Origin of the sequence: Enterobacter sp. PL1, assembly GCF_945957325.1 — a bacterium.
GTDB classification, from domain to species: Bacteria; Pseudomonadota; Gammaproteobacteria; order Enterobacterales; family Enterobacteriaceae; genus Enterobacter; species Enterobacter roggenkampii.
In genome coordinates this window covers 1-57671 of the sequence record NZ_CAMFKT010000019.1, presented here as the reverse complement: position 1 = coordinate 57671, position 57671 = coordinate 1, and the positions used below count along the sequence as shown (strand labels likewise).

The window sequence follows — 57671 nt, the reverse complement described above, 5'->3', positions numbered from 1 at the left end:
TGAAGCCAGACTTGCCGAAGCGGGCAGCCAGGTTACGCTCGTGATCAACGTCGAAGCCCAGAACGCCCAGTTTGCCCAGGGACAGTTCACGAACCATTGCCGCGTTCTCACCGATACCACCGGTGAAGATAACCGCGTCCAGACGGCCTTCCATCAGCGCAGTGTAAGAGCCGATGTATTTCGCCAGACGGTGGCAGTAAACGTCCATTGCACGTTTAGCGTCTTCTTTCTCTGCGTAGTTGTCTTCAACGTAACGGCAGTCGCTGGTGACTTCGGTCAGACCCAGCAGGCCAGACTCTTTGGTCAGCATTTTGTTGATCTGGTCAACGCTCATGCCCAGGGTGTCGTGCAGGTGGAAGATGATCGCCGGGTCGATGTCACCGGAACGGGTACCCATCACCAGACCTTCCAGCGGGGTCAGACCCATGGACGTATCAACACATTTACCGTTGCGGATAGCAGAAACAGAACCACCGTTGCCCAGGTGGCAGGTGATGATGTTCAGCTCTTCAACCGGCTTGTTCAGCACTTTTGCCGCTTCCTGAGTCACATAGAAGTGGCTGGTGCCGTGCGCGCCGTAACGACGTACGCCGTGCTCTTTGTACAGGCTGTATGGCAGGGCATAGAGGTAAGACTCTTCCGGCATGGTCTGATGGAACGCGGTGTCGAATACGGCCACGTTTTTGTCTTTCAGATTCGGGAAGGATTTCAGCGCTTCAGCGATACCGATCAGGTGAGCCGGGTTGTGCAGCGGTGCGAAAGAGGCAGAGTCTTTGATGCCCTGGATCACAGAGTCGTCGATCACCACGGAGCTGGTGTATTTTTCGCCGCCGTGGACGATACGGTGACCAATCGCAGTCAGCTGAGCAGACAGTTCTGGTTTTTGTGCCAGAATAGTGTTAACGATAAAGTTCAGCGCTTCACTGTGAGCGGCGCCTGCACCTAAAGCCGCTTCTTGTTTGCTGCCGTCCATCTTCCACTTGATACGTGCTTCAGGCAGATGGAAACATTCGGCCAAACCAGAGAGGTATTCGTCACCGTTGAGCGCATCGATGATGGCGAATTTCAGTGAGGAGCTACCGCAGTTCAGAACCAGTACTAACTTACTCGACATGGAAGTACCTATTATTGATACGTGGCTAAAAAAACGTCAGTGAGTCTAACAGCGTAACGCATGATGACCCGGACATTTATGATTAACATCATGCCAAACGAACATTGTGGCATGATGGAAGAAATAACTATGATTTTATGCCATTTTGCACAATTTTCAGCCAATGGCATAATATGCAATAATTTGACGAGCTAATGATTCTCGTCTAAGGCCCTATCAGGCTGGCACAGGATACCCGATACGGGGTAGTGATGACAAAATATTTTGAACGTTGTCATAGCTTGTTGTGGTTTTGCACGAAAATTTTAATTTTTATATGTGAAGTTGAGGTACAGCCATGTCGACACCAGAGAACCCGTCCGTTAATTTCTTTAGCCTGTTTCGTCGGGGACAGCATTACGCAAAGACGTGGCCGATGGAAAAGCGCCTTGCGCCGATGTTTATTGAGAATCGCACCATCCGCGCCACGCGCTATGCGATTCGCTTTATGCCGCCTGTCGCTATCTTTACGCTGTGCTGGCAAATTGCGCTCGGTGGACAGCTTGGACCTGCCGTTGCCACGGCGCTCTTCGCATTAAGCCTGCCAATGCAGGGCCTGTGGTGGTTAGGTAAACGCTCCATCACGCCACTTCCCCCTTCTATTTTACACTGGTTTTATGAAGTGCGCGGTAAACTGGAAGAGGCCGGGCAGGCGCTCGCCCCGGTGGAAGGCAAGCCGGATTACCAGGCGCTGGCGGACACGTTAAAGCGTGCATTTAAGCAACTGGATAAAACATTCCTCGATGACTTGTGATTGATCATCGAAACGACCAAGAAAAGAGGGCACAGTAACAATCAGTTACCGTGTCTTTTTTTTTAAGTGCAATGCGCTACAGGAGTCGAAAGATGGAAATGACCCATGCTCAACGTCTGATTTTGTCTAACCAGTACAAGATGATGACTATGCTTGATCCCGATAACGCTGCGCGCTACAGCCGCCTGCAAACCATCGTCGAACGCGGCTTTGGTCTACAAATGCGCGAACTGGACCGCGAGTTTGGCGAGCTGAAAGAAGAAACCTGTCGCATCGTGATCGACATTATGGAGATGTATCACGCCCTGCATGTGTCCTGGACGAATCTCAAAGATCAGCAGTCCATTGACGAGCGCCGCGTGACCTTCTTAGGCTTTGATGCCGCAACGGAAGCGCGTTATCTGAGCTATGTTCGCTTTATGGTGAATACAGAAGGGCGTTATACCCACTTTGACGCGGGCACCCACGGCTTCAACGCGCAGACCCCGATGTGGGATAAATATCAGCGTATGCTGAGCGCGTGGCACGCCTGCCCGCGTCAGTACCATTTAAGCAGCAACGAAATTCAACAAATCATTAATGCCTGACGGAGGTGCGTGTGCAGTGTAGAGGTTTTCTGTTTGATCTGGACGGTACGCTGGTGGACTCGCTGCCGGTTGTGGAACGTTCCTGGTGCCATTGGGCTGACAGACATGGCATCGACCATCAGGACGTGCTGAATTTTATCCATGGCAAACAGGCCATCACCTCGCTACGGCACTTCCTGGCCGGACGCTCTGAGGAGGACATTCAGGCGGAGTTCAAGTACCTGGAACACATTGAAGCCACCGATACGGACGGCATCACCGCGTTACCGGGCGCGCGCGAACTGCTTGAGCATCTGAACGAGGCGCAGATCCCGTGGGCTATTGTCACCTCCGGTTCCGTGCCGGTGGCCCACGCCCGGCACAAGGCTGCAGGGTTGCCGACGCCGGACGTGTTTATCACGGCGGAGCGCGTGAAGCGGGGTAAACCGGAGCCTGACGCATTTTTACTGGGCGCTGAACTGCTGGGCCTGGACCCTGCAGAGTGCGTGGTGGTCGAAGATGCGGCGGCTGGCGTACTGGCCGGGCTGAACGCAGGAAGCCACGTCATCGCAGTTAACGTTCCGGCGGAATCTCCCCGCCTGGACGAGGCAGACCTGGTGCTGGATTCACTGACGGCACTGTCTGTTTCAAAAGCCTCTGACGGAGTTGTAACCGTCTCGCTAAAAATGTAATCCCATGATATGGCCCCACATTGCTGGGGCTTTTTTATGGCAAAATTCCTCATCTTCCACTGACAAGGATAGGTTGTGAACGGTGAACTGATTTGGGTCCTGAGCCTGCTTTTAATCGCCATCATTCTTTTTGCCACGGGCAAGGTACGCATGGACGCCGTCGCCCTGTTTGTTATCGTCGCATTTGTGCTCAGCGGAACGCTGACGCTGCCGGAAGCCTTCTCCGGATTTAGCGATCCCAACGTTATCCTGATTGCCGCCCTGTTTATCATCGGGGATGGTCTGGTGCGCACCGGCGTAGCGACCATTATGGGGGCGTGGCTGGTAAAAGTGGCGGGCAGCAGCGAAACCAAGATGCTGATCTACCTGATGGTGACCGTCGCCGGGCTGGGGGCGTTTATGAGCTCCACGGGCGTGGTCGCTATCTTTATCCCGGTGGTGCTGAGCGTCTCCATGCGGATGCAGAGCTCGCCGTCGCGCCTGATGATGCCCCTGAGCTTTGCCGGGCTTATCAGCGGCATGATGACCCTGGTGGCCACGCCGCCGAATCTGGTCGTCAACAGCGAACTGATCCGGGAAGGATTTGAGGGCTTTAGCTTTTTCAGCGTCACCCCGCTTGGGCTGGTCATTCTGGTCATGGGCGTGGTCTACATGCTGCTGACCCGTTTTGCCCTGAAAGGTGAAAAACAGGACAAAAATAAAGAAGGATGGAAGCGACGCACCTTCCGCGATCTGATTAAGGAGTACCGCCTTACCGGGCGCGCGCGCCGTCTGGCGATCCGGCCCGGCTCGCCGATGGTGGGGCAGCGGCTGGATGACCTGAAGCTGCGTGAGCGCTATGGCGCGAATGTGATCGGCGTAGAGCGCTGGCGACGTTTTCGCCGGGTGATCGTCAACGTCAACGGGGTGTCGGAATTCCGCGCGCGTGACGTCCTGCTGATTGATATGTCCACCGCGGATGTGGACCTGCGCGAGTTTTGCAGCGAACAGCTGCTGGAGCCGATGGTGCTGCGCGGGGAGTATTTCTCCGATCAGGCGCTGGATGTCGGCATGGCCGAGGTGTCGCTGATCCCGGAGTCGGAACTGCTGGGTAAAACCGTGCGGGAGATGGGGTTCCGCACCCGCTACGGTCTGAACGTCGTGGGGCTGAAGCGCGATGGCGTAGCGATGGAAGGGGCGGTGGTGGATGAGCCGATCCTGCTGGGCGATATTTTTCTCGTCGTCGGTAACTGGAAGCTGATTAGCCAGCTCGGGCAAAAAGGGCGTGATTTTGTGGTGCTCAACATGCCCGTTGAGGAGAGCGACGCGTCGCCCGCGCACAGCCAGGCGCCCCATGCGATTTTTTGCCTGGTATTGATGGTGGCGCTGATGCTGACCGATGAGATCCCCAATCCGGTAGCGGCAATCATCGCCTGCCTGTTGATGGGTAAATTCCGCTGCATTGACGCCGAAAGCGCCTATAAGGCCATTCACTGGCCGAGCATCATTCTCATTGTCGGGATGATGCCTTTTGCCCTGGCGCTGCAAAAAACCGGCGGGGTAGACCTGATCGTTAAAGGCTTAATGGACGTGGGCGGCGGGTATGGGCCGTACATGATGATGGTCTGCCTGTTTATCATGTGCGCCACCATCGGCCTGTTTATCTCGAACACCGCGACGGCGGTACTGATGGCACCTATCGCCCTGGCGATGGCGAAGTCCATGGGCGTATCGCCGTATCCGTTTGCGATGATGGTGGCGATGGCCGCTTCCGCGGCGTTTATGACGCCGGTCTCTTCACCCGTGAACACGCTGGTGCTGGGACCGGGGAACTACCGGTTCAGTGATTTCGTTAAGCTGGGCGTGCCGTTCACCGTGCTGGTGATGGTGGTGTGCGTGGTATTGATACCGGTCCTGTTTCCGTTCTGAGCATTTTGCCGGGTGGCGGCTGCGCCTTACCCGGCCAACAAGCCAGCAGGCCCTGCAAGCGCAGCGCCGCTGGGCGTAAATCAGAGGGGAGAATCCTGGCTGATCTCATCCAGCGATAAATGGAAGCTCGGTACAAACACCTGCATAAAGTAATCCATCTCTTCGCTGCGGCGGGATTCCAGCGTTTTTTCCAGGCGCGTTTTCGCCAGCAAGAATTCATTATTCCCTGCGGACAACTCTTCGAGACACTTCAGATAGGCACACAGCGCGTCGGCCTGTTTGACCAGCGACTTTTCATCTTCCGTGTACTGATGCTCGTTGATAAGCGGCTCGAAGATATCACGAAGCTCTTCGGGCACCATCTCAATCAGCTTCTGCTGGGCAATTTTCTCAATGGCCTTATATTCTTGCGCAATTTGCGAGTTGAAATATTTCACCGGCGTAGGCAGGTCGCCGGTGAGCACTTCTGACGCATCGTGGTACATCGCCAGCAGGGCGATGCGCTCTGGATTAACCTGACCGTTGAATTTGCGATTTTTAATCGCGGCCAGCGCGTGAGCGACCATCGCAACCTGCAGACTGTGCTCTGACACATTTTCCGTGCGGACATTGCGCATCAGCGGCCAGCGGTTGATGAGTTTCAGGCGGGAGAGGTGGGCAAAGAAATGACTCTGACTCATAGGTTACCTTTTGTCTTCACTGCGACAGGCGTTCATTGTGCGGGGAGGGGAGGCAAGATGCAAATTTGCGGATTTTGCAGGCCGGGTGAGCGCAGCGCCACCCGGCAGAAAGGCAACGTTACTGATGGTATCCGGAGAGGAAGCGGCCGAAACGGCTGATGGCCATTTCCAGGTCATCTTCGCGCGGCAGCGTCACGATACGCACGTGATCCGGCCACGGCCAGTTAAACGCCGTGCCCTGAACCAGCAGCACTTTTTCCTGCAGCAGGAAATCGAGCACCATTTTCTGGTCGTCGTGGATATTGAAACGCTTTGCGTCAATTTTCGGGAACATATAGAGCGCCCCGTTCGGCTTCACGCAGGAGACACCCGGAATATCGTTAATCAGCTCCCACGCGCGGTTACGCTGTTCGTACAGGCGTCCACCGGGCACGATAAACTCGCTAATGCTCTGATAGCCGCCGAGCGCGGTCTGGATCGCGTGCTGCGCCGGCACGTTGGCGCATAAACGCATGGAGGCCAGCATCTCCAGCCCTTCAATATAGCCTTTGGCGTGCTTTTTCGGACCGTTTAACACCATCCAGCCCTGGCGGAAACCGGCCACGCGGTAGGTTTTGGATAGCCCGTTAAAGGTGACGGTCAGCAGGTCCGGGGCCAGCGCGGCGATGGAGTGGTGCTGCGCCGCGTCGTAGAGGATCTTGTCGTAAATTTCGTCTGCAAAGATGATCAGGTTGTGCTGGCGGGCCAACTCGACGATCTCCATCAGCAGCTCTTTTGAGTAGACCGCGCCTGTCGGGTTGTTGGGGTTAATAATGACGATACCGCGCGTGCGGGGCGTAATTTTTGCGCGTATATCATCCAGGTCCGGGAACCAGTCGGAGGATTCGTCGCACAGATAATGCACTGCTTTACCGCTGGACAGTGATACGGCAGCCGTCCACAGCGGATAGTCCGGCGCGGGTACCAGCATTTCGTCCCCGCTGTTCAGCAGGGCCTGCATTGCCTGCACAATCAGTTCGGAGACGCCGTTGCCGATATAGATATCTTCAACGGTAACATCACGCATACCGCGTGCCTGGTAGTGCTGCATAATGGCTTTACGTGCGGAGTAAAGTCCTTTTGAATCGCAATAGCCTTGTGCAGTCGGAAGGTTGCGGATCACATCAACCAGAATTTCATCCGGCGCTTCAAAACCAAATGGCGCAGGGTTACCAATGTTGAGTTTCAGAACCTTGTTGCCTTCTTCTTCAAGGCGTTTTGCCTCTTTCAGAACCGGGCCGCGGATGTCATAACAGACGTTATCTAGCTTGCTGGATTTTTCGATAGGGGACATGAACCTTTAACCTTTTCGCTATTATTGCCGCTCCCTGCCGTGGAAGTCAGCACGGAATAATGTACTCCCCCCTCGCTTCGTTTTGAAGGGTGTGCAGGAGAAGATTTTGTGCCCGGAGCAAATTATTGATGAATCTTTTTCGCTGCGCGTGCGCTTTTTCACTGTCTTAAAGTTGCGCGCATAGCGAGAGGTTAGGTTAAATGTGCTATCCATTTGCCAAAATACTGTATAATGTGCTGTTAAAAATAAGTGGTAAGCTGGACAGAGGTGGCAATCACCCTGAGTGACTTTTCGTAAAACCTGAATGCTTGATACCTGTTTCTGTAATAGCATACTGTGGATAAAAGTTACTCATGTGAAATTAATGTTAAGTGCCATTAATGAATAGTCTTAATCTAAATTAAAATTTATTTATTATTAACCTATAAAATGCAACTTTAGTTAATTTTAATAAAATTAGTTTAGAAGCTTAACATTCTTCTTTAATCCTTAATATTGCAATAAGACTTATAAATAAAGTGGATTTGGGTTAAGATGTCTTCAAGGAAAGCAGAGGACAGATGCACGTTTTTTGTATATCTGACACTGGTTTTCTGAATTAATTGATTGTTATTGTTAGAGTTATCTCTGGCTGGAATGTGTCGCACATCTCCTGCTACGTTGACAGCGCTGCGATACAGATGGCAGAAAAGGTGTTATACCTTTAATGTAATTTACATAAACCTGCGAACATCTAAATATCCTGAACGTTTAAGAGAATAAAAATAACGTCATGAAACGTGCTTTCTGACTGTTGATATAAAGCAGCACAATAACTATCTGTCAGGCAGTCTGCCGGGCCGGGATGCGAGGGAAAATCTTCAGAGGGAATTGCTTAACTGTACACACACAGCTTCAACCCGGGCAGCTCCGCACGAGCAACCTGAAAGTGAATAGATATGATAAATGCAAATCGTCCGATAATGAATCTCGACCTCGATCTGCTGAGAACGTTTGTTGCGGTCGCCGATCTCAACACTTTTGCAGCAGCTGCTGCCGCCGTTTGCCGAACTCAGTCCGCCGTCAGCCAGCAAATGCAGCGGCTGGAGCAACTGGTTGGTAAAGAGCTATTTGCCCGTCACGGGCGTAATAAGCTCTTAACGGAACACGGTATTCAGCTTCTGGGTTATGCCAGGAAAATTCTTCGCTTTAATGATGAAGCATGTATGTCATTAATGTTTAGCAACCTTCAGGGCGTGCTAACGTTAGGTGCATCTGATGAGTCGGCGGATACTATATTGCCGTTTCTTCTCAATCGCATCAGTTCGGTTTATCCGAAGCTTGCGCTGGACGTTAGCGTAAAGCGTAATGCTTTTATGGTTGAGATGTTAAATGAGAATAAAGTCGACCTGGTGGTCACCACGCATCGTCCCGGGCAGTTTGATTGCCTGACGCTGCGTACATCACCTACGCACTGGTATTGCGCGGCCGAATACGTGCTGCAAAAAGGCGAGCCGGTGCCGCTGGTGTTACTGGATGACCCGAGCCCGTTCCGCGATATGGTGCTGACGGCGCTGAATGAGGCCAATATTCCGTGGCGTCTGGCGTATGTGGCGTCCACGCTGCCAGCGGTGCGTGCCGCCGTTAAAGCCGGTCTGGGTGTCACCGCCCGCCCGGTAGAAATGATGAGCCCCGATCTGCGCGTTCTGGGAAAATCTGATGGCCTGCCTGCGCTGCCGGATACGGAATATCTGCTCTGCCACAATTCGTCCAGCCATAACGAGCTGGCAAAGGTGGTGTTCGAGGCGATGGAAAACTACCATAACCCGTGGCAGTTCGAGCGCGTTACCTCAGAAGGGGGGGATGATTCCCTGATCGTTGAAGGGGATTTTGAGTGATCGCCAGCTCAAAATTCTGGTAACAAAATGTAAGTGTAAAAAAAAGCCACTCGTGTGATTTTCACATGCAGTGGCTTTTTTTTAGCAATAATACCCGCGTATGCCGCGTGGATTTACGGGATACCCTCTATTTATCAATAAGCTAAATGCTTTTGATTAAAACTCATCCGTTTTCCGTTCTAACTTCATCCATATCCCCCCTATGTTAAAAAAACAGGAAATATGTTGCCGTTTTCCAGGTTGAATTAACAAAAGCGTGTCGCAGATCAAGAAAATACTCCTATTTGGGGGGAGGAATCGTTGGCAAATCCTGTCAAAATAGGAGGGTTATTTTTTTTACTTCCGAAACGGACACGATTCAACAACATACATTTGACGGAAAGTCATGTACCCACCAGGGTTAAAGGGCACCAAATGTTAATGAGAATCGCTCGATGTAATTTAATGTGAAGAAACCTTTGTTAAAGTTGACAATAGGTTATAGAAAGGAGTAAAAAACCCCATCATTTTGCTGTCTACGTCTCATTTCTGACAGTTAGTGTAAGGTTATTTGTTCCTCCCCATGAATCGATGTGATGCCCATCTGCCAGCAAGAGCAGTGTCGTTGGTATCACTTTTGATGAGTAAGCAATGAGTATGTCAACATCCACAGAAGTCATCGCTCATCACTGGGCATTCGCAATCTTTCTTATTGTAGCCATTGGCCTGTGCTGCCTGATGTTAGTCGGCGGCTGGTTCCTGGGCGGTCGCGCCCGTGCAAGGCACAAAAACACACCTTTCGAATCAGGTATTGATTCAGTAGGTACCGCTCGCTTACGCCTGTCTGCCAAGTTCTACCTGGTAGCCATGTTCTTCGTCATCTTCGACGTGGAAGCGCTTTACCTCTTCGCATGGTCTACCTCCATTCGCGAAAGTGGTTGGGTGGGCTTTGTCGAGGCCGCAATTTTCATTTTAGTGCTACTGGCCGGTCTGGTTTATCTGGTGCGTATTGGCGCGCTTGACTGGACGCCTGCGCGTTCACGTCGTGAACACATCAACCCGGAAAACAGTATCTCTAATCGTCAGCAGTAACAGCGAGGCAATAAGATGGATTATACGCTCACCCGCATAGATCCTAACGGTGAGAATGACCGTTACCCCCTGCAAAAACAGGAGATCGTAACCGACCCCCTGGAGCAAGAAGTCAATAAAAGCGTGTACATGGGCAAACTCGAACATGCCATGCACGATATGGTCAACTGGGGTCGTAAGAACTCCATCTGGCCTTACAACTTTGGCCTTTCTTGCTGCTACGTTGAAATGGTGACGTCATTCACTGCGGTGCATGACGTTGCGCGTTTTGGGGCAGAGGTACTGCGTGCTTCCCCACGTCAGGCTGACCTGATGGTGGTGGCCGGTACCTGCTTTACCAAGATGGCACCTGTTATTCAGCGTCTTTATGACCAGATGCTGGAGCCAAAATGGGTTATCTCCATGGGCGCATGTGCTAACTCTGGCGGTATGTACGACATCTATTCCGTCGTACAGGGCGTAGATAAATTTATCCCAGTGGATGTGTACATCCCGGGTTGTCCGCCTCGTCCGGAAGCCTACATGCAGGCGCTGATGCTGCTGCAGGAGTCCATCGGTAAAGAACGTCGCCCACTGTCGTGGGTCGTTGGCGATCAGGGTGTGTATCGCGCGAACATGCAGTCTGAGCGCGAGCGTAAACGTGGTGAACGTATTGCCGTCACCAATCTGCGTACGCCTGACGAAATTTAATTTGCGCCTGTAGGCCTGGAGAACACCTTCGCATATCACTACTCAAATAGCGCGAAGCCAGGCTCAACAGTCACCACGGACCATTTGCAATGGTGAACAATATGACCGACTTAACCGCGCAAGAAGCCGCCTGGCAGACCCGGGATCATCTGGATGACCCAGTCATTGGCGAACTGCGCAACCGTTTTGGGCCGGATGCCTTTACTGTTCAGGCTACCCGCACCGGGGTACCCGTTGTTTGGGTGAAGCGTGAACAATTGCTGGAAGTTGTCGATTTCCTCAAGAAATTGCCAAAACCATACGTCATGCTGTTTGACTTACACGGCATGGACGAACGTCTCAGAACGCACCGCCAGGGTCTCCCTGCTGCGGATTTTTCCGTTTTCTACCACCTGATCTCAATAGACCGTAATACGGATATCATGCTCAAGGTGGCATTGTCTGAAAACGACATGCATCTGCCGACGATCACCAAACTTTTCCCGAACGCCAACTGGTACGAGCGTGAAACCTGGGAAATGTTCGGGATGACCTTCGACGGCCACCCACACCTGACGCGCATCATGATGCCGCAGACCTGGACCGGCCACCCGCTGCGTAAAGACTACCCGGCACGTGCTACCGAATTCGATCCGTTTGAGCTGACCAAAGCCAAGCAGGATCTGGAGATGGAGGCGCTGACCTTCAAACCGGAAGACTGGGGCATGAAGCGCGGTACCGACAACGAGGACTTCATGTTCCTCAACCTCGGTCCGAACCACCCGTCTGCGCACGGTGCTTTCCGTATTATTCTTCAGCTCGACGGCGAAGAGATTGTCGACTGCGTGCCAGACATCGGCTACCACCACCGTGGTGCTGAGAAGATGGGCGAGCGTCAGTCCTGGCACAGCTACATTCCGTATACTGACCGTATCGAGTACCTCGGCGGCTGCGTCAACGAAATGCCATACGTGCTGGCCGTTGAGAAACTGGCAGGCATTACCGTGCCGGATCGCGTTAACGTGATTCGCGTCATGCTGTCAGAACTGTTCCGTATCAACAGCCACCTGCTGTACATCTCCACGTTCATTCAGGACGTCGGCGCGATGACCCCGGTCTTCTTCGCCTTTACCGATCGTCAGAAAATCTACGATCTGGTAGAAGCCATTACCGGTTTCCGTATGCACCCGGCCTGGTTCCGTATCGGCGGTGTGGCACACGATCTGCCGCGCGGCTGGGACCGCCTGCTGCGTGAATTCCTCGACTGGATGCCGAAACGTCTGGCCTCTTACGAGAAAGCCGCGCTGCGTAACACCATTCTGAAAGGCCGTTCCCAGGGCGTTGCTGCCTACGGCGCGAAAGAAGCGCTGGAGTGGGGGACAACAGGTGCTGGCCTGCGCGCGACCGGTATTGATTTCGACGTGCGTAAAGCCCGTCCTTATTCTGGCTACGAGAACTTCGACTTTGAAGTCCCGGTGGGCGGCGGCGTTTCCGACTGCTACACCCGCGTGATGCTGAAAGTGGAAGAGCTGCGCCAGAGTCTGCGCATCCTTGAGCAGTGCCTCAACAACATGCCGGAAGGCCCGTTCAAGGCGGATCACCCGCTGACCACGCCGCCACCGAAAGAGCGCACGCTGCAACATATCGAAACCCTGATCACCCACTTCCTGCAGGTTTCCTGGGGTCCGGTCATGCCGGCGCAAGAATCCTTCCAGATGATTGAAGCGACCAAGGGTATTAACAGTTACTACCTGACCAGTGACGGCAGCACCATGAGCTACCGTACTCGCGTGCGTACGCCGAGCTTTGCGCACCTGCAGCAGATCCCGTCCGCCATCCGCGGCAGTCTGGTCTCCGACCTGATTGTGTATCTGGGTAGTATCGATTTTGTTATGTCAGATGTGGACCGCTAATTATGCACGAGAATCAACAACCACAAACCGAGGCTTTTGAGCTGAGTGAAGCAGAACGTGCCGCCATTGAGCACGAGATGCACCACTACGAAGACCCGCGTGCGGCGTCCATTGAAGCGCTGAAAATCGTACAGAAACAGCGTGGTTGGGTGCCGGACGGGGCGATCTATGCGATCGCGAAAGTGCTGGGTATTCCGGCAAGTGACGTAGAAGGCGTAGCCACGTTCTACAGCCAGATCTTCCGTCAGCCGGTAGGCCGCCATGTGATCCGCTACTGTGACAGCGTGGTCTGCCACATTACCGGTTATCAGGGCATTCAGGCTGCGATTGAGAAGAAGCTCAATATCAAGCCGGGCCAGACCACGTTCGATGGGCGCTTTACTCTGCTGCCAACCTGCTGCCTGGGTAACTGCGACAAGGGGCCGACCATGATGATTGATGAGGACACTCACAGCCATCTGACGCCGGAAGCGATTCCTGACCTGCTGGAGCAGTACAAATGAAAACTGTAATTCGTACTGCTGAGACGCATCCACTGACCTGGCGTCTGCGTGATGACAAACAGCCGGTATGGCTCGACGAATATCAGAGCAAAAACGGCTATGCCGGTGCGCGTAAAGCCCTTGGCGGCATGGCGCCGGACGACATCGTTAACGCGGTAAAAGAGTCTGGCCTGAAAGGCCGCGGCGGCGCGGGCTTCTCCACCGGTCTGAAGTGGAGCCTGATGCCAAAAGACGAATCCATGAACATCCGTTACCTGCTGTGTAACGCCGATGAAATGGAGCCGGGTACCTATAAAGACCGTCTGCTGATGGAGCAGCTGCCGCACCTGCTGGTGGAAGGCATGCTGATCTCCGCGTTCGCGCTGAAAGCGTACCGTGGCTACATCTTCCTGCGCGGTGAGTACATCGAAGCGGCAGAAAACCTGCGTCGCGCGATTGCCGAAGCCACCGAAGCGGGCCTGCTGGGTAAAAACATTCTCGGCACCGGTTTTGACTTCGAACTGTTCGTGCACACCGGTGCCGGGCGTTATATCTGCGGTGAAGAGACCGCGCTGATTAACTCCCTGGAAGGCCGCCGTGCGAACCCGCGTTCCAAGCCACCGTTCCCGGCAAGCTCCGGCGTGTGGGGTAAACCGACCTGCGTCAACAACGTCGAGACCCTGTGCAACGTTCCGGCTATCCTCGCGAACGGCGTGGAGTGGTATCAGGGCATCTCCTCAAGCAAAGATGCCGGTACCAAGCTGATGGGCTTCTCCGGTCGCGTGAAAAATCCTGGCGTCTGGGAACTGCCGTTCGGTACCACCGCGCGCGAAATTCTTGAAGACTACGCCGGCGGCATGCGCGATGGCCTGAAATTCAAAGCCTGGCAGCCGGGTGGGGCAGGGACTGACTTCCTGACCGAAGCCCACCTTGACCTGCCGATGGAATTCGAAAGCATTGGTAAAGCAGGCAGCCGTCTGGGTACGGCGCTGGCGATGGCCGTCGACCATGAGATCGGCATGGTCTCGCTGGTGCGTAACCTGGAAGAGTTCTTCGCCCGTGAGTCCTGCGGCTGGTGTACACCGTGCCGTGATGGTCTGCCGTGGAGCGTGAAGATCCTGCGTGCAATCGAACGTGGCGAAGGCCAGCCTGGCGATATCGAAACGCTTGAGCAACTGTGTCGATTCTTAGGCCCGGGTAAAACCTTCTGTGCCCACGCACCGGGTGCCGTCGAACCTCTGCAGAGCGCGATCAAATATTTCCGCGACGAGTTCGAAGCAGGCATCAAGCAGCCGTTCAGCAATACCCATGCGATCAATGGGATTCAGCCGAACCTGCTTAAAGCGCGCTGGTAACGACAAGAATTTTGATTAACGCTCGGTTTCGACCGAGCCAACTGGAAGCATGCTAATGGCTACGATTCATGTAGACGGCAAAGAATACGAAGTCAACGGGGCGGACAACCTGCTGGAAGCTTGTCTGTCTCTTGGCCTCGATATTCCGTACTTTTGCTGGCATCCGGCGCTGGGCAGCGTCGGTGCTTGCCGCCAGTGTGCGGTGAAGCAATATCAAAACGCGGAAGACACGCGTGGTCGCCTGGTGATGTCCTGTATGACGCCAGCCACCGAAGGCACCTTTATTTCGATTGATGACGAAGAAGCCAAACAGTTCCGTGAAAGCGTTGTGGAATGGTTGATGACCAACCACCCGCACGACTGCCCGGTCTGTGAAGAGGGCGGTAACTGCCACCTTCAGGATATGACCGTGATGACCGGTCACAGCTTCCGTCGCTATCGCTTTACCAAGCGTACTCACCGTAACCAGGACCTGGGGCCGTTCATCTCTCACGAAATGAACCGCTGCATCGCCTGCTACCGCTGCGTGCGTTACTACAAAGACTATGCAGACGGTCAGGATCTGGGCGTGTATGGCGCACATGACAACGTCTACTTCGGCCGTCCGGAAGACGGCGTGCTGGAAAGCGAATTCTCCGGTAACCTGGTAGAAATCTGCCCAACCGGCGTCTTCACGGATAAGACCCACTCCGAGCGTTACAACCGTAAATGGGACATGCAGTTTGCGCCAAGCATCTGCCAGCAATGTTCTCTCGGCTGTAACACCAGCCCGGGTGAGCGCTACGGCGAACTGCGTCGTATCGAAAACCGTTACAACGGTACCGTTAACCACTACTTCCTGTGTGACCGCGGTCGTTTTGGCTATGGCTATGTGAACCTGAAGGACCGTCCGCGTCAGCCGGTTCAGCGCCGTGGCGACGACTTCATTACCCTGAACGCTGAACAGGCGATGCAGGGCGCGGCAGATATTCTGCGCCAGTCGAAGAAAGTGATCGGTATCGGTTCCCCGCGTGCCAGCATCGAAAGCAACTTCGCGCTGCGTGAGCTGGTGGGGGCGGAAAACTTCTACACCGGTATCGCCCAGGGCGAGCAGGAACGTCTGCAGCTGGTACTGAAAGTGCTGCGCGAAGGCGGTATTCATACCCCTGCGCTGCGCGAAATCGAATCGTATGATGCGGTTCTGGTGCTGGGCGAAGATCTGACGCAGACCGGCGCTCGCGCGGCTCTGGCGGTTCGCCAGGCAGTGAAGGGTAAAGCACGTGAAATGGCAGCGGCACAGAAAGTGGCTGACTGGCAGATTGCGGCAATCCTCAACATCGGCCAGCGCGCGAAGCATCCTCTGTTTGTGACGAACGTCGACAACACCCGTCTGGACGATATCGCCGCGTGGACCTACTGCGCACCGGTTGAAGATCAGGCGCGTCTTGGCTTTGCCATTGCCCACGCGCTGGACAACAACTCACCGGCCGTTGAGCTGGATCGCGACCTGCAAAACAAGGTTGACGTGATTGTTCAGGCCCTGGCCGGTGCGAAGAAACCGCTGATTATTTCCGGTACCAACGCCGGTAGCGCAGAGATCATTCAGGCCGCAGCCAACGTGGCCAAAGCCCTGAAAGGCCGCGGTGCTGACGTTGGTGTGACCATGATTGCCCGTGCGGTGAACAGCATTGGTCTGGGCATGATTGGCGGCGGCTCGCTGGAAGCTGCGTTAAGCGAACTGGAGTCCGGTGCCGCTGACGCCGTGGTGGTGCTGGAAAACGACCTGCATCGTCATGCTTCTGCCGCTCGCGTTGACGCCGCGCTCTCCAAAGCGCCGCTGGTGATGGTGATTGACCATCAGCGCACCGCGATTATGGATAAAGCGCACCTGGTGCTCTCTGCGGCAAGCTTCGCAGAAAGCGACGGTACGGTTATCAACAACGAAGGCCGCGCACAGCGTTTCTTCCAGGTTTATGACCCGTCTTACTACGACAGCAACACCGTGATGCTGGAAAGCTGGCGCTGGCTGCACTCCCTGCACAGCACCGTGCAGAGCCGTGAAGTGGACTGGACGCAGCTCGACCATGTTATCGACGCGGTGGTGGAAAAACTGCCTCAGCTGGCGGGCATTAAAGATGCCGCGCCTGAAGCGAGCTTCCGTATTCGCGGCCAGAAACTGGCGCGTGAACCGCACCGTTACAGTGGCCGTACCGCAATGCGCGCCAATATCAGCGTGCACGAACCGCGCCAGCCGCAGGATAAAGACACCATGTTCGCCTTCTCCATGGAAGGGAACAACCAGCCGTCTGCGCCGCGTTCGCAAATCCCGTTCGCATGGGCACCGGGCTGGAACTCCCCGCAGGCATGGAACAAGTTCCAGGCTGAAGTGGGCGGCTCCCTGCGCCACGGCGATCCGGGCGTGCGTCTGATTGAAGCCTCCGAAACCGGTCTGGACTTCTTCACCACCGTACCGGCGAGTTTCCAGGCGCAGGACGGTAGCTGGCGTATTGCCCCGTACTACCACCTGTTCGGTAGCGACGAGCTGTCCCAGCGTTCACCGGTCTTCCAGACCCGCATGCCGCAGCCGTACATCAAGCTTAACCCGGCGGATGCCGCGAAGCTTGGCGTTAACGCGGGTGCGAGCATCGCCTTTAGCTATGACGGCCAGACCATCAGCCTGCCGCTGATTATTTCTGAAAGTCTGACAGCAGGGCAGGTCGGTCTGCCGATGGGTATGCCTGGCATCGCGCCGGTTCTGGCGGGTGCGCGTCTTGATAATCTGCAGGAGGCAAAAGCATGAGTTGGTTAACGCCGGATCTTATCGACATCCTGCTGAGCATTCTGAAAGCGATTGTTATCCTGCTGGTGGTGGTCACCTGCGGCGCGTTCATGAGCTTTGGTGAACGTCGTCTGCTCGGTCTGTTCCAGAACCGTTACGGACCGAACCGCGTGGGCTGGGGTGGTTCACTCCAGCTGGTCGCGGACATGATCAAGATGTTCTTTAAAGAGGACTGGATCCCGCGCTTCTCGGATCGCGTGATCTTTACTCTGGCACCGATGATCGCCTTCACCTCGCTGCTGCTGGCGTTTGCTATCGTTCCGGTCAGCCCGACCTGGGTGGTCGCTGACCTGAACATCGGCATTCTGTTCTTCCTGATGATGGCAGGTCTCGCGGTTTACGCGGTGCTGTTCGCAGGCTGGTCCAGTAACAACAAATACTCGCTGCTGGGTGCGATGCGTGCGTCTGCGCAGACGCTGAGCTACGAAGTGTTCCTGGGTCTCTCCCTGATGGGCGTAGTGGCGCAGGCCGGTTCATTCAACATGACCGACATCGTCAACAACCAGGCCGACATCTGGAACGTGATTCCGCAGTTCTTTGGGTTTATTACCTTTGCCATCGCGGGCGTGGCGGTGTGTCACCGTCACCCGTTTGACCAGCCAGAAGCCGAACAGGAACTGGCCGACGGTTACCACATCGAATATTCCGGTATGAAATTCGGTCTGTTCTTCGTGGGCGAGTACATCGGTATCGTCACCATTTCCGCGTTGATGGTAACGCTGTTCTTCGGTGGCTGGCATGGCCCGTTCTTACCGCCGTTCATCTGGTTCGCGCTGAAAACCGCGTTCTTCATGATGATGTTCATTTTGATTCGCGCAGCGTTACCGCGTCCGCGTTATGACCAGGTAATGTCCTTCGGCTGGAAAGTGTGCCTGCCGCTGACGCTCGTCAACTTGTTGGTAACGGCCGCTGTCATTCTCTGGCAGCAGCCATAAGGGGCAATAGACCATGACCTTAAAAGAATTACTGGTAGGCTTCGGTACCCAGGTACGCAGTATCTGGATGATCGGCCTGCACGCGTTTGCCAAACGCGAAACCCGGATGTACCCGGAAGAGCCGGTATATCTGCCGCCGCGCTACCGTGGCCGTATCGTGCTGACGCGCGACCCGGACGGTTCCGAGCGCTGCGTTGCCTGTAACCTGTGTGCGGTAGCGTGCCCGGTTGGCTGTATCTCTCTGCAGAAAGCCGAGACGGTAGACGGCCGCTGGTACCCTGAGTTCTTCCGCATCAACTTCTCACGCTGCATTTTCTGCGGTCTGTGTGAAGAAGCGTGCCCAACCACGGCGATTCAGCTCACCCCAGACTTCGAATTGGGTGAGTACAAGCGTCAGGATCTGGTGTACGAGAAAGAGGATCTGCTGATTTCCGGTCCGGGCAAATACCCGGAATATAACTTCTACCGGATGGCGGGTATGGCAATCGACGGCAAAGATAAGGGCGAAGCGGAGAACGAAGCCAAGCCTATCGACGTCAAGAGCCTGTTACCGTAAGGAGAGGGCAATGGAATTCGCTTTTTATATCTGTGGCCTTATCGCCATCCTGGCTACGCTGCGAGTGATTACGCACACCAATCCGGTGCATGCGCTGCTGTACTTAATCATTTCGCTGCTGGCTATTTCCGGGGTGTTCTTCGCACTGGGCGCGCACTTCGCCGGTGCGCTGGAAATCATCGTCTACGCCGGGGCCATCATGGTGCTGTTCGTGTTCGTCGTGATGATGCTGAACCTGGGCGGCTCTGAAATCGAGCAGGAACGTCAGTGGTTAAAACCGCAGGTGTGGATCGGCCCGGCAATTTTGTCGGCCATCATGCTGGTGGTGATCGTGTACGCCATTCTGGGCGTTAACGATCAGGGCATCGACGGCACGCCGATCGGCGCTAAAGAGGTTGGTATTACGCTCTTTGGCCCATACGTTCTGGCGGTTGAACTGGCCTCCATGCTGCTGCTGGCAGGTCTGGTTGTGGCCTTCCACGTTGGCCGCGAAGAGCGTGCTGGCGAGGTGCTGAGCAACCGCACTGACGACCGCGCGAAAAGAAAAACGGAGGAGCGCGCATGATCCCCTTAACACATGGACTGATCCTCGCTGCGATTTTATTCGTTCTGGGTCTGACTGGTCTGGTTATCCGCCGCAATCTGCTGTTTATGCTGATCGGGCTGGAAATCATGATTAACGCCTCCGCGCTGGCCTTCGTGGTCGCCGGAAGCTACTGGGGCCAGACCGATGGTCAGGTGATGTACATTCTCGCCATCAGCCTTGCGGCTGCCGAAGCGAGTATTGGCCTGGCGCTGTTGCTGCAGCTCCATCGTCGCCGCCAGAATCTGAACATCGATTCAGTAAGTGAGTTGCGTGGATGAACATGCTTGCCTTAACCATTATTTTTCCGCTGATTGGCTTCGTGCTGCTGGCGTTTTCTCGCGGCCGCTGGTCTGAGAATCTGTCTGCAACCGTCGGCATGGGCTCTGTTGGCCTGGCCGCGCTGGTGACAGCGTATGCGGGTATCGACTTCTTTAACAACGGGCGTCAGCCTTTCAGCATGCCGCTGTGGACCTGGATGTCAGTCGGTGATTTCAACATCGGTTTCAACCTGGTGCTGGATGGTCTCTCCCTGACCATGCTCTCCGTGGTGACCGGCGTGGGCTTCCTGATCCACATGTTCGCCTCCTGGTACATGCGCGGTGAAGAGGGCTACTCCCGCTTCTTCGCCTACACCAACCTGTTTATCGCCAGCATGGTCGTTCTGGTGCTGGCCGATAACCTGCTGCTGATGTATCTGGGCTGGGAAGGCGTAGGTCTGTGTTCTTACCTGCTGATCGGTTTCTACTATACCGATCCGAAGAATGGCGCAGCGGCCATGAAAGCGTTCGTCGTGACCCGCGTGGGTGACGTCTTCCTCGCTTTCGCGCTGTTCATTCTTTACAACGAACTGGGCACGCTGAACTTCCGCGAAATGGTTGAACTGGCGCCAGCGCACTTCGCCGCAGGCAACAACATGCTGTGGTGGGCAACGCTGATGCTGCTGGGTGGTGCCGTGGGTAAATCCGCGCAGCTGCCGTTGCAGACATGGCTGGCCGACGCGATGGCGGGTCCAACCCCTGTCTCCGCGCTGATCCACGCTGCGACCATGGTTACCGCCGGTGTCTACCTGATTGCGCGTACCCATGGCCTGTTCCTGATGACTCCGGAAATTCTGCACCTGGTGGGTATCGTCGGTGCGGTCACGCTGGTGCTGGCAGGCTTTGCCGCGCTGGTGCAGACCGACATCAAGCGCGTACTTGCTTACTCCACCATGAGTCAGATTGGTTACATGTTCCTCGCGCTGGGCGTTCAGGCCTGGGACGCGGCCATTTTCCACCTGATGACGCACGCGTTCTTTAAAGCGCTGCTGTTCCTCTCATCCGGTTCGGTGATTCTGGCCTGCCATCACGAGCAGAACATCTTCAAAATGGGCGGACTGCGTAAGTCCATCCCGCTGGTGTATGTCTGCTTCCTGGTGGGCGGCGCGGCGCTGGCGGCACTGCCGCTGATCACCGCGGGCTTCTTCAGTAAGGACGAAATCCTTGCGGGGGCCATGGCGAATGGTCATATCAATCTGATGGTTGCGGGTCTGGTCGGTGCGTTCATGACCTCCCTGTATACCTTCCGTATGATTTTCATCGTATTCCACGGTAAAGAACAAATTCACGCTCACGCAGGGAAGGGGATTACCCATCACCTGCCGCTGATTGTGCTGCTGGTACTGTCCACCTTCGTTGGCGCGATGATTGTGCCTCCGCTGCAGGGCGTACTGCCAGACACCACCGAGCTTGAGCACGGTCGCGTTCTGACGCTTGAAATCACCTCCGGTGTGGTCGCTATCGCGGGCATCCTGATTGCGGCATGGCTGTGGCTGGGCAAACGTACGCTGGTCACTGCCGTGGCCAACAGTGCGCCGGGCCGCCTGCTGGGCACCTGGTGGTACAACGCGTGGGGCTTCGACTGGCTGTACGACATGATCTTCGTTAAGCCGTTCCTGGGCATCGCGTGGCTGCTGAAGCGCGACCCGCTGAACAGCCTGATGAACATCCCGGCGATCCTTTCCCGCTTTGCAGGCAAAGGCCTGCTGTACAGCGAGAACGGTTACCTGCGCTGGTATGTGGCGTCCATGAGCATCGGTGCGGTTGTCGTGCTGGCGCTGCTGATGGTGTTGCGTTGATCGTTAAGTGAATTTTATTCGAATTCGTTGAAAATCAGGCCCCTGCTGGGGGCCTTAAAAAGGAATGTAAATCGCCATGTTACTACCCTGGCTAATATTAATTCCCTTCATCGGCGGCTTCCTGTGCTGGCAGACTGAACGCTTTGGCGTGAAGATGCCGCGCTGGATCGCGCTGATCACCATGGGATTGACGCTCGCGCTTGGCCTGCAACTGTGGTTGCAGGGCGGTTACTCACTGACCCAGTCTGCGGGCATTCCGCAGTGGCAGTCTGAGTTCATCCTGCCGTGGATCCCGCGTTTCGGCATTACGATCCACCTGGCGATTGACGGCCTATCGCTGCTGATGGTGGTGCTGACCGGCCTGCTCGGCGTTCTGGCGGTACTTTGCTCCTGGCGAGAAATCGAAAAATACCAGGGCTTCTTCCACCTGAACCTGATGTGGATCCTGGGCGGCGTGATCGGCGTGTTCCTTGCCATCGACATGTTCCTGTTCTTCTTCTTCTGGGAGATGATGCTGGTGCCGATGTACTTCCTGATCGCGCTGTGGGGCCACAAGGCGTCCGACGGTAAAACGCGTATCACGGCGGCAACCAAGTTCTTCATCTATACCCAGGCGAGTGGTCTGGTGATGTTGATTGCCATTCTGGCGCTGGTGTTTGTTCACCACAACGCGACCGGCACCTGGACCTTCAACTACGAAGACCTGCTGAAGACCCCAATGTCTCACGGCGTGGAATACCTGCTGATGCTGGGCTTCTTCATCGCCTTCGCGGTGAAAATGCCGGTGGTTCCGCTGCACGGCTGGCTGCCAGACGCGCACTCTCAGGCGCCAACGGCGGGTTCCGTTGACCTGGCGGGCATCTTGCTGAAAACCGCGGCCTACGGTCTGCTGCGCTTTGCACTGCCGCTGTTCCCGAACGCCTCCGCAGAGTTCGCACCGATTGCCATGTGGCTGGGTGTGATCGGTATCTTCTACGGTGCCTGGATGGCCTTCACCCAGTACGACATCAAGCGTCTGATTGCCTACACCTCCGTTTCCCACATGGGCTTCGTGCTGATTGCTATCTACACCGGCAGCCAGCTGGCGTACCAGGGTGCGGTGATCCAGATGATTGCGCACGGTCTGTCCGCAGCCGGTCTCTTTATCCTGTGCGGCCAGCTGTACGAACGTCTGCACACCCGCGACATGCGTATGATGGGCGGTCTGTGGAGCAAAATTAAGTGGCTGCCAGCGCTCTCCATGTTCTTCGCGGTGGCGACTCTGGGGATGCCGGGCACCGGTAACTTCGTCGGCGAATTTATGATTCTGTTCGGCAGCTTCAAAGTGGTACCGGTGATTACCGTGATCTCCACCTTTGGTCTGGTGTTCGCTTCCGTCTACTCGCTGGCGATGCTGCACCGCGCTTACTTCGGTAAAGCGAAGAGCGAAATTGCTGCACAAGAACTGCCGGGGATGTCGCTGCGTGAGCTGTTCATCATCCTGCTGCTGGTCGTACTGCTGGTGCTGCTGGGCTTCTTCCCGCAGCCGATTCTGGATACCTCGCACAGCGCGATGGGCAATATCCAGCAGTGGTTTGTTAATTCTGTTTCTACTACAAGGCCGTAATTCGCCATGACAATAACTCCACAACAACTGATCGCGCTGCTACCGCTGCTGATCGTCGGATTGACGGTGGTGGTTGTGATGCTCTCCATTGCGTGGCGACGCAATCACTTCCTGAATGCCACGCTGTCGGTTATCGGCCTGAACGCCGCGTTAGTCTCACTCTGGTTTGTTGGCCAGGGTGGGGCGATGGACGTCACCCCGCTGATGCGCGTTGACGGTTACGCCATGCTGTATACCGGTCTGGTGCTGCTGGCGAGCCTGGCAACCTGTACCTTTGCGTACCCGTGGCTCGAAGGCTACAACGACAACAAAGAAGAGTTTTACCTGCTGGTTCTGATTGCCGCGCTGGGCGGCATTCTGCTGGCGAATGCGAACCACCTGGCCGCGCTGTTCCTCGGCATTGAGCTGATCTCTCTGCCGCTGTTCGGTCTGATTGGTTACGCCTTCCGCCAGAAGCGCTCGCTGGAAGCAAGCATCAAGTACACCATCCTGTCTGCGGCGGCGTCCTCGTTCCTGCTGTTTGGTATTGCGCTGGTGTACGCACAGTCCGGTAACCTCTCCTTTATGGCGCTCGGCAAGAGCCTCGGTGACGGCATGCTGCATGAGCCGCTGCTGCTGGCGGGTCTGGGCATGATGATTGTTGGCCTTGGCTTCAAACTCTCTCTGGTCCCGTTCCACCTGTGGACGCCAGACGTCTACCAGGGGGCACCGGCTCCGGTGTCGACCTTCCTGGCGACGGCGAGCAAAATCGCCATCTTCGGGGTGGTGATGCGTCTGTTCCTGTACGCGCCGGTGGGCGACAGCGAAGCGGTTCGCGTGGTGCTGGGCATCATCGCGTTCGTCTCCATCATCTTCGGTAACCTGATGGCGCTGAGCCAGACCAACATCAAACGTCTGCTGGGCTACTCGTCTATCTCTCATCTGGGCTACCTGATGGTGGCGCTGATTGCGCTGCAGAGCGGTGAGATGTCGATGGAAGCCGTGGGCGTGTATCTGGCCGGCTACCTGTTCAGCAGCCTCGGCGCCTTCGGCGTGGTGAGCCTGATGTCCAGCCCGTACCGTGGTCCGGATGCCGATTCACTGTTCTCTTACCGTGGTCTGTTCTGGCACCGTCCGATCCTGTCCGCCGTAATGACCGTGATGATGCTCTCTCTGGCCGGTATTCCGATGACGCTTGGCTTTATCGGTAAGTTCTACGTGCTGGCCGTCGGTGTGCAGGCGCACCTGTGGTGGCTGACCGCGGGCGTGGTGATCGGCTCCGCGATTGGTCTCTACTACTACCTGCGCGTGGCCGTGAGCCTGTACCTGAGCGCGCCTCAGCAGCTCAATCGTGATGCTCCAGGCAACTGGCAGTACAGCGCTGGTGGTATCGTGGTACTCATCTCCGCGCTGCTGGTGCTGATCTTCGGTATCTATCCGCAACCGCTGATTGATATCGTGCAGCGCGCGATGCCATTAATGTAAAAACAAAAACCCGCCTCGGCGGGTTTTTTATTGCCCAGCGTCGCTACGCTTGCAGGGCCTACGGGTTTTGTAGGTCGGGTAAGCGTAGCGCCACCCGACTAAGCCAGCTGTTTACGGCTAATCAACGGCCCGTCAATCTTCTTCATCGAGCGGTCCAGCACCTCCTCAATCACCGACGACAGCTCGTTCAGCTCAAACTTCGCGACGTAGCCATCCGCCTTCACCTTGCGAATATGGTCTTCGTTGGCGTTGCCGGAAAGGGAAGAGTGGATCACCACCGGAATATCTTTCAGTACCGGGTCGGTTTTGATTTTGCGCGTCAGCGTAAAACCGTCCATCTCCGGCATTTCGAGGTCGGTCAGCACCAGCGCGATCTTATCGGTGATCGGCACGCCCTCAGCCTGTGCCTGTGCGGCCAGCACGCCAATTTTTTCCCACGCGTCTTTGCCGGTGATGTGCAACTGCGCTGGGATCTCCATCGCCTGCAGACCTTTCTCCAGCATCGAACGCGCCACTTTGGAATCTTCCGCCACAATCGCGACCGCGCCCGGCTTGATATTGAACTTGGTGGTTTTCAGATTGGTGGCGTGCAGATCGTGGTTGGCCGGGGTGATGTCATACAGGATCTGCTCAACGTCCAGCACCATCGCCAGATCGTTGGTATCGCTCTTCTCGTCAAGACACGCAATGCTGGTGATGTAGCGACCGCTGACGGCGGTTTCTGCCGCGTGCACCTGCTTCCAGTCCAGACGCATGATGTTCTCAACCGACTCCACGGCAAACGCCTGCACGCTGCGCGCATATTCAGTGATCAGCAGGATATTCAGCCCGGTGGTAGGCTTACAGCCCGCCACGGCGGCCAGATCGATCACCGGGATCACCTGATCGCGGATATTCACCATTCCCATCAGCGGTGATTTCATCCCGGCGGGTTTCGTGAACTCCGGCATCGGCACAATTTCACGCAGCTTAAAGACGTTAATGCCAAACAGCTCAGATTTATTTTCGTTAAGAGAGGTGCCAAGACGGAACAGCAACAGTTCAAAACGGTTCGACAGGGTCAGATTCGCCCTGTCATCAATATCTTTCTGGAAATTATCCATTCTACCCTCGAGAGAAATGCTGACCTTTTAATCGTTATCGGCATCCTGAGGGAAAAATGAAGGACTAAACGCTGACCTGAGCGAAATCTTCGGCCAGCTCACATTCCGGGAACAGCGCGCGGCACTCTTCCAGCAGCTTTTCACAGCCCCGCGCGTCGTAGCGCGAGCTGACGTGGGTGATGATGAGCCTCCCGACGCCCGCGTCACGGGCTAGCTGCGCCGCCTGACGCGTGGAGCTATGACCCCGGCCGTTGGCTTTCTCTTCCATCGCCGTTTCAAGCGTCGCTTCATGTACCATCACGTCCACGCCCTGGGCCAGCGTGAGCGCCGCCCGGCACGGGGCCGTGTCGCCAAAAATTGCCAGCTTCTTGCCGGGCTGCGGTGCGGCGAGATAATCCTGCCCATTGATGACGCGCCCGTCCTCCAGCGTGACGGTCTCGCCGTGCTTCAGGCGCTGGAACAGCGGCCCGGGTTTTACGCCATCGGCCATTAGCGCGGCGGCATCCAGCGCGCCGGGTTTGTCATGCGCGTCAATACGGTATCCATAGCACTCGACAGGGTGATTGAGCGGCTGAACGCTCACCTTATAATCGCCGTCATCGAAAACCAGGCCTTCGCTAATCTCAACGACCTCCAGCGGATAATCCGTCCAAGACCCGCTCAGGCGCAGCGTGGTTTCAACAAATTCACGAATACCCGCAGGCCCGTAAATCGTCAGCGGGTTGGCGTTACCGGCCATCGAGCGGCTGCACAGCAGGCCGGGAAGGCCAAACAGATGGTCGCCATGCAGATGGGTGATAAAAATTTTATCCAGCTTGCCGGGGTGATAAGCGGTGTGTAGGAGCTGATGCTGCGTCCCTTCACCGCAGTCAAACAGCCACAGCCCGCCGCGGGTGGGGTGTTTAAGATCCAGCAGTATCGCCGTCACATTCCGTGAGCGGGTTGGCACGCCCGCGGACGTACCCAGAAAAATCAGTTCCATAACGCAATCAGCCCTTTGCTGAACGGGGAGGGGTTTAGTATAACGTGATGAACCCCAGGAAGGAGACTGACATGATCCAGTGGCAAGATTTACACCATAGTGACCTCACCGTTCATTCACTTTACGCCCTGCTGAAACTGCGCTGCGAAGTGTTCGTGGTTGAACAGACCTGCCCGTATCAGGACATCGACGGCGACGATCTCGTCGGTGAGAACCGCCATATTCTTGGCTGGCGGGATAACGAGCTGGTGGCGTATGCGAGGATTCTGAAAAGCGAGGACGCATTCGAGCCTGTCGTGATTGGTCGGGTCATCATCAGCGGCAAAGCGCGCGGTGAAAAACTGGGCTATCAGCTGATGGAGAAAACGCTGGAGGCATGCCAGAAACAGTGGCCGAACAAGGCGTTATACCTGGGCGCACAGGCGCACCTGCAGTCCTTCTACGGCCACTTTGGTTTCGTGCCGGTCACCGAAGTATACGACGAAGACGGCATTCCCCACGTCGGCATGGCGCGGGAAGCGAAGCAGGCGTAATGGCGAGTCGTTGGCTATAGTTAGCGAACTGGTGTACTAACATGGAGAAAAATATGTCATTTCAATCCTGGGATACCCGTATCGACGACGACCTGGCCTTACTGAGCGAAACGCTGGAAGAGGTGTTACGTTCCTCGGGCGACCCTGCCGATCAGAAATATATTGAGCTAAAAGCCCGTGCCGAACAGGCGCTTCATGAAGTGAAAAACCGCGTCAGCCATGCGTCTGATACCTACTACTACCGCGCCAAAAAAGCGGTGTATCGTGCCGATGATTACGTGCATGAAAAACCGTGGCAGGGTATTGGCGTGGGGGCTGCCGTAGGCCTGGTACTGGGGCTGCTGTTGGCCCGTCGTTAAGCCGCTTAACCACTCCCTATACGTGGGTACTGCTATTTATTGCCAGTACCCCGTATAATACGAGGTTTTAACAGGGAGAGGTTCGCGTGAATTCGATTTTCCTCGCGCTGGAGCAATTGCGTACCCAGCTTTCGCAAGCGTTACCCGCAACGCCCGGCATACGTCATTTCGACGTCTCTTTCCCGTTAAACGATGCCTTCGACCCTCTCGCCTGGCTTGGGGCGCAGCAGTGCTATCCGCAGTTTTACTGGCAGCAGCGTAACGGCGATGAAGAGCTGGCCGCGCTGGGGGCGGTTATCACCTTTTCCTCTCTGGCGTTAGCCACGCAGTTTTTGCGCGAGCAAAACGCGGCAGGTGATACCCGCATCTGCGGCCTGAACGCCTTTAATCCGGAGCAGGGCAGCCTCTTTTTACCGCGACTGCTCTGGCGACGTACCGCCGGCACCGCTACGCTGCGTCTGCAGCTGTGGAGCGATTATTCACTTCAGGAAGATGCCCATGCCGCGCGGGATTTTTTACAGCAGCTCCAGCCAGCCAGGCCTATCCGTCCGCTGGCCGTTCAGGTTGAGCACGAAAACCATCAGCCTCAACGGGCCGAATGGCTGAAACTTGTCCGCAGGGCGACCGAAACCATCGCGCGCGGTGATTTTGAAAAGGTTGTCCTTGCGAGGGCCACCGATCTTCAGTTTACACAGCGCATTAACCCCGTCGCGCTGATGGCGGCCAGCCGCGCCCTCAATTTACATTGCTATCACTTCTGCATGGTATTCGACGCCAGCAACGCGTTTCTCGGCTCGACGCCCGAGCGTCTCTGGCGGCGACGCGGCACGCTGCTGCGCACCGAAGCGCTGGCGGGCACCGTCGCCAGCCATACTGATGATAAAAAGGCGCAGCGTCTGGGCGAGTGGCTGCTGAACGACGATAAAAACCAGCGCGAGAATATGCTGGTCGTGGAAGATATCTGCCAGCGTCTTCAGCACTCTACGCAGACGCTTGAGGTACTGCCTGCCCAGGTGGTACGCCTGCGTAAGGTGCAGCATTTGCGCCGCTGTATCTGGACCGAGCTCAAGCAGGCTGACGACGAGCAGTGTCTGCATATGCTACAGCCGACGGCGGCCGTTGCCGGTTTGCCGCGACAGCCTGCGCGCGAGTTTATTCAGAAGGTTGAGCCCTTTAACCGCGAGTGGTACGCCGGTTCGGCCGGGTATTTATCGCCTGACCAGAGTGAGTTCTGCGTGGCGTTGCGCTCCGCCCGCGTCCAGGATGACTCCCTGCGGCTCTATGCCGGCGCCGGTATTGTCAGCGGATCTGACCCGGAGCAGGAGTGGCAGGAGATTGAAAACAAAGCGGCCGGATTGCGCTCTCTGCTCCTAAGGGATTAATACTGAATCGCGCAATCCCGATTCACATCAAAATTCCAATTTTTTCTATTATTTATACTGTGTCGCATTCTTGATACCGGACAATCTCATGTCAGTAAGTTCTTTTAACCGACGCTGGGCGGCGGTGATCCTTGAAGCCCTGACGCGCCATGGCGTCAGGCACGTGTGTATTGCACCGGGTTCTCGCTCAACGCCGCTGACGCTGGCGGCCGCCGAAAACCGGGCGTTGATTCACCACACCCACTTTGATGAGCGCGGCCTCGGTCATCTCGCGCTGGGTCTGGCGAAAGCCAGCAAAGAACCCGTGGCGGTGATCGTCACTTCCGGTACTGCCGTGGCGAACCTCTATCCGGCTCTGATTGAAGCCGGGTTAACCGGTGAAAAGCTGATTCTGCTGACGGCCGATCGTCCCCCTGAGCTTATCGACTGCGGCGCCAATCAGGCCATCCGTCAGCCGGGGCTCTTTTCTTCGCATCCTTCGCAGACGATTTCGCTGCCGCGTCCCACCCAGGATATTCCGGCGAGCTGGCTGGTCTCCACCGTCGATCACGCCATGGAGACGCTGCGCGGCGGGGCGCTGCATATCAACTGCCCGTTTGCCGAGCCGCTGTACGGCGAGCTGGACGACACGGGTCTTGACTGGCAGCAGACCCTCGGTGACTGGTGGCAGAGTGAAAAACCGTGGCTGCGCGAGCAGACGCACCTTGAGAGCGCGAAGCAGCGCGACTGGTTCTTCTGGCGGCAGAAGCGCGGCGTGGTTATCGCCGGGCGCATGAGCGCTGCAGAAGGCAAGCTGGTCGCCGAATGGGCGCAAACCCTGGGCTGGCCGCTGATCGGCGACGTGCTTTCCCAGACCGGGCAGCCGCTGCCGTGCGCGGATCTCTGGCTGGGTAATGCCAAAGCGGTCACCGAGTTGTCGCAGGCGCAAATTGTGGTCCAGCTTGGATCGAGTTTAACCGGCAAGCGGTTACTGCAGTGGCAGGCCACCTGCACGCCGGACGAATACTGGCTGGTGGACGCGCTGGAAGGGCGTCTTGATCCGGCGCACCACCGCGGTCGTCGTCTGGTCAGCCGTATCGACGCCTGGCTGGCGCTCCATCCGGCTGAAAAACGCAAACCCTGGGCGGTTACCCTCCCGGACCTGTCACGCCAGGCGTGGGAGCTGACCAAAGCGCACTGTGAAGCATTCAGCGAGGCCGGGCTGGCGCACCGTATTCGCCAGTACCTGCCCGAGCAGGGGCAGTTGTTTGTCGGCAACAGCCTGGTCGTGCGGCTGATTGACGCCTTTTCGCAGCTGCCCGCGGGCTACCCGGTGTACAGCAACCGTGGTGCCAGCGGCATCGACGGGCTGATCTCTACGGCGGCGGGCGTGCAGCGCGCCAGCGCGAAATCGACGCTGGCCATCGTGGGGGATCTCTCTGCGCTTTACGATCTCAACGCGCTGGCGCTGCTGCGTCAGGCGTCAGCTCCGTTTGTGCTGATTGTGGTCAACAACAACGGCGGACAGATTTTCTCCCTCCTGCCCACGCCGCAGAGCGAGCGCGAGCGCTTCTATCTGATGCCGCAGAACGTGCAGTTCGAACACGCCGCGGCGATGTTCAGCCTGAAATACCATCGCCCGGAAAGCTGGGAACAGCTGGATGCGGCGCTAAGCTCCGCCTGGAAGCAGCCCGGCGCGACGCTGATTGAGCTGGTAGTTAACGAGGCTGACGGTGCGCAGGCCCTGCAAAGCCTGCTGGCGCAGGTGAGCCAGCTGTGATCCTCTCGGGCGTGCAGCAGGCTGGAAAACCAGGCTATCCCTGGCTGGTCTTTTTGCACGGTTTTTCCGGCGATTGCCGCGAGTGGCAGGGTGTTGGTGAGCGGCTTTGCGATTACCCCAGGCTGTATCTGGATCTGCCGGGACACGGCGGATCCCGGAATCTGGGCGTGACGGGCTTCGACGAGATGAGCGCGTTGCTTACCCGAACTCTGATTAGTTACAACATACTGAAATTCTGGCTCGTCGGGTACTCCCTCGGCGGCCGCATTGCGATGTTCCATGCCTGCCAGCAGCCGAAGGGGCTGCTGGGCGTGACGGTAGAAGGCGGCCATCCGGGCCTGCAGGATGCCGATGCGCGACAGGCGCGGCTGGCATCCGACCATCGCTGGGCGACGCGTTTTCGCAGCGAACCGCTGGAAAAGGTGTTCGCTGACTGGTACCAACAGCCCGTGTTTGCCTCCCTGACGGACGCCCAGCGCGACGCGCTGATTACCCTGCGCAGCCAGAACAACGGCGCGGCGCTGGCGATGATGCTCGAGGCGACGTCGCTGGCCGTGCAGCCCGACCTGCGTACCGCGTTAAGCGCACGTGATTTCACTTTTGATTATCTCTATGGCGAACGTGATGAGAAGTTTGCGGCCCTTGCTGCGGAGCTGAACGCCGTCTGCCATGCAATTCCCAACGCCGGACACAACGCCCACCGGGAAAACCCCGACGCGGTTGCCGCGAGTCTGGCTCAGATACTGCGTCTTCGAATAAAGGACACTCTATGATCTATCCTGATGAACACATGCTTTACGCCCCGGTTGAATGGCAGGACTGCTCCGAAGGCTACACCGACATTCGTTACCACAAATCCACCGACGGTATTGCCAAAATCACCATCAACCGCCCGCAGGTGCGTAACGCCTTCCGTCCGCTGACCGTGAAAGAGATGATTCAGGCCCTGGCGGATGCGCGCTATGACGACAACATCGGCGTGATTGTCCTGACCGGCGAAGGCGAGAAAGCGTTCTGCTCCGGTGGCGATCAGAAAGTGCGCGGCGACTACGGCGGATACCAGGACGATGCGGGTACGCACCACCTGAACGTCCTCGATTTCCAGCGTCAGATCCGCACCTGTCCAAAACCGGTGGTGGCGATGGTGGCGGGCTACTCCATCGGTGGCGGCCACGTGCTGCACATGATGTGCGACCTGACCATTGCCGCTGAAAACGCCATCTTCGGCCAGACCGGCCCGAAAGTGGGATCTTTCGACGGCGGCTGGGGTGCCTCCTACATGGCGCGCATCGTCGGGCAGAAAAAAGCCCGTGAAATCTGGTTCCTGTGCCGTCAGTACAACGCGCAGGAAGCGCTGGATATGGGCCTGGTGAATACCGTGGTGCCGCTTGCCGATCTCGAAAAAGAGACCGTGCGCTGGTGTCGCGAAATGCTGCAAAACAGCCCGATGGCGCTGCGCTGCCTGAAAGCGGCACTCAACGCCGACTGCGACGGTCAGGCGGGTCTGCAGGAGCTGGCGGGCAACGCCACCATGCTGTTCTACATGACCGAAGAGGGTCAGGAAGGGCGCAACGCGTTTAACGAAAAACGCCAGCCAGACTTCAGCAAATACAAACGGAATCCGTAATGCGTCGCGCGCAGGTTTACCGCTGGCAGATACCGATGGACGCGGGCGTGGTGCTGCGTGAACGGCGGTTAAAAACCCGTGACGGCTTCTTCGTGCATCTGCAGCAGGGCGAGCGGGAAGGCTGGGGCGAGATTTCGCCTCTGCCTGGCTTTAGCCTCGAGTCGCTGGAGGATGCGCAGGCTGCATTGCTGGCGTGGGCAGACGCGTGGCGTGAGGGCGAGAACCCGGCGTTACCGGATGTCCCTTCCGCGGCCTTTGGTATCAGCTGCGCGCTGACGGAGCTGGACGGCAGCCTGCCTGAAGAGGCTAACTACCGCGCGGCACCGCTCTGTACAGGGGATCCGGACGAGCTCTTCGCGCTGCTCTCTGCCATGCCGGGCGAGAAGGTCGCGAAAATCAAAGTCGGGCTTTATGAAGCGGTGCGTGACGGCATGGTCGCCAACCTGCTGCTGGAGGCGATCCCCGATCTGCATCTGCGTCTGGACGCCAACCGCGCCTGGACGCCGCTTAAGGCGCAGCAGTTTGCAAAGTACGTCAATCCGGCGTACCGCAGCCGCATTGCCTTCCTCGAAGAGCCGTGCAAAACCCGCGAGGATTCGCGCGCGTTTGCCCGTGAAACGGGGATTGCCATCGCCTGGGATGAAAGCCTGCGCGAGGCCGATTTTGAATTCGCTGCCGAGCCCGGCGTCAGCGCGGTGGTGATTAAACCGACGCTGACCGGCAGCCTGGCGAAAGTGCGCGAGCAGGTCGCGGCGGCGCACGCCTTAGGGCTGACGGCGGTCATCAGCTCGTCGATTGAGTCCAGCCTTGGGCTAACCCAGCTGGCGCGCATTGCCGCCTGGTTAACGCCTGACACGGTCCCCGGCCTCGACACGCTGAACCTGATGCAGGCTCAGCTTCTTCGCCCGTGGCCGGACAGCGCGCTGCCGTGCCTCGACGTCGCGGCGCTGGAGCCGTTGCGATGAGTTTTACCGACTGGCCGTGGCGGCACTGGTGTGCGCAATTTACCGATACACCGGCCCTGAGGCTGAACGACGAGGTGCTCAGCTGGCAACAGCTGTGCGCGCGCATCGACAGCCTTGCGGCGGGCTTTCACCGTCAGGGCGTGGAGGAGGGCGACGGCGTGCTGCTGCTGGCCCATAACCACCCGCACACCCTGCTGGCGTGGCTGGCGCTGCTCCAGTGCGGGGCGCGTATTCTTCCCGTTAATCCGCAGCTGCCGCGCCCGCTGCTGGACGTGCTGCTCCCGCAGATGACGCTGCGCTTTGCGCTGGTGCTGGACGGCAGCTACGACGGCCTTCCTGCCCTGAGCATGCGCGAGACCGCCGATGCGTATTGCGCTGCGTGGCAACCGGCGCGGCTGGCCTCCATGACGCTGACCTCAGGCTCCACCGGTCTGCCGAAAGCAGCGGTCCATACCTGCGAGGCCCATCTCGCCAGCGCGCGCGGCGTTTTGTCGCTGATGCCCTACGGTGAAGACGACGACTGGCTGCTTTCGCTACCGCTGTTCCACGTTTCGGGCCAGGGGATTTTATGGCGCTGGCTGCAGGCAGGCGCGCGGTTAACCGTGCGCGAGAAACGGCCTCTGGAGCAGGCGCTGTGCGGCTGCACCCACGCCTCGCTGGTGCCAACCCAGCTCTGGCGTCTGCTTAATGCCCACCAGCCTGTCCCACTGAAAGCGGTGCTGCTGGGCGGGGCAGCCATTCCTGTTGAATTGACCGAACAGGCGCGAGAGCAGGATATTCGCACCTTCTGCGGCTACGGTCTGACCGAGTTTGCCTCAACCGTCTGTGCGAAAGAGGCCGACGGCGAGCCGGACGTCGGCCGTGCGCTGCCGGGCAGAGAGGTGCAGGTCGTTAACGGTGAAGTCTGGATCAGGGCGCAAAGCATGGCCTCAGGCTACTGGCGCGATGGCGAACTGATTCCGCTGACCAACGCGCAGGGATGGTTTGCCACACGCGATCGCGGCGAATGGCATGACGGCCGTCTGACGATCCTCGGCCGCATGGATAACCTCTTCTTTAGCGGCGGAGAAGGGATCCAGCCGGAATCGCTCGAGCGCGTTATCGCCACGCACCCGCAGGTTAACCAGGTGTTCATCGTCCCGCTGGACGACGCTGAATTCGGGCAACGCCCGGTGGCGGTCGTGGAGTGCGAGCCGGGAACGGATATCACCTGTTTACCCGACTGGGTCAGGGACAAGGTGGCGCGTTTTGAGCAACCCGTCCGCTGGCTGCTGCTGCCGACCGAACTAAAAAATGGCGGCATTAAAGTCTCGCGCCGCGCGCTGCAGGAGTGGGTTAACGCAACGCTGAAGGGATAATAGCCGTTTCAAATAGTTACAATCTACTGGCCTGCCGCACGCAGAGTGCTTGATCCCCGGAAGACCCAGGTTAAAATCTCGCGGTTTTGGGACTTCTCTATAAAAATTGTGCGGGATCACGACAATGAAAAAAGTGGCATTACTGGGCTTCGGCCTGATGGTTGTATCTGCGGCGGCGAACGCCATTAGCATTAACGGCTCGGCGGGTCAGGATTATACCCACCTGGGCTTCGGCATGGGTACCGAGACATCCGGTCTGGCGATGACCGGCGGCTGGACGCATAACGATGACGACGGCGACGCGGCAAGCCTCGGCCTGGGCCTCAACATTCCTCTGGGCCCGTTCCTGGCGACCGTCGGCGGTAAAGGTATCTATACCAACCCAAATGACGGTGACGAAGGATATGCGGCGGCAGTGGGCGGCGGCCTGCAGTGGAAAATTGGCGACAGCTTCGGCCTGTTTGGCGAGTACTACTACTCTCCGGACTCCCTCTCAAGCGGTATCGACAGCTATGAGGAAGCCAACGCCGGCGCGCGCTGGACCATCATGCGTCCAATCACCATCGAAGCAGGCTATCGCTATCTGAACCTGGCCGGCAAAGACGGTAACCGCGACAACGCGCTGGCCGACGGTCCGTACGTGGGCGTTAGCGCAGGCTTCTAATCTCTCCGGCGCGGCATGCTGTCGCGCCAGTTTCTCCTCTTCTCCACCCCGCGTTTGCGCTATAGTGTTTTGACCAAATAAGCGGGAGAACACAATGATTAACGTGGAGATGTTATCCACCGGCGACGAAGTGCTGCATGGACAAATTATTGATACCAATGCTGCCTGGCTGGCCGATCTTTTCTTTGAGCAAGGATTACCGTTAACGCGCCGCAATACGGTGGGCGACAATCTTGAGTCACTGGTCGCTGTTCTGCGCGAGCGCAGTGAACAGTGCGACGTGCTGATTGTGAACGGCGGGCTCGGCCCCACCAGTGACGATCTCAGTGCCCTGGCCGCCGCGACCGCAAAAGGCGAAGGGCTGGTGCTGCATGAGGCGTGGCTCTCGCAGATGGCGCGTTTTTTCTCCGAACGTGGCCGCGTCATGGCCCCCAGCAACCGCAAACAGGCTGAAATTCCCGCCAGTGCTGAACTGGTCGATAACCCGGTCGGTACCGCGTGCGGGTTTGCCATGCAGCTGAACCGCTGCCTGATGTTCTTCACGCCGGGCGTGCCCTCAGAATTTAAAGTGATGGTCGAGCAGCAGATCCTGCCGCGCCTTCGCCAGCGTTTTACCCTGCCGGAACCCCCGCTGTGCCTGCGTCTGACCACTTTTGGCCGTTCGGAAAGCGATCTGGCTCAGAGCCTCGATCACCTCTCACTCCCGCCGGGCGTGTCTATGGGCTATCGCTCCTCCATGCCGATCATTGAGCTTAAGCTGACCGGACCGGCCACCCAGAAAGAGGCGATGCTGGCGCTGTGGCCTGAGGTGCAGCGCGTAGCGGGTGAAAGCCTGATCTTTGAAGGCACGGAAGGGCTACCGGCGCAGATTGCGAAGCATCTGCAGTCGCGTCAGCTGAGCGTGACCTTAAGCGAGCAGTTCACCGGTGGCCTGCTGGCGCTGCAGCTGTCGCGCGTCAACGCGCCGCTGCTGGCCAGCGAAGTGGTGCCGTTCCAGCAGGAGACTCTCGCGCAAACCGCCCGCTGGACGTCCGAGAGAAGGGTGAAGCATTTTGCCGGTCTGGCGCTGTTTGTCGGCGGGCTGGATGAGGAATACCTCAACTTCGCGCTGGCGACGCCTGAGGGCACCCACGCCCTGCGGGTAAAAATGAGCATTACCCGCCACAGCCTGGCGGTGCGTCAGGAGGTGTGCGCCATGATGGCGCTGAACATGCTGCGCCGCTGGCTGAATGGCAAAGAGGTGGCCAGCGAGCACGGCTGGATTAACGTGGTTGAGTCGCTGTTCGTGGAGTAACGCCTGTGCCGGGGCCTTTCGCCCCGGCCATGTTCACCCGAGCGCCTTTGCCAGCAGCGTAATCGGATGCTCGCAGCGCTTGCTGGTGGACATCTCAATCTGCCACTTGCAGGTTTCGCAGTCCGTCACCACGATATCCGCGCCGCTCTCCTCAATCTGACGGAACAGCGGAGCGCCGATCGCCTGCGATGTTTCGTAGTTTTCACGCTTAAAGCCGTAGGTTCCCGCAATCCCGCAGCAGCGTGAGTCCAGCACCGTCAGCTCCAGCCCCGGAATTAACCGCAGCAGCTCAAGCGTATAGAGTGACCAGCCCATTTTTTCCATATGACACGGCGTGTGGTACACCACTTTCAGGGGTAATTTCCCCAGCGGCAACGTCTGTCCGCTGTCCAGCTTGCGCCACAGGAAGCGCGTCGCCAGCTCGATGTGCTCGCGCAGGCCGGTGTTGTCCACGTCCAGCAGATGCGGATACTCGTCACGCAGGGTGAAGCTACAGGTGGATGAGGTCGCCAACACCGGTATGCCTTTCTCGACAATCGCCTCGCGCAGGGAGGTGACATTGCTTTGAGCCTGCCTGCGCGCTTTATCGGTAAACCCGTTGGCAATCAGCGGCACGCCGCAGCACTTTTCTTTATTCAGTAGCTGAACGCCCGTTCCCATGGCGTTCAGCACCTTCAGCAGATCTTTACCCAGCTGCGGGTGGTTGTAATTCACGTAGCAGCCGTGGAAAAAAGCCACCTGGTCGGCATACTTCGCCTGCTCCGCGGCGACGGACTTATACCAGCGGCGGAAGGTGCCGTGAGAATATTTCGGCAGGCTGCGGTGATGGTCAATCTTCAGCGTGGCATCCAGCAGCTGGCGCACCGGCTTGAGAGCGGTCGCGGCATTCACCAGCGGGGCAAACGGCGTCGAGACGCTGCCCATCAGATCGGTGTGGCTCAGAATCGCGTCCCGCAGCGACGGCTTTTGCGTGCTGTAGCGCGCCCGGGCGCGCTGAATAATATCGCCGATTTTCACATCCGATGGGCAGGCGACTTCGCAGCGTTTGCAATTGATGCAGTATTTCAGCGCTTCATCGTACAGCTTGCCGTCCTTCAGGCGCAGACGCTCGCCGTCCGGCCCGGCCTGTTTAGGCCCGGGATAGCGTGGGTTGACGCCGCTGACCGGGCAGACGGTGGTACACACCGTGCATTTGATGCAGCTTTCAAAACGGGTATCGTTCATTGTTCAGCCTCCGTGCGCTGGCTAATCTGCTCTGCCACATACAGCGCCGTGACGGCGCAGACTCCGCCACCGCATCCCTGGGTAATGGGATCGTACCCGCCCAGCAGCGAGCCGATGGCAAAGAGATTACTGACGGGCTTACCGGCAAGCTGCGGATGCAGGTGGTTATCGACAATCACGCCGAACTGTTGCCAGGGCTGCGGCGAGAAGAAATCACTCTGATACCAGTCCGCGCGGGAGGCTCGCTGGCGAACATCCAGCCCCATAATGGCTTCCCGGATGCCCTCCCGGCTGCTCAGCAGCCCGTTGCTGAAGAAGCTGCCGCTTGCCAGCACCGTATAGCGTGCACGAAGCGGAATATCGTCGTGGTTGCGCGTCCAGATTTCGCTCACCGCGCCGTCTGTCAGGGTGATTTTTTTCACTTCATCACCTGCCATCCAGACGCCACCCTGCGCAACAAACTTACGCTGGAGCTGGGTATGCAGGCGAATGCCGGGGACAGACGGGGGCAGCGTGGGCAACAAACCGAGCGTGCAGGGCAGACGATCCGAGAGCCAGCGCCAGAGTCGGTTATCGTTCAGGCCAAAGCACGCGGGCATCAATAGCGCATCGCATCCTTCCGCAAGCGGGCTGAGCGCCTCATACAGCAGCGGCCATTTGTCCTCGTTATCCAGAAAACGGGCGATATTCACCGCGCGAAATTCGCTCGGGTTATCGCGCAGGACATCAAGCTCAGGCAGCTCTATCTCTGCCGTTTCGGCGTTAACGCCCTGGCGACAAAGTGACGCCGCCGCGAGATGGGGCTGAAAATCCAGAAAGCCGCTAATCCCTACCACCCGCACGCGTCCCGCGTGAATGGGGGCAACGGGCACTTCCTCCGGGCTGAGCCAGGCGGAACGCAGGGTGCCTAGCGGCGTAACGCGCTGGTGATTGAACCTGGCGCTGCCCTGCAGACGCGCGCCGCACTCCGCCAGCAGCGCTTCGGTTTCCAGCGCAAAGCGGTCAATATGCTGTGCGCCAACCAGGTGATAAGGGTGCTCCGGCGGCAGCTTATCGCGGTACGCTTCGTCCACCAGATCCAGCGAGCCCGACGAGAAGTGCAGGGCGCTCTGCCCCCGGGTGATAATGGCGCAGCGCAGCCCCTGCTTCGTGAGCTTAATGCCGCAGAGCAGGCCCGCCAGCCCGCCGCCGACAATCACGGTATCAAATTTCATCGTGTTGCTCCTTCTCCAGACCGCAAAGTCCCTGGTAGACCCAGCGGGTAAATTCACTTTCACGCAGGGCATCGCCCCAGGCGACAGGCTGAATGCCTTTCCAGCGCTCGTTTAAAAACGCGCTGAGCTGATCGAGCGACTGGGTGGCGGTGGTGGTATGAAAGCGCTGCAGCAGCCCCACAGCACGGCAGGCGCACAGCTCGCCCTGACAGGTGCCCATTCCGACGCGGGTGCGGCGGCGGAGATCGAGCAGGCTGTTGACCGTCAGGTTCTCCACCGCGTACTGCACTTCACCGGCCGTCACGGCTTCGCACTCGCACACCAGGCTGCGGCTCAATCTTCCTTCACCAAGCCACGGTGGCGTTCTGTCGCCGTGGCGGTATACCGCGGACCCGCGCAGCGGCGCGGGCAGGGAGATAATTTTTTGCAGCGTTTTTTCGGTGGACTGCCGCGAGCCGGGCAGGGCTTGTTCTGCCGTCACGCACCGTTCGGTATTGCCCAGCTTGCGGCAGACGGCATCGGTCGCCCACTCGGCCATCAGGCGGTAGGTCATCAGCTTGCCGCCGGTGATGGTGATAAACCCGTCCATGCCGTCGCGCGCGGCGTGATCGAGCAGCACGATGCCCCGGCTGACGTTCCGTCCGCTCGGGTCGTTGTCGCTGGCGACCAGCGGACGCACGCCCGCGTAGGCGCGCAGAATCCGCGTCTTGGCCATCACCGGGGCCAGTTTTTCCCCTTCCCGCAGCAGGATATCTACCTCTTCAGCGGTGACGCGGTTGTAATCAATCTCGCTGTAGTCCACGTGCGTTGAAGTCGTCCCGATTAACGAAATGGTGTCGCCCGGAACGAGGATATCGGCGTCAGACGGCTTGCGGCAGCGGTTAATCACGTGGTTATTGATGCGGTGGTCGAGGATCAGCAGCGAGCCTTTCGCCGGGAACATGCGCACCGACAGGTCCGCATATTCCGCTATACGCTGGCCCCAGATCCCCGCCGCGTTAACCACTACGGCGGCATACAGCTCGCCGTGCTCGTTGTACTGCGTATCAAACACCCGCACCCCACAGATGCGATGACCTTCGCGAATAAGCCCGGTCACTTCATGTCCGGTCAGAATGCGTGCGCCATGCTCACGGGCGTCCAGCATGTTGGCGGCGGTCAGGCGGAACGGATCGACGGTACCGTCAGGGACTTTCACCGCGCCGATAAGCGCCGGGTTGACCGACGGTTCCAGCCGCCGCGCCAGCGCCGGATCCATGGCCTCCGCCTGAATGCCCGCGGCAGTGCAGGCGGTAATAAAGGTGTCCTGAAAGGCGAGGTCATCTTCGGGAAGGGTAATAAAGAGGCCGTCGGTCGGCTCAATGCAGTGGCGTGCGATACGCTTGAGGATCTGGTTTTCAGCAATACATTCGCGCGCGGATTCCGCGTCGGTGACCGCATACCGGGCGCCGCTGTGCAGCAGGCCGTGGTTCCGTCCGGTTGCGCCCGTGGCGATATCATGGCGTTCCAGAAGCGTAACGCTTAAGCCGCGAAGGGCGCAATCGCGCGCGATCCCGGCGCCGGTTGCGCCACCACCAATGATTATCACATCACTATAACGAGGATCGTGACTGGTCATTGTTTACCCTCTATGTTCGTTTTTTATCATTTAGCCATAGTAATTTTGTGGTTTGTTTGATTTCGAACATAAACGCGCGGAATTCGAAAGTGAAACGTGATTTCATGCGCTTTTTTGCGCATTCTGTCATATTTCTGTAACAATCTGTGCGTTGATTCACAGTAACAATCACCGTGATTTCTTAACATCCCCGCCTCTGGAATTCAGGTGCGAGCCACCTGCTCATTCATTTCAAGGCCACGGAGGCTGTTATGCTCAGTATCTTCAAACCTGCGCCCCACAGGGCGCGTCTGCCAGAGGCAGAAATAGATCCGCTCTATCGCCGTCTGCGTTGGCAAATCTTCCTGGGGATCTTCTTCGGGTATGCGGCGTACTACCTTGTACGTAAAAACTTCGCGCTCGCCATGCCGTATCTGGTGGAGCAGGGCTTCTCCCGCGGCGATCTGGGGTTCGCGCTGTCGGGGATATCCATCGCCTACGGTTTTTCCAAATTCATCATGGGTTCCGTGTCGGATCGCTCGAATCCGCGCGTGTTCCTGCCTGCCGGTCTGATCCTGGCGGCAGCGGTAATGCTGTTTATGGGCTTTGTGCCATGGGCAACCTCCAGCATTGCCATCATGTTCGTGCTGCTGTTCCTCTGCGGCTGGTTCCAGGGAATGGGGTGGCCGCCGTGCGGACGCACCATGGTGCACTGGTGGTCGCAGAAAGAGCGCGGCGGCATCGTGTCGGTGTGGAACTGCGCCCATAACGTGGGCGGCGGTATTCCGCCGCTGCTGTTCCTGCTGGGGATGGCCTGGTTCAACGACTGGCACGCGGCGCTCTACATGCCTGCCTTTGGTGCCATTCTGGTGGCGATTATTGCCTTCGCCCTGATGCGCGATACGCCGCAGTCCTGCGGCCTGCCGCCGATTGAAGAGTACAAAAACGACTATCCGGATGATTACAGCGAGAAGCACGAAGAAGAGCTGACCGCGAAGCAAATCTTCATGAAGTACGTCCTGCCGAACAAGCTGCTGTGGTACATCGCGGTCGCCAACGTGTTCGTTTATCTCCTGCGCTACGGCATTCTGGACTGGTCCCCGACCTACCTGAAAGAGGTGAAGCACTTCGCGCTGGATAAATCCTCCTGGGCGTACTTCCTGTATGAATACGCCGGTATCCCGGGCACCCTGATTTGCGGCTGGATGTCGGACAAGGTGTTTAAGGGCAACCGCGGTGCGACGGGCGTCTTCTTTATGACCCTGGTGACTATCGCAACGGTAGTGTACTGGCTCAACCCGCCGGGAAATCCGGGTGTGGATATGGCCTGTATGATCGTCATCGGCTTCCTGATTTACGGTCCGGTAATGCTGATCGGTCTTCACGCGCTGGAGCTGGCGCCGAAGAAAGCGGCGGGCACGGCGGCGGGCTTTACCGGCCTGTTCGGCTACCTCGGCGGTTCGGTCGCGGCGAGCGCCATCGTGGGCTATACCGTTGACTTCTTCGGCTGGGACGGCGGTTTTATGGTGATGATCGGCGGCAGCGTGCTGGCGGTACTGCTGCTGATTGTTGTGATGATCGGGGAAAAACGTCACCACGCGGAAGTGCTGGCGCGTCGTCAATAAGGAGCTTTGCGATGAAATTAACTCAGTTAGCAACCGGCCTGCTGCTGGCGGGCCTGATGACAGGCTCCGCGCTGGCGGCGGATAAAATCGTTATTGCCCACCGCGGTGCCAGCGGCTATCTGCCGGAGCATACGCTCCCGGCGAAAGCGATGGCCTATGCGCAAGGCGCGGATTATCTGGAGCAGGATCTGGTGATGACGAAGGACGACCAGCTGGTCGTCCTGCACGACCATTATCTTGACCGCGTGACGGACGTAGCAGAGCGTTTCCCGGATCGCGCCCGCAAAGATGGCCGCTTCTACGCCATTGACTTCACGCTGGCGGAGATCCGCTCCCTGAAGTTCACCGAAGGCTTCGAGATTGAAAACGGCAAGAAGGTGCAGGTCTATCCGGGACGTTTCCCGATGGGCAAATCTGACTTCCGGATCCATACCTTCCAGGAAGAGATTGAGTTTGTTCAGGGACTGAACCACTCCACCGGTAAAAACATCGGCATCTACCCGGAAATCAAAGCCCCATGGTTCCACCATCAGGAAGGGAAAGACATTGCCGCGAAGACGCTGGAGGTGCTCAAACAGTACGGCTACACCAGCAAGCAGGACAAAGTCTACCTGCAGTGTTTTGACGCCGCCGAGCTGAAGCGCATCAAAACCGAGCTGGAGCCGAAGATGGGGATGGATCTCAATCTGGTGCAGCTGATCGCCTATACCGACTGGAATGAAACCCAGGAGAAGCAGCCGGACGGCAAGTGGGTGAACTACAGCTACGACTGGATGTTTAAGCCGGGCGCGATGAAGCAGATTGCGCAGTACGCCGACGGCATCGGGCCGGATTACCACATGCTGGTGGCGGAAGGCTCAACGCCGGGCCACGTGAAGCTGACGGCGATGGTGAAAGAGGCGCATGCCAGCAAGATGCAGGTGCATCCGTACACCGTGCGTGCAGACCAGCTGCCGCCGTATGCCACGGATGTGAATCAGCTTTATGAGGTGTTATATAACCAGGCGGGCGTGGACGGACTGTTTACGGATTTCCCGGATAAAGCGGTCAGCTTCCTGAAGGATTAACGCTGAAATTGCCGGGTCGCGGCTGCGCCTTACCCGGCCTACGAACTGCGGTTTTGTAGGTCGGGTAAGCGAAGCGCCACCCGACACCATCACATCTCGATCTCGATATCGCCTTTTGCCCGGCAGCAGCAGGGCAAAATTTCCCCTTCGTTGATAAAGGCTAGCGGTTCGGTCAGCCAGTCCACCTGGCCGGCGACCAGACGGCAGCGGCAAGAGCCGCAGTAGCCGGAACGACACTGGTACTCTACTTCGACCTGATGCGCCTCAAGCGCCACCAGCAGAGAAGGGTGCTCTTCCCGACACAGTACCTCAGTGCCGGAAAGACTTAACGTGACGCGTGACATCAGAGCTGGAAGTCGCTCAGGTCGTCGGTGTTGACTTCAGAATCAATCTGACCGACCAGATAAGAACTCACTTCCACTTCCTGCGGCGCAACCTGCACGTTATCGGACACCAGCCAGGTGTTGATCCACGGGATAGGGTTAGAGCGCGTCTGGAACGGCAGGTCGAGACCGACCGCCTGCATGCGGATGTTGGTGATGTACTCAACGTACTGGCACAGGATGTCTTTGTTCAGGCCAATCATGGAGCCGTCGCGGAACAGGTAGTCTGCCCACTCTTTCTCCTGCTGAGCCGCCAGCACGAACAGGTCGTAGCACTCCTGCTTGCACTCTTCGGCGATTTCCGCCATCTCCGGATCGTCCGTGCCGCTGCGCAGCAGGTTCAGCATGTGCTGGGTACCGGTCAGGTGCAGGGCTTCATCGCGGGCAATCAGACGGATGATTTTGGCGTTGCCTTCCATCAGCTTGCGCTCGGCAAAGGCGAAGGAGCAGGCGAAGCTGACGTAGAAGCGGATCGCTTCCAGCGCGTTAACGCTCATCAGACACAGGTACAGCTGTTTTTTCAGCGCGCGCAGGTTCACGGTGATGGTTTTACCGTTCACATGGTGAGTGCCTTCGCCCAGCAGGTGCCAGTAGCTGGTCATCTCGATCAGCTCGTCGTAGTAATGGGCAATGCCTTCCGCGCGCTTCTGGATCTGCTCGTTGGTGACGATATCGTCAAACACCACTGCCGGATCGTTCACGATGTTGCGAATGATGTGGGTGTAAGAGCGGGAGTGGATCGTCTCGGAGAACGCCCAGGTTTCCACCCAGGTTTCCAGCTCAGGAATCGAGATCAGCGGCAGCAGCGCCACGTTCGGGCTACGGCCCTGAATGGAGTCCAGCAGCGTCTGGTACTTCAGGTTGCTGATGAAGATATGTTTTTCGTGATCCGGCAGAGACTGGTAGTCAATACGGTCGCGGGAGACGTCCACTTCTTCCGGACGCCAGAAGAAGGAGAGTTGCTTTTCAATCAGCTTTTCGAAGATGTCATATTTTTGCTGATCGTAGCGTGCCACGTTGACCGGCTGGCCGAAGAACATCGGCTCTTTGAGCTGGTCGTTTTTCGTCTGTGAAAAGGTGGTATATGCCATTGCGGTGAGTCCTGTTGAGATTTTATTGCCCGGCGGCACTGCGTTTGCCGGGCCTACAAAACCGTAGGCCGGGTAAGCGTAGCGCCACCCGGCGAAGTGCTTAGATCTTACATGCGCCGCTTTCGCAGCCATCGTCCTGAATTGACGGAACCAGGTCGTCCTGCGCGTCTTCCGCACCGTCACGGGTGTTGTGATAGTACAGGGTTTTCACGCCAAATTTGTAGGCGGTGAGCAGGTCTTTCAGCAGCTGCTGCATCGGCACCTTGCCGGACGGGAAGCGCGTCGGGTCATAGTTGGTATTGGCAGAGATCGACTGGTCGATAAACTTCTGCATGATACCCACCAGCTGCAGGTAGCCGTCGTTGTTTGGCATTTCCCACAGCAGCTCGTAGTTGTCACCCAGCGTCTCATAATCCGGTACCACCTGACGCAGCACGCCGTCTTTCGAGGCTTTGATGCTGACGTGGCCGCGCGGCGGCTCAATACCGTTGGTGGCGTTAGAGATCTGCGAAGAGGTCTCGGACGGCATCAGGGCAGAGAGCGTGGAGTTACGCAGGCCGTGAGTCTTGATGGACTCGCGCAGGCCTTCCCAGTCGAGGTGCAGCGGCTCGCTGACAATCGCATCCAGGTCTTTCTTGTAAGTGTCGATTGGCAGAATGCCTTTCGCATAGGTGGTTTCGTTGAACCACGGGCACGCGCCTTGCTCTTTCGCCAGCTCGTTGGACGCTTTCATCAGGTAGTACTGAATCGCTTCGAACGTCTGGTGCGTCAGGTTGTTGGCGCTGCCGTCGGAGTAACGCTTGCCGTTTTTCGCCAGCCAGTAGGCGAAGTTGATCACGCCGATACCCAGGGTACGACGCCCCATCGCACCGCGTTTCGCGGCCGGGATTGGGTAATCCTGGTAGTCCAGCAGGGCGTCGAGCGCACGAACCGCCAGCACGGCCAGCTCTTCCAGCTCGTCCAGGCTCTTGATGGCACCCAGGTTGAACGCGGACAGCGTACACAGCGCAATTTCACCGTTTTCGTCGTTCACGTCTTCCAGCGGTTTGGTCGGCAGGGCGATCTCCAGGCACAGGTTAGACTGGCGCACTGGTGCAACCACCGGATCAAACGGGCTGTGGGTGTTGCAGTGGTCAACGTTCTGAATGTAGATACGGCCGGTAGAGGCACGTTCCTGCATCATCAGGGAGAACAGGTCCACCGCCTTCACGCGCTGCTTGCGGATGCTGTCGTCCTTTTCGTATTTGGTGTACAGACGCTCGAATTCGTCCTGATCGGCGAAGAACGCGTCATACAGGCCCGGGACGTCGGACGGGCTGAACAGGGTGATCTCTTCGCCCTTCAGCAGGCGGGTGTACATCAGCTTGTTGATCTGCACGCCGTAGTCCATGTGACGCACGCGGTTGCCTTCAACACCACGGTTGTTTTTCAGGACCAGCAGGCTTTCCACTTCCAGGTGCCACATAGGGTAGAACAGGGTCGCAGCACCGCCGCGCACGCCACCCTGAGAGCAGGATTTTACTGCCGTCTGGAAGTGCTTATAGAACGGGATACAGCCGGTGTGGAACGCTTCACCGCCGCGAATCGGGCTGCCCAGCGCACGGATGCGACCGGCGTTGATGCCGATACCGGCACGCTGGGAAACGTATTTCACGATGGCGCTGGAAGTGGCGTTGATGGAATCCAGGCTGTCACCGCACTCGATCAGTACGCAGGAGCTGAACTGACGGGTTGGGGTGCGCACGCCAGACATGATTGGCGTCGGCAGTGAAATCTTGAACGTCGATACCGCATCGTAGAAACGCTTCACGTAATCCAGACGGGTGTCTCGCGGATAGTTGGAGAACAGGCAGGCGGCCACCAGAATATAGAGGAACTGGGCGCTTTCGTAGATCTCACCGGTTACACGGTTCTGAACCAGGTATTTGCCTTCGAGCTGCTTCACCGCCGCGTAGGAGAAGTTCATGTCGCGCCAGTGATCGATAAACCCGTTCATCTGCTCGAACTCTTCTTCCGTATAGTCTTCCAGCAGATGCGTGTCGTATTTGCCCAGCTCAACCATTTTCACCACGTGATCGTAAAGCTTCGGCGGCTCAAACTGGCCGTAGGCTTTTTTACGCAGGTGGAAAATCGCCAGACGTGCAGCGAGGTACTGATAATCCGGTGCTTCGCGGGAGATGAGGTCCGCCGCCGCTTTAATGATCGTTTCGTGGATATCAGACGTTTTGATGCCGTCGTAGAACTGGATGTGTGAACGCAGTTCAACCTGGGAGATAGATACGTTGTTCAGTCCTTCTGCTGCCCAGTCGAGAACTCGATGGATTTTGTCCAGATTGATACGCTCGGTAGTACCGTCGCGCTTTGTCACCAGCAGACTCTGATTCATGTGGGGTTTACCTGTCCGTGAAATAAAAAAATATCCCCCGCTTATCCACAGAACCGTCTTGTGACTAACTCTGTGGATAAATACTACATATAGGGGGTTTGCGATAAGAAAAACGCTATATGGTGAGTATTCTAGTAAGGATTCTTTTCAGTACAAGGGTTGATTTTGACGTTAAATTGAGGTTGTGAAAGGGTAAAAAAGGCTAAGTCCTCGTGCTGTAAGGCCTGGAAGACATGTCAATAATTAAGAAAAAAAATTCAAAATTTGATCGAGTGCTGATTTCTTCAACGGGCGGTCAGAATTGCGCAACATGATGTCGCGCAATCTTTATAAGAATAACGAATGACGTTAGTCGTTTTTGGCGGTTGTATGCAACATATAGTTAACATCAACGCCCGGTGCGAGTTTGAATTTATTGGTCAGCGGATTGTAGTGCAGACCGGTGATGTGCTGCTCCTTGAGCCACGTCTGGTCGACCCAGCTTAACAGTTCCGCAGGCTTGATGAATTTCTTCACGTCATGCGTGCCTTTCGGCACCATGCGCAGCACATACTCCGCGCCAACGACGGCCATCAGCCAGGCTTTACCGTTGCGGTTGATGGTCGAGAAGAAGACCTGTCCACCCGGTTTCACCAGTTTTGCACAGGCGTGCACCACGGACTGCGGATCGGGAACGTGTTCCAGCATCTCCATGCAGGTCACCACATCGTACTGATGGGCATGTTTTGCCGCGTGTTCTTCCACGGTTTCCTGCACGTAGTCCACCTGTATGCCAGACTCCAGCGCATGAAGACGAGCAACCTGCAGCGGTTCAAAGCCCATATCCAGGCCCGTGACGTTCGCCCCTTCGCGCGCCATGCTTTCCGCCAGGATACCGCCGCCGCAGCCGACATCGAGCACTTTTTTACCGAACAGACCGCCGGAACGCTCCGCGATATAGCCCAGACGCAGCGGGTTAATACGGTGCAGCGGTTTGAACTCGCCTTCGAGATCCCACCAGCGGGACGCCACCGCTTCAAATTTGGCAATCTCTTCGTGGTCAACGTTGTGAGCCACCGGGGATTTTTCGGCATTCATGGGCGCTTTTACTCCTTATTTAGCAAGACGAATGAGTATATCAGGCAATCCCTGTGAATAAAGCGTATAGGTTTACCTCAATCACCTCGGCTGTGTTATAATTTGCGACCTTTGAATCCGGGATACAGTAGAGGGATAGCGGTTAGATGAGCGACCTTGCGAGAGAAATTACACCGGTTAACATCGAGGAAGAGCTGAAGAGCTCCTATCTGGACTATGCGATGTCGGTCATTGTTGGCCGTGCGCTGCCGGACGTCCGCGATGGCCTTAAGCCGGTACACCGTCGCGTACTATACGCCATGAACGTATTGGGCAATGACTGGAATAAAGCCTATAAAAAATCTGCCCGCGTCGTCGGTGACGTCATCGGTAAATATCACCCGCATGGTGATACCGCCGTTTATGACACCATCGTTCGTATGGCGCAGCCATTCTCCTTGCGCTACATGCTGGTAGATGGTCAGGGTAACTTTGGTTCAGTCGACGGCGACTCCGCTGCGGCGATGCGTTATACGGAAATCCGTATGTCGAAAATCGCTCATGAGCTGATGGCCGACCTGGAAAAAGAGACCGTTGATTTCGTCGATAACTACGACGGCACCGAGCGCATCCCAGATGTGATGCCCACCAAGATCCCGAACCTGTTAGTGAACGGTTCGTCCGGTATCGCGGTCGGTATGGCAACCAACATTCCGCCGCACAATATCACCGAGGTGATCAACGGCTGTCTGGCTTATATCGACGATGAAGATATCAGCATTGAAGGGCTGATGGCACACATCCCGGGCCCGGACTTCCCGACGGCGGCGATCATCAACGGTCGTCGCGGCATTGAAGAAGCGTACCGTACCGGCCGCGGCAAGATTTACATCCGTGCCCGCGCTGAAGTAGAAGCGGACGCCAAAACTGGCCGTGAAACCATTATTGTTCACGAGATCCCGTATCAGGTGAACAAAGCGCGTCTGATTGAAAAAATCGCCGAGCTGGTAAAAGAAAAACGCGTTGAAGGCATCAGCGCGCTGCGTGACGAGTCTGATAAAGACGGCATGCGCATCGTGATTGAGATCAAACGCGACGCGGTGGGTGAGGTTGTCCTGAATAACCTGTACTCCCAGACGCAGCTTCAGGTCTCCTTCGGTATCAACATGGTTGCGCTGCACCATGGTCAGCCGAAGATCATGAACCTGAAAGAGATCCTGAGCGCGTTCGTCCGTCACCGCCGTGAAGTGGTGACCCGTCGTACCATCTTCGAACTGCGCAAAGCGCGCGACCGTGCGCACATCCTTGAAGCGCTGGCGGTTGCGCTGGCCAACATCGACCCGATCATCGAGCTGATCCGTCGTGCGCCAACCCCGGCGGAAGCGAAAACCGCGCTGGTTTCCCGTCCGTGGGATCTGGGCAACGTCGCCGCGATGCTGGAACGTGCGGGCGATGACGCGGCGCGTCCTGAATGGCTGGAACCTGAGTTCGGCGTGCGTGACGGTCAATACTACCTGACTGAACAGCAGGCCCAGGCGATTCTGGATCTGCGTCTGCAGAAACTGACCGGCCTTGAGCATGAAAAACTGCTCGACGAATACAAAGAGCTGCTGGAACAAATTGCTGAGCTGCTGCATATCCTGGGCAGCGCAGAGCGCCTGATGGAAGTGATTCGCGAAGAGCTGGAGCTGGTCCGCGATCAGTTCGGCGACGAGCGCCGCACCGAAATCACCGCCAACAGCGCGGACATCAACATCGAAGACCTGATCAACCAGGAAGACGTTGTGGTGACCCTGTCTCATCAGGGCTACGTGAAGTATCAGCCGTTAACGGACTACGAAGCACAGCGTCGTGGCGGTAAAGGTAAATCTGCAGCACGTATTAAAGAAGAAGACTTTATTGACCGCCTGCTGGTGGCGAACACCCATGACACGATCCTCTGCTTCTCCAGCCGCGGTCGTCTGTACTGGATGAAAGTCTATCAGCTGCCGGAAGCAAGCCGTGGCGCACGTGGTCGTCCAATCGTCAACCTGCTGCCGCTGGAAGCGAACGAACGTATCACCGCCATTCTGCCGGTACGCGAGTACGAAGAGGGCGTGAACGTCTTTATGGCGACCGCCAGCGGTACCGTGAAGAAAACCGCGCTGACCGAATTCAGCCGTCCGCGTTCTGCCGGTATTATCGCCGTGAACCTGAACGAAGGCGACGAGCTGATTGGCGTGGATCTGACCTCGGGCTCCGATGAAGTCATGCTCTTCTCTGCGGCCGGTAAAGTGGTGCGCTTCAAAGAAGACGCCGTCCGTGCAATGGGCCGTACCGCGACGGGCGTACGTGGTATCAAACTGGCTGGCGAAGACAGCGTTGTTTCTCTGATTATTCCGCGCGGTGAAGGGGCTATCCTGACCGTCACGCAGAATGGTTACGGTAAACGTACGGCGGAAGGGGAATACCCAACCAAGTCTCGCGGCACGCAGGGCGTTATCTCCATCAAGGTGACCGAGCGCAACGGTTCCGTTGTCGGCGCGGTGCAGGTAGACGATGCCGACCAGATCATGATGATCACCGATGCGGGTACGCTGGTGCGTACCCGCGTGTCTGAGATCAGCGTGGTGGGTCGTAACACCCAGGGCGTGATCCTCATCCGTACAGCGGAAGATGAAAACGTGGTGGGTCTGCAGCGCGTTGCCGAGCCGGTGGATGACGAAGAGCTCGACTCCATCGACGGTAGCGTCGCGGAAGGCGATGAGGACATCGCGCCAGAAGCCGACACCGACGATGACGTAGCGGATGACGCTGACGAGTAATGTCTCCTGATGTAAAAAAGGGCCGGATTCCGGCCCTTTTCTTTTGCAGAAGCAGATAAGTCAACGTTGCGACCTGGCGCGTTTACCGCTACCTTAACCACATTCTTTTGACCCCGACGGCGGAGCCTCGCCCCCTTGAAATACCTCGTCTCCTTTCGTACTACGCTGAAAGTCTCTCGCTATCTGTTTAGAGCGCTGGCGCTCCTGCTTTGGCTGCTGGTGGCCTTGTTCTCGGTGTTTTACATCGTTAATGCGCTGCATCAGAAAGAAGCGGAGATCCGCCAGGAGTTTAACTTAAGCTCCGACCAGGCCCAGCGCTACATTCAGCGAACGTCTGACGTCATGAAGGAGCTGAAGTATATTGCCGAGAATCGTCTGACGGCGGAAAACGGTATTCTTGCGCTCCGCGGGCGTAACGACAAAACCGAAGTCCCGGACTTCCAGCCGCTGTTCCCGGATTCCGATTGCTCCACCATGAGCAATACTTGGCGCGGGTCGCTGGAATCGCTAGCCTGGTTTATGCGCTACTGGCGCGACAATTTCTCCGCCGCCTATGACCTGAACCGCGTCTTCCTGATTGGCAGCGAAAATCTCTGCATGGCTGACTTTGGCCTGCGCGACGTGCCCGTTGAGCGTGACAATGCGTTGAAAAGCCTGCATGAACGTATTGTGAAATACCGCAATGCCCCACAGGACGAGCGCGGGAATAACATCTTCTGGGTGAGCCAGGGCCCGCGCCCCGGCGTGGGCTATTTCTATGCCCTGACGCCGGTTTATCTCGGTAATCGCCTGCAGGCGCTGATGGGGATTGAGCAGACCATCCGCATGGAAAACTTCTTCACCCCTGGCAGCCTGCCCATGGGGGTGACCATTCTGGATGAAAACGGCCATCAGCTGATCTCGCTTGCCGGGCCCGATAACCGGCTGAACGTCGAACCGCACTGGATGCAGGAGCGGTCGTGGTTTGGCTATACCTCGGGCTTCCGCGAGCTGGTGCTGAAGAAGAGCCTGCCGCCTTCGTCGCTGAGTATCGTCTATTCGCTGCCGGTGGATATGGTACTTGAGCGGATACGCATTCTTATCATGAATGCAATTCTGCTCAACCTGCTGGCGGGGGGCGCGCTGTTTACGCTGGCGCGCATGTATGAGCGGAAAATCTTTATTCCCGCCGAAAGCGACGCCCAGCGCCTGGAGGAACACGAGCAGTTTAACCGCAAGATTGTTGCCTCGGCGCCGGTGGGGATCTGTATCCTGCGTACCCAGGACGGGACCAACATTCTGAGTAACGAACTGGCGCATAACTACCTGAACATGCTGACGCACGAAGACCGGCAGAGGCTGACGCAGATTATCTGCGGTCAGCAGGTTAACTTCGTTGACGTGCTCACAAGTACGCACACCAACCTGCAGATCAGCTTTGTCCATTCCCGCTATCGCAATGAAAACGTGGCGATTTGCGTGCTGGTGGATGTCTCCGCGCGCGTGAAGATGGAAGAGTCGTTGCAGGAGATGGCGCAGGCGGCGGAGCAGGCCAGCCAGTCAAAATCCATGTTCCTTGCGACCGTCAGCCACGAACTGCGTACGCCGCTGTACGGGATTATCGGTAACCTCGACCTGCTGCAGACTAAAGAGCTGCCGAAAGGCGTCGACCGGCTGGTGACGGCGATGAACAACTCCTCCAGCCTGCTGCTGAAAATCATCAGCGATATTCTCGACTTCTCTAAAATTGAGTCCGAGCAGCTGAAAATCGAGCCGCGCGAGTTTTCACCGCGCGAGGTGATGAACCACATCAGCGCCAACTATTTGCCGCTGGTGGTGCGTAAACAGCTGGGGCTCTACTGCTTTATCGAACCGGACGTGCCGCTGACGCTGCACGGCGATCCGATGCGCCTGCAGCAGGTCATCTCTAACCTGCTCAGCAACGCCATCAAATTTACCGATACCGGCTGTATTGTGCTGCACGTCTGCCGGGCAGGGGATTACCTGAGCATTCGCGTGCGCGACACGGGGGTTGGCATCCCGGCGAAGGAGGTGGTTCGCCTGTTCGATCCGTTCTTCCAGGTCGGTACCGGCGTGCAGCGTAACTTCCAGGGCACCGGACTGGGGCTGGCGATTTGTGAGAAGCTCGTCAGCATGATGGACGGCGATATCTCCGTAGATACCGAGCCCGGCATGGGCAGCCAGTTCACCATCCGCATTCCGCTCTATTCTGCGCAATATCCGGCAAAAGCCACGGTAGATGGCCTGAGCGATAAGCGCTGCTGGCTGGCGGTGCATAACGCCTCGCTGAATGACTATCTGACGGCGCTGCTGACCCACTGCGGCGTGAGGGTGTGCCGCTATGAAGGTCAAACACCGGACGTTGACGATGTGCTGATCGCCGACGAGATGCAGGAGCAGCCGTGGCAGGGGAGAGGGTCGGTGCTCTTCTGCCGTCGCCACATCGGCATTCCCGTCGAGCGCGCGCCTGGGGAATGGGTACACAGTGTTGCGACGCCGCACGAGCTGTTGAGCCTGCTGGCACGCATCTACAAAGTGGAGCTGGAAGAGCGCGACGGCGCGGGCGGATTGCCGTCACCGGAGTCTCTGGCGTCGGTGAATGACGATATGATGATTCTGGTGGTGGATGACCATCCGATTAACCGCCGCCTGCTGGCTGACCAGCTTGGATCGCTGGGCTACCAGTGCAAAACCGCCAATGACGGCGTGGATGCGCTGAACGTACTGAGTAAGAATCATATTGATATCGTGCTGAGCGACGTCAACATGCCTAACATGGACGGCTACCGTCTGACGCAGCGCATCCGGCAGCTTGGCCTGACGCTGCCGGTGGTGGGCGTAACGGCGAACGCGCTGGCGGAAGAGAAGCAGCGCTGTCTGGAGTCAGGCATGGACAGCTGTCTGTCGAAACCGGTGACGCTGGACGTGCTGAAGCAGACATTGTCGATTTACGCAGAGCGCGTGAGAAAAACGAGAATATAAAAAAGGCCCGGAAGGGCCTTTTTTATTTGCCCGGCGACGCTGCGCTTGCGCGGGCCTGCGGGTTTTGTAGGCCGGGTAAGCGCCAGCGCCACCCGGCATTTACAGTGGAGATCAATCCTTATCCGTTGCGCTCAGCGTCACGGAGGAGAGATAGTTGAGCAGCGCAATATCATTGTCCACACCCAGTTTCATCATCGCTGATTTCTTCTGGCTGCTGATGGTTTTAATACTGCGGTTCAGCTTCTTGGCAATCTCGGTCACCAGGAAACCTTCTGCGAACAGGCGCAGAACTTCACTCTCTTTCGGCGACAGACGTTTGTCACCGTAGCCACCCGCGCTGATTTTTTCCAGCAGACGAGAAACGCTTTCAGGCGTGAACTTCTTGCCTTTCTGCAGCGCCGCAAGCGCTTTAGGCAGATCGGTCGGTGCGCCCTGTTTCAGCACAATCCCTTCGATATCCAGATCCAGTACCGCGCTCAGGATCGCCGGGTTGTTGTTCATGGTCAGAACAATGATCGAGATATCCGGGAAGTGACGTTTAATATATTTGATGAGCGTGATCCCATCACCGTATTTGTCTCCGGGCATGGAGAGATCGGTAATGAGCACGTGTGCATCAAGCTTTGGGAGGTTATTGATCAGTGCTGTAGAGTCTTCAAATTCACCGACTACATTCACCCACTCGATCTGTTCAAGTGATTTGCGAATACCGAACAGTACAATCGGATGGTCATCGGCAATAATTACGTTCATATTGTTCATGTATAAGGCTACCTTGCTACAGCAAGCTTTTGACGTAGGCGTCAATGTCGCTGATGTATTTTTCAATGCCAGAGGCATCTTTCTCACGAATTAGATGTTCCAGCGTTTCACATAACTGCTTGCCGGGAACCAGATTAAGCATGGCAAACACCCCTTTAAGCCGGTGTGCTGTCTGTGCCAGCGCTGCAAAATCATTCGCAGCGGACTCAGTATACAACCGCTTAACATCATCTGGTACTGTATCAACAAAGAGTGAATAGTATCCGCTGGCGTGAAGCTCGGCATTTTCATTACCGCCAAGCGGGGATTCCGCTATCTCTTCCTGCGCCAGCTGCTCTTCTATTAGTTGTAGTACAGCTTCCTGCATCGCATTGCTTATATTAAAGTTGACGCGCAGCTGGCCAGGGCCGATTTTCCGCACGCCTGACTCATCATCGCTTAAAAGCAAGCCGGAGGCAGTAAGATTAGACGGATTATCAGTTAAAAACAGATCAAATTCTTGACTTGCAAGTCTTTCATCCGGCGTGATGCAGGCCGCCCCCCAGTTTTCTAACTGACGAACGACAATATTGCGGATCTCGTTCGAGGTCACATCGACCATCACCACGACATCATCCAGCAGACGTTCTTCATCTTCTTCCTGCGGGTTGGCCGCCATTTTCACGTGCAGAGAATAGCGGGTGCCGAGGGATTCACGGGCTTTGATATTCAGGTGGCCGCCGAGCTTGCGCGCCAGCTGATCGCACAGCCAGAAGGTGAGGGCATTGGCCTTGCCGTAGCGATCGCTTTGCGTGTCGTTCAGGAACGGGAAGTGGAGATTATCAATTTCACTCGTGGTGACGCCTTCCCCGGTGTCGAGGATGCGGAACGTCAGGCGGTCTTCTGCCGACTCCTCCGTACTGACTTCGAGGGTGATCTTGCCGATCTGCGTGGTCGTCACCGCGTACTGAATAATCATCAACAGTATGCGGCGCAGCGCTTCACGATCGCCGTGGCGCTCGTCATTTGCCGGAAGATTGTTATTGATCAGCAGCTGCAACCCTTTACGCTTAATCACGGGCAGGACTTCCGGAACGACTTCATCGATCAGGTCCTGAATAGAGAAGAGGGTTGGTGTTCCTTTCCAGAAATCATTCTCCAGCATGTTCGCCAGCTGGATCTCGTCAACCATTCTGACCAGCGAGTCGGCCTGACAGGCAAGCTGGTGGCTTTCTGACGTATTTAACGCCGCCGCCTGGGTCGCCAGCGTTTTTAACGGCTGCTTGAAGGCATCGCCAATATTCTGCATAAATGCGGCGCGCCCCTGCTGGTTTTTCTCATACAGTCTTTGCGCCTGCTTGAGCTTTTTATTCACCAGCACCTCGCGATCCTGATCGCGAATGATGAAAATTTGCGTGCGGGAGGCGACCTGGCTGCGGAACTGACGGATCTCGTACAGCTCATTGTTGATGGTGGCCTGGATCACCCCCTGGTGCTGATCCGCCATGGTGGTGATGTTCTGCAGGTTAAGATGCGGCAGCAGATGGTCGGCAATTTTATTGCTCATTACCGTACGATTCGCTTCCTGATCGTGAACTAAGACCCCAAGCGGCAGCACGGAAATAATCTCTTCATTTAGCGCACGTAACACGCGCAGTTCATTGCTGGTGCCTGCCGGGACCGCAGAGGCGTCGCTCTGACGCCCCGGCTGGAAACGGAAGGTGCTGTAGCCAAACAGCGCCAGCGCCAGCAGACCGATATTCAGCAGCAGAGGCAGCAGGATATTTTGCAGGGTATCGAGCAGCAGCGTGCCAAACGGCACCTGCCACACCAGACGCATACCGGTCGAGTTCAGGGACGAGGCAATTTCGATTTTTGAGCCGTTAAAGGAGATCGAGACGCTCTCTGCGGCCTCTTTGTCAGAAGCCGCACGCATGTTCTGGGTGCTGTTGTCGGGCTCCAGACGGAAGCTGTCGAGCGGCATGTCCGGCGGGATTAAATCGTTAATCGGTAAATCGAAGGCCACAACCGTCGCCAGATGTCCTGGCTGGTTGAAGGTGGTGCGCAGAGTAAAATAATGACCGTTTTGCCAGGCCAGACGACGCAGGGAAGAGAAGCTCTCACGTTCATCAAGGGCATTCGCCTGCTGCAGCATCTCTGCCCGGCGGGAGTCGACGATGCTGCCCACGGTGGTCTCTTTAAACCCGGAAGAGAGATCTTTTAACGGCAGCGTTGAGATCAGGATCATGCTGTTGTCCTGACCGTTCAGATAGTACATCGACCACGGCACCGTTTCGGCCCCCCAGAGGGTATCCAGATAGGTCGAAATACGCTGTGTCATCTCGAGCGTTGCGCTGTCGTGAGAGCCAAAAATGAGCGCCTCAGTCTTACGCTGCGGTTTTTCGAGGTAATAGACATCCTGCTTAAGCCGCGTCTCCTGAAGTCCATCTCCGGATGAGGAGGCCGGGGCGGCCGCAATATTGTCGTAAATCTGCCAGGTGGCGTAGCGCCAGGTATCGATGCGCTTATGCACGGCGTGGGTGATATCGACGACCTGATAGCTCTTATCCTTCAGCCAGGCGTTAACCGCGCTTTGTACCATCACCCCCATGGTCACTAACAGCACAACGATCAAAAGAAGAAAGAAACGGGTGATGCTCCCGGGGAGGAGGGAGAATTTGCTCGGGGCGGTGGTTTCAGTCTGACTCATTGATATCTTTAACCCGTCATGGTCATGCTCTGTGGCGATAGGGCAGTATAAAGGGTAATAACTGAATTTCCAGCGCCACCGTCCGGGAACAGGCGACTTTTTCAACGGACAATACCGGCGGCGGGTGGCGCGGTAAACATGTACAAACTCGTCCTGCGCGTACAAATAAAAAGTGCGCCTCGCCAGCAAATAGCACGAATTAACAAGAAATTAAGTTTTACATCAATTGTG

The 57671-nt window shown here is 57.0% G+C and carries 46 protein-coding genes (1 of these 46 running past the window's edge); 32 read left to right on the top strand and 14 right to left on the bottom strand.

Features of this window, described 5'->3' with window-relative positions; translation table 11 throughout:
- Positions 1-1114 carry the 5' portion of an acetate kinase gene (gene ackA, locus N6P30_RS17015; protein ID WP_008502876.1) on the bottom strand. Its footprint begins 89 nt before the window's first position, so only the first 1114 of its 1203 coding nucleotides appear in the window; it begins with the start codon at positions 1112-1114; its stop codon lies beyond the left edge, outside the window.
- A gap of 337 nt (positions 1115-1451) precedes the next feature.
- Between ackA and yfbV the strand changes: the two genes are divergently transcribed.
- The 4 genes from yfbV to N6P30_RS16995 all read left to right on the top strand — a co-directional run bounded on the left by yfbV (position 1452) and on the right by N6P30_RS16995 (position 5073).
- Complete coding sequence (gene yfbV, locus N6P30_RS17010) at positions 1452-1907, top strand: terminus macrodomain insulation protein YfbV (RefSeq protein WP_008502875.1); 456 nt, start codon at positions 1452-1454, stop codon at positions 1905-1907.
- Positions 1908-1999: 92 nt separating this feature from the next.
- A complete protein-coding gene (locus N6P30_RS17005) occupies positions 2000-2494 on the top strand; it encodes a YfbU family protein (RefSeq protein ID WP_008502874.1) in 495 nt (164 codons plus the stop codon).
- A gap of 11 nt (positions 2495-2505) precedes the next feature.
- On the top strand, positions 2506-3165 hold the full coding sequence (locus tag N6P30_RS17000) for a sugar phosphatase (RefSeq protein ID WP_021241560.1): 660 nt from the start codon (positions 2506-2508) through the stop codon (positions 3163-3165).
- 75 nt (positions 3166-3240) lie between these two features.
- Positions 3241-5073, top strand: a complete 1833-nt coding sequence (locus tag N6P30_RS16995) for an SLC13 family permease (RefSeq protein WP_021241559.1) — start codon at positions 3241-3243, stop codon at positions 5071-5073.
- A gap of 80 nt (positions 5074-5153) precedes the next feature.
- Here N6P30_RS16995 and yfbR read toward each other — a convergent pair whose 3' ends face one another.
- On the bottom strand, positions 5154-5753 hold the full coding sequence (gene yfbR / locus N6P30_RS16990; RefSeq protein WP_008503531.1) for a 5'-deoxynucleotidase: 600 nt from the start codon (positions 5751-5753) through the stop codon (positions 5154-5156).
- A 118-nt stretch (positions 5754-5871) separates the two neighbouring features.
- Positions 5872-7086, bottom strand: coding sequence for an alanine transaminase AlaA (alaA, locus tag N6P30_RS16985; RefSeq protein ID WP_008500204.1), 1215 nt, complete (start codon positions 7084-7086; stop codon positions 5872-5874).
- 938 nt (positions 7087-8024) lie between these two features.
- Here alaA and lrhA point away from each other — a divergent pair.
- The 14 genes from lrhA to nuoN all read left to right on the top strand — a co-directional run bounded on the left by lrhA (position 8025) and on the right by nuoN (position 24534).
- Positions 8025-8963 carry a transcriptional regulator LrhA gene (gene lrhA, locus N6P30_RS16980; RefSeq protein WP_021241557.1) on the top strand — a complete coding sequence of 313 codons (939 nt, stop codon included), beginning with the start codon at positions 8025-8027 and terminating at the stop codon, positions 8961-8963.
- A gap of 630 nt (positions 8964-9593) precedes the next feature.
- Positions 9594-10034, top strand: a complete 441-nt coding sequence (gene nuoA, locus N6P30_RS16975) for an NADH-quinone oxidoreductase subunit NuoA (RefSeq protein ID WP_006176516.1) — start codon at positions 9594-9596, stop codon at positions 10032-10034.
- A 15-nt stretch (positions 10035-10049) separates the two neighbouring features.
- Positions 10050-10724, top strand: coding sequence for an NADH-quinone oxidoreductase subunit NuoB (gene nuoB, locus N6P30_RS16970; RefSeq protein ID WP_003861482.1), 675 nt, complete (start codon positions 10050-10052; stop codon positions 10722-10724).
- Positions 10725-10813: 89 nt separating this feature from the next.
- Positions 10814-12616 (top strand): NADH-quinone oxidoreductase subunit C/D, encoded by a 1803-nt coding sequence (gene nuoC / locus N6P30_RS16965; protein WP_008500207.1) that lies wholly within the window; start codon positions 10814-10816, stop codon positions 12614-12616.
- 2 nt (positions 12617-12618) lie between these two features.
- Positions 12619-13119 (top strand): NADH-quinone oxidoreductase subunit NuoE, encoded by a 501-nt coding sequence (gene nuoE / locus N6P30_RS16960; protein ID WP_008500208.1) that lies wholly within the window; start codon positions 12619-12621, stop codon positions 13117-13119.
- A complete protein-coding gene (nuoF, locus tag N6P30_RS16955) occupies positions 13116-14453 on the top strand; it encodes an NADH-quinone oxidoreductase subunit NuoF (protein ID WP_008500209.1) in 1338 nt (445 codons plus the stop codon). The genes nuoE and nuoF overlap by 4 nt, the downstream gene beginning before the upstream one ends.
- 55 nt (positions 14454-14508) lie before the next feature.
- Positions 14509-17232 carry an NADH-quinone oxidoreductase subunit NuoG gene (gene nuoG / locus N6P30_RS16950; protein WP_023294119.1) on the top strand — a complete coding sequence of 908 codons (2724 nt, stop codon included), beginning with the start codon at positions 14509-14511 and terminating at the stop codon, positions 17230-17232.
- On the top strand, positions 17229-18206 hold the full coding sequence (nuoH, locus tag N6P30_RS16945) for an NADH-quinone oxidoreductase subunit NuoH (protein WP_008500211.1): 978 nt from the start codon (positions 17229-17231) through the stop codon (positions 18204-18206). Before nuoG ends, nuoH begins: the two co-directional genes overlap by 4 nt.
- A 13-nt stretch (positions 18207-18219) precedes the next feature.
- Positions 18220-18762: an NADH-quinone oxidoreductase subunit NuoI gene (gene nuoI / locus N6P30_RS16940; protein WP_003861491.1), complete on the top strand. Its 543-nt coding sequence runs from the start codon at positions 18220-18222 to the stop codon at positions 18760-18762.
- A 10-nt stretch (positions 18763-18772) separates the two neighbouring features.
- On the top strand, positions 18773-19327 hold the full coding sequence (gene nuoJ, locus N6P30_RS16935; protein ID WP_008500212.1) for an NADH-quinone oxidoreductase subunit J: 555 nt from the start codon (positions 18773-18775) through the stop codon (positions 19325-19327).
- Positions 19324-19626, top strand: a complete 303-nt coding sequence (gene nuoK, locus N6P30_RS16930; protein ID WP_003861496.1) for an NADH-quinone oxidoreductase subunit NuoK — start codon at positions 19324-19326, stop codon at positions 19624-19626. The genes nuoJ and nuoK overlap by 4 nt, the downstream gene beginning before the upstream one ends.
- Entirely contained in the window at positions 19623-21464 is a 1842-nt protein-coding gene (nuoL, locus tag N6P30_RS16925; protein WP_023294118.1) for an NADH-quinone oxidoreductase subunit L, read from the top strand. The genes nuoK and nuoL overlap by 4 nt, the downstream gene beginning before the upstream one ends.
- A 76-nt stretch (positions 21465-21540) precedes the next feature.
- Complete coding sequence (nuoM, locus tag N6P30_RS16920) at positions 21541-23070, top strand: NADH-quinone oxidoreductase subunit M (protein ID WP_008500214.1); 1530 nt, start codon at positions 21541-21543, stop codon at positions 23068-23070.
- Between the two features lie 6 nt (positions 23071-23076).
- Positions 23077-24534, top strand: a complete 1458-nt coding sequence (gene nuoN, locus N6P30_RS16915) for an NADH-quinone oxidoreductase subunit NuoN (RefSeq protein ID WP_008500215.1) — start codon at positions 23077-23079, stop codon at positions 24532-24534.
- Positions 24535-24632: 98 nt separating this feature from the next.
- Here nuoN and N6P30_RS16910 read toward each other — a convergent pair whose 3' ends face one another.
- Positions 24633-25637: a chemotaxis protein gene (locus tag N6P30_RS16910; protein ID WP_021241553.1), complete on the bottom strand. Its 1005-nt coding sequence runs from the start codon at positions 25635-25637 to the stop codon at positions 24633-24635.
- 64 nt (positions 25638-25701) lie between these two features.
- Entirely contained in the window at positions 25702-26619 is a 918-nt protein-coding gene (gene rbn / locus N6P30_RS16905) for a ribonuclease BN (RefSeq protein WP_023294117.1), read from the bottom strand.
- Positions 26620-26690: 71 nt separating this feature from the next.
- Here rbn and N6P30_RS16900 point away from each other — a divergent pair, with 71 nt between their 5' ends.
- The 10 genes from N6P30_RS16900 (at position 26691) to N6P30_RS16855 (ending at position 36560) form a co-directional block, all read left to right on the top strand.
- On the top strand, positions 26691-27152 hold the full coding sequence (locus N6P30_RS16900; RefSeq protein WP_023294116.1) for a GNAT family N-acetyltransferase: 462 nt from the start codon (positions 26691-26693) through the stop codon (positions 27150-27152).
- Between the two features lie 53 nt (positions 27153-27205).
- Positions 27206-27511: a stress response protein ElaB gene (gene elaB, locus N6P30_RS16895; protein ID WP_008500219.1), complete on the top strand. Its 306-nt coding sequence runs from the start codon at positions 27206-27208 to the stop codon at positions 27509-27511.
- Positions 27512-27597: 86 nt separating this feature from the next.
- Positions 27598-28893, top strand: a complete 1296-nt coding sequence (gene menF, locus N6P30_RS16890) for an isochorismate synthase MenF (RefSeq protein ID WP_023294115.1) — start codon at positions 27598-27600, stop codon at positions 28891-28893.
- A gap of 88 nt (positions 28894-28981) precedes the next feature.
- Complete coding sequence (gene menD, locus N6P30_RS16885) at positions 28982-30652, top strand: 2-succinyl-5-enolpyruvyl-6-hydroxy-3-cyclohexene-1-carboxylic-acid synthase (protein WP_058673301.1); 1671 nt, start codon at positions 28982-28984, stop codon at positions 30650-30652.
- Positions 30649-31425 carry a 2-succinyl-6-hydroxy-2,4-cyclohexadiene-1-carboxylate synthase gene (gene menH / locus N6P30_RS16880; RefSeq protein ID WP_023294113.1) on the top strand — a complete coding sequence of 259 codons (777 nt, stop codon included), beginning with the start codon at positions 30649-30651 and terminating at the stop codon, positions 31423-31425. The genes menD and menH overlap by 4 nt, the downstream gene beginning before the upstream one ends.
- Complete coding sequence (menB, locus tag N6P30_RS16875) at positions 31422-32279, top strand: 1,4-dihydroxy-2-naphthoyl-CoA synthase (RefSeq protein ID WP_008500223.1); 858 nt, start codon at positions 31422-31424, stop codon at positions 32277-32279. Before menH ends, menB begins: the two co-directional genes overlap by 4 nt.
- A complete protein-coding gene (menC, locus tag N6P30_RS16870) occupies positions 32279-33244 on the top strand; it encodes an o-succinylbenzoate synthase (protein WP_023294112.1) in 966 nt (321 codons plus the stop codon). The genes menB and menC overlap by 1 nt, the downstream gene beginning before the upstream one ends.
- Positions 33241-34602 carry an o-succinylbenzoate--CoA ligase gene (gene menE, locus N6P30_RS16865; RefSeq protein WP_023294111.1) on the top strand — a complete coding sequence of 454 codons (1362 nt, stop codon included), beginning with the start codon at positions 33241-33243 and terminating at the stop codon, positions 34600-34602. The genes menC and menE overlap by 4 nt, the downstream gene beginning before the upstream one ends.
- Before the next feature lie 124 nt (positions 34603-34726).
- Positions 34727-35266 (top strand): YfaZ family outer membrane protein, encoded by a 540-nt coding sequence (locus tag N6P30_RS16860; RefSeq protein ID WP_023294110.1) that lies wholly within the window; start codon positions 34727-34729, stop codon positions 35264-35266.
- A 94-nt stretch (positions 35267-35360) separates the two neighbouring features.
- Positions 35361-36560, top strand: a complete 1200-nt coding sequence (locus tag N6P30_RS16855) for a nicotinamide mononucleotide deamidase-related protein YfaY (protein WP_023294109.1) — start codon at positions 35361-35363, stop codon at positions 36558-36560.
- Between the two features lie 33 nt (positions 36561-36593).
- On the opposite strand, the gene glpC is transcribed toward N6P30_RS16855, so the two are convergent.
- The 3 genes from glpC to glpA are packed head-to-tail and all read right to left on the bottom strand — an operon-like array spanning position 36594 to position 40616.
- Positions 36594-37784, bottom strand: a complete 1191-nt coding sequence (gene glpC / locus N6P30_RS16850) for an anaerobic glycerol-3-phosphate dehydrogenase subunit GlpC (RefSeq protein ID WP_032663169.1) — start codon at positions 37782-37784, stop codon at positions 36594-36596.
- Positions 37781-38998, bottom strand: coding sequence for a glycerol-3-phosphate dehydrogenase subunit GlpB (gene glpB, locus N6P30_RS16845; RefSeq protein ID WP_032663170.1), 1218 nt, complete (start codon positions 38996-38998; stop codon positions 37781-37783). Before glpB ends, glpC begins: the two co-directional genes overlap by 4 nt.
- Entirely contained in the window at positions 38988-40616 is a 1629-nt protein-coding gene (glpA, locus tag N6P30_RS16840) for an anaerobic glycerol-3-phosphate dehydrogenase subunit A (RefSeq protein ID WP_032663171.1), read from the bottom strand. The genes glpB and glpA overlap by 11 nt, the downstream gene beginning before the upstream one ends.
- A gap of 251 nt (positions 40617-40867) precedes the next feature.
- Here glpA and glpT point away from each other — a divergent pair, with 251 nt between their 5' ends.
- Both glpT and glpQ read left to right on the top strand, forming a co-directional pair.
- Entirely contained in the window at positions 40868-42220 is a 1353-nt protein-coding gene (glpT, locus tag N6P30_RS16835; protein ID WP_008500232.1) for a glycerol-3-phosphate transporter, read from the top strand.
- Between the two features lie 11 nt (positions 42221-42231).
- The gene (gene glpQ / locus N6P30_RS16830; protein WP_008500233.1) at positions 42232-43287 is read left to right on the top strand and encodes a glycerophosphodiester phosphodiesterase; all 1056 of its coding nucleotides are present in this window, start codon (positions 42232-42234) and stop codon (positions 43285-43287) included.
- An 89-nt stretch (positions 43288-43376) separates the two neighbouring features.
- Here the strand turns inward: glpQ and yfaE are convergent, their stop codons facing one another.
- The 4 genes from yfaE to ubiG form a co-directional block, all read right to left on the bottom strand.
- Entirely contained in the window at positions 43377-43631 is a 255-nt protein-coding gene (gene yfaE / locus N6P30_RS16825) for a class I ribonucleotide reductase maintenance protein YfaE (protein WP_008500234.1), read from the bottom strand.
- A complete protein-coding gene (nrdB, locus tag N6P30_RS16820; protein ID WP_008500235.1) occupies positions 43631-44761 on the bottom strand; it encodes a class Ia ribonucleoside-diphosphate reductase subunit beta in 1131 nt (376 codons plus the stop codon). The genes yfaE and nrdB overlap by 1 nt, the downstream gene beginning before the upstream one ends.
- A 100-nt stretch (positions 44762-44861) precedes the next feature.
- Entirely contained in the window at positions 44862-47147 is a 2286-nt protein-coding gene (gene nrdA / locus N6P30_RS16815) for a class 1a ribonucleoside-diphosphate reductase subunit alpha (RefSeq protein WP_008500237.1), read from the bottom strand.
- A gap of 348 nt (positions 47148-47495) precedes the next feature.
- On the bottom strand, positions 47496-48224 hold the full coding sequence (gene ubiG, locus N6P30_RS16810) for a bifunctional 2-polyprenyl-6-hydroxyphenol methylase/3-demethylubiquinol 3-O-methyltransferase UbiG (protein ID WP_021241539.1): 729 nt from the start codon (positions 48222-48224) through the stop codon (positions 47496-47498).
- Positions 48225-48370: 146 nt separating this feature from the next.
- Here ubiG and gyrA point away from each other — a divergent pair, with 146 nt between their 5' ends.
- Positions 48371-51007, top strand: a complete 2637-nt coding sequence (gene gyrA / locus N6P30_RS16805; protein WP_008500239.1) for a DNA topoisomerase (ATP-hydrolyzing) subunit A — start codon at positions 48371-48373, stop codon at positions 51005-51007.
- A 135-nt stretch (positions 51008-51142) separates the two neighbouring features.
- Positions 51143-53989 (top strand): two-component system sensor histidine kinase RcsC, encoded by a 2847-nt coding sequence (gene rcsC / locus N6P30_RS16800; protein ID WP_008500240.1) that lies wholly within the window; start codon positions 51143-51145, stop codon positions 53987-53989.
- 111 nt (positions 53990-54100) lie between these two features.
- On the opposite strand, the gene rcsB is transcribed toward rcsC, so the two are convergent.
- Together rcsB and rcsD are read right to left on the bottom strand one after the other, a co-directional pair.
- Positions 54101-54751 carry a response regulator transcription factor RcsB gene (gene rcsB / locus N6P30_RS16795; RefSeq protein WP_003859405.1) on the bottom strand — a complete coding sequence of 217 codons (651 nt, stop codon included), beginning with the start codon at positions 54749-54751 and terminating at the stop codon, positions 54101-54103.
- A gap of 16 nt (positions 54752-54767) precedes the next feature.
- Positions 54768-57440 (bottom strand): phosphotransferase RcsD, encoded by a 2673-nt coding sequence (gene rcsD / locus N6P30_RS16790; RefSeq protein ID WP_021241536.1) that lies wholly within the window; start codon positions 57438-57440, stop codon positions 54768-54770.
- Positions 57441-57671: the final 231 nt, after the last annotated feature.

What these genes read in the sequence shown, in the direction of transcription:
- yfbV (WP_008502875.1), top strand. Translation starts at nt 1,452, where the DNA reads ATGTCGACACCAGAGAACCCGTCCGTTAATTTCTTTAGCCTGTTTCGT.
- N6P30_RS17005 (WP_008502874.1), top strand. Translation starts at nt 2,000, where the DNA reads ATGGAAATGACCCATGCTCAACGTCTGATTTTGTCTAACCAGTACAAG.
- yfbR (WP_008503531.1), bottom strand. Translation starts at nt 5,753, where the DNA reads ATGAGTCAGAGTCATTTCTTTGCCCACCTCTCCCGCCTGAAACTCATC.
- alaA (WP_008500204.1), bottom strand. Translation starts at nt 7,086, where the DNA reads ATGTCCCCTATCGAAAAATCCAGCAAGCTAGATAACGTCTGTTATGAC.
- lrhA (WP_021241557.1), top strand. Translation starts at nt 8,025, where the DNA reads ATGATAAATGCAAATCGTCCGATAATGAATCTCGACCTCGATCTGCTG.
- nuoA (WP_006176516.1), top strand. Translation starts at nt 9,594, where the DNA reads ATGAGTATGTCAACATCCACAGAAGTCATCGCTCATCACTGGGCATTC.
- nuoB (WP_003861482.1), top strand. Translation starts at nt 10,050, where the DNA reads ATGGATTATACGCTCACCCGCATAGATCCTAACGGTGAGAATGACCGT.
- nuoC (WP_008500207.1), top strand. Translation starts at nt 10,814, where the DNA reads ATGGTGAACAATATGACCGACTTAACCGCGCAAGAAGCCGCCTGGCAG.
- nuoE (WP_008500208.1), top strand. Translation starts at nt 12,619, where the DNA reads ATGCACGAGAATCAACAACCACAAACCGAGGCTTTTGAGCTGAGTGAA.
- nuoF (WP_008500209.1), top strand. Translation starts at nt 13,116, where the DNA reads ATGAAAACTGTAATTCGTACTGCTGAGACGCATCCACTGACCTGGCGT.
- nuoG (WP_023294119.1), top strand. Translation starts at nt 14,509, where the DNA reads ATGGCTACGATTCATGTAGACGGCAAAGAATACGAAGTCAACGGGGCG.
- nuoH (WP_008500211.1), top strand. Translation starts at nt 17,229, where the DNA reads ATGAGTTGGTTAACGCCGGATCTTATCGACATCCTGCTGAGCATTCTG.
- nuoI (WP_003861491.1), top strand. Translation starts at nt 18,220, where the DNA reads ATGACCTTAAAAGAATTACTGGTAGGCTTCGGTACCCAGGTACGCAGT.
- nuoJ (WP_008500212.1), top strand. Translation starts at nt 18,773, where the DNA reads ATGGAATTCGCTTTTTATATCTGTGGCCTTATCGCCATCCTGGCTACG.
- nuoK (WP_003861496.1), top strand. Translation starts at nt 19,324, where the DNA reads ATGATCCCCTTAACACATGGACTGATCCTCGCTGCGATTTTATTCGTT.
- nuoL (WP_023294118.1), top strand. Translation starts at nt 19,623, where the DNA reads ATGAACATGCTTGCCTTAACCATTATTTTTCCGCTGATTGGCTTCGTG.
- nuoM (WP_008500214.1), top strand. Translation starts at nt 21,541, where the DNA reads ATGTTACTACCCTGGCTAATATTAATTCCCTTCATCGGCGGCTTCCTG.
- nuoN (WP_008500215.1), top strand. Translation starts at nt 23,077, where the DNA reads ATGACAATAACTCCACAACAACTGATCGCGCTGCTACCGCTGCTGATC.
- N6P30_RS16910 (WP_021241553.1), bottom strand. Translation starts at nt 25,637, where the DNA reads ATGGATAATTTCCAGAAAGATATTGATGACAGGGCGAATCTGACCCTG.
- rbn (WP_023294117.1), bottom strand. Translation starts at nt 26,619, where the DNA reads ATGGAACTGATTTTTCTGGGTACGTCCGCGGGCGTGCCAACCCGCTCA.
- N6P30_RS16900 (WP_023294116.1), top strand. Translation starts at nt 26,691, where the DNA reads ATGATCCAGTGGCAAGATTTACACCATAGTGACCTCACCGTTCATTCA.
- elaB (WP_008500219.1), top strand. Translation starts at nt 27,206, where the DNA reads ATGTCATTTCAATCCTGGGATACCCGTATCGACGACGACCTGGCCTTA.
- menD (WP_058673301.1), top strand. Translation starts at nt 28,982, where the DNA reads ATGTCAGTAAGTTCTTTTAACCGACGCTGGGCGGCGGTGATCCTTGAA.
- menB (WP_008500223.1), top strand. Translation starts at nt 31,422, where the DNA reads ATGATCTATCCTGATGAACACATGCTTTACGCCCCGGTTGAATGGCAG.
- menC (WP_023294112.1), top strand. Translation starts at nt 32,279, where the DNA reads ATGCGTCGCGCGCAGGTTTACCGCTGGCAGATACCGATGGACGCGGGC.
- menE (WP_023294111.1), top strand. Translation starts at nt 33,241, where the DNA reads ATGAGTTTTACCGACTGGCCGTGGCGGCACTGGTGTGCGCAATTTACC.
- N6P30_RS16860 (WP_023294110.1), top strand. Translation starts at nt 34,727, where the DNA reads ATGAAAAAAGTGGCATTACTGGGCTTCGGCCTGATGGTTGTATCTGCG.
- N6P30_RS16855 (WP_023294109.1), top strand. Translation starts at nt 35,361, where the DNA reads ATGATTAACGTGGAGATGTTATCCACCGGCGACGAAGTGCTGCATGGA.
- glpC (WP_032663169.1), bottom strand. Translation starts at nt 37,784, where the DNA reads ATGAACGATACCCGTTTTGAAAGCTGCATCAAATGCACGGTGTGTACC.
- glpB (WP_032663170.1), bottom strand. Translation starts at nt 38,998, where the DNA reads ATGAAATTTGATACCGTGATTGTCGGCGGCGGGCTGGCGGGCCTGCTC.
- glpA (WP_032663171.1), bottom strand. Translation starts at nt 40,616, where the DNA reads ATGACCAGTCACGATCCTCGTTATAGTGATGTGATAATCATTGGTGGT.
- glpT (WP_008500232.1), top strand. Translation starts at nt 40,868, where the DNA reads ATGCTCAGTATCTTCAAACCTGCGCCCCACAGGGCGCGTCTGCCAGAG.
- glpQ (WP_008500233.1), top strand. Translation starts at nt 42,232, where the DNA reads ATGAAATTAACTCAGTTAGCAACCGGCCTGCTGCTGGCGGGCCTGATG.
- yfaE (WP_008500234.1), bottom strand. Translation starts at nt 43,631, where the DNA reads ATGTCACGCGTCACGTTAAGTCTTTCCGGCACTGAGGTACTGTGTCGG.
- nrdB (WP_008500235.1), bottom strand. Translation starts at nt 44,761, where the DNA reads ATGGCATATACCACCTTTTCACAGACGAAAAACGACCAGCTCAAAGAG.
- nrdA (WP_008500237.1), bottom strand. Translation starts at nt 47,147, where the DNA reads ATGAATCAGAGTCTGCTGGTGACAAAGCGCGACGGTACTACCGAGCGT.
- ubiG (WP_021241539.1), bottom strand. Translation starts at nt 48,224, where the DNA reads ATGAATGCCGAAAAATCCCCGGTGGCTCACAACGTTGACCACGAAGAG.
- gyrA (WP_008500239.1), top strand. Translation starts at nt 48,371, where the DNA reads ATGAGCGACCTTGCGAGAGAAATTACACCGGTTAACATCGAGGAAGAG.
- rcsB (WP_003859405.1), bottom strand. Translation starts at nt 54,751, where the DNA reads ATGAACAATATGAACGTAATTATTGCCGATGACCATCCGATTGTACTG.
- rcsD (WP_021241536.1), bottom strand. Translation starts at nt 57,440, where the DNA reads ATGAGTCAGACTGAAACCACCGCCCCGAGCAAATTCTCCCTCCTCCCC.